Annotated in this window: 42 protein-coding genes and 3 tRNA genes (1 of these 45 running past the window's edge); 16 read left to right on the top strand and 29 right to left on the bottom strand. The window is 51.1% G+C overall.

All coding sequences use genetic code 11. The annotated features are described in order from the left end of the window. The 3 genes from GOC95_RS14100 to GOC95_RS14110 all read right to left on the bottom strand — a co-directional run. Positions 1-2,705: the 5' portion of a transglutaminase family protein gene (locus tag GOC95_RS14100; RefSeq protein ID WP_275357912.1), read on the bottom strand. 586 nt of this gene lie to the left of the window's left edge; 2,705 of the gene's 3,291 nt are visible here — the first part of the coding sequence; it begins with the start codon at positions 2,703-2,705; its stop codon lies off the left edge, out of view. Positions 2,706-2,812: 107 nt separating this feature from the next. Then, positions 2,813-3,658, bottom strand: a complete 846-nt coding sequence (locus GOC95_RS14105; protein ID WP_194748970.1) for an SPFH domain-containing protein — start codon at positions 3,656-3,658, stop codon at positions 2,813-2,815. Positions 3,659-3,685: 27 nt separating this feature from the next. Further along, positions 3,686-4,132, bottom strand: a complete 447-nt coding sequence (locus tag GOC95_RS14110; protein WP_275357914.1) for an NfeD family protein — start codon at positions 4,130-4,132, stop codon at positions 3,686-3,688. A gap of 82 nt (positions 4,133-4,214) precedes the next feature. Here GOC95_RS14110 and GOC95_RS14115 point away from each other — a divergent pair, with 82 nt between their 5' ends. Then, complete coding sequence (locus GOC95_RS14115) at positions 4,215-5,495, top strand: FAD-binding domain-containing protein (protein ID WP_275357916.1); 1,281 nt, start codon at positions 4,215-4,217, stop codon at positions 5,493-5,495. Positions 5,496-5,540: 45 nt separating this feature from the next. Here the strand turns inward: GOC95_RS14115 and GOC95_RS14120 are convergent, their stop codons facing one another. After that, the gene (locus GOC95_RS14120; protein WP_275357918.1) at positions 5,541-7,052 is read right to left on the bottom strand and encodes an esterase-like activity of phytase family protein; all 1,512 of its coding nucleotides are present in this window, start codon (positions 7,050-7,052) and stop codon (positions 5,541-5,543) included. A 126-nt stretch (positions 7,053-7,178) separates the two neighbouring features. Between GOC95_RS14120 and GOC95_RS14125 the strand changes: the two genes are divergently transcribed. Next, on the top strand, positions 7,179-10,076 hold the full coding sequence (locus GOC95_RS14125; RefSeq protein ID WP_275357920.1) for a valine--tRNA ligase: 2,898 nt from the start codon (positions 7,179-7,181) through the stop codon (positions 10,074-10,076). 185 nt (positions 10,077-10,261) lie between these two features. Continuing rightward, on the top strand, positions 10,262-10,471 hold the full coding sequence (locus GOC95_RS14130) for a (2Fe-2S)-binding protein (protein WP_275357922.1): 210 nt from the start codon (positions 10,262-10,264) through the stop codon (positions 10,469-10,471). Here the strand turns inward: GOC95_RS14130 and GOC95_RS14135 are convergent. The 10 genes from GOC95_RS14135 to GOC95_RS14180 all read right to left on the bottom strand — a co-directional run bounded on the left by GOC95_RS14135 (position 10,450) and on the right by GOC95_RS14180 (position 21,869). Then, positions 10,450-11,211: a molybdopterin-synthase adenylyltransferase MoeB gene (locus GOC95_RS14135; protein ID WP_275357924.1), complete on the bottom strand. Its 762-nt coding sequence runs from the start codon at positions 11,209-11,211 to the stop codon at positions 10,450-10,452. The two genes, GOC95_RS14130 and GOC95_RS14135, sit on opposite strands and share 22 nt — an antisense overlap. A 15-nt stretch (positions 11,212-11,226) precedes the next feature. Continuing rightward, entirely contained in the window at positions 11,227-11,943 is a 717-nt protein-coding gene (locus GOC95_RS14140; RefSeq protein ID WP_275357925.1) for a prepilin-type N-terminal cleavage/methylation domain-containing protein, read from the bottom strand. Between the two features lie 5 nt (positions 11,944-11,948). Continuing rightward, the gene (locus tag GOC95_RS14145) at positions 11,949-13,133 is read right to left on the bottom strand and encodes a hypothetical protein (protein ID WP_275357927.1); all 1,185 of its coding nucleotides are present in this window, start codon (positions 13,131-13,133) and stop codon (positions 11,949-11,951) included. Then, complete coding sequence (locus GOC95_RS14150; RefSeq protein ID WP_275357928.1) at positions 13,130-13,747, bottom strand: hypothetical protein; 618 nt, start codon at positions 13,745-13,747, stop codon at positions 13,130-13,132. The genes GOC95_RS14145 and GOC95_RS14150 overlap by 4 nt, the downstream gene beginning before the upstream one ends. Continuing rightward, entirely contained in the window at positions 13,747-15,237 is a 1,491-nt protein-coding gene (locus GOC95_RS14155) for a hypothetical protein (RefSeq protein ID WP_275357929.1), read from the bottom strand. The genes GOC95_RS14150 and GOC95_RS14155 overlap by 1 nt, the downstream gene beginning before the upstream one ends. Before the next feature lie 2 nt (positions 15,238-15,239). Continuing rightward, positions 15,240-16,439, bottom strand: a complete 1,200-nt coding sequence (locus GOC95_RS14160; protein ID WP_275357931.1) for a type II secretion system F family protein — start codon at positions 16,437-16,439, stop codon at positions 15,240-15,242. 4 nt (positions 16,440-16,443) lie between these two features. Next, positions 16,444-18,156: a GspE/PulE family protein gene (locus GOC95_RS14165; RefSeq protein ID WP_275357933.1), complete on the bottom strand. Its 1,713-nt coding sequence runs from the start codon at positions 18,154-18,156 to the stop codon at positions 16,444-16,446. Further along, positions 18,156-18,866: a hypothetical protein gene (locus GOC95_RS14170; RefSeq protein WP_275357935.1), complete on the bottom strand. Its 711-nt coding sequence runs from the start codon at positions 18,864-18,866 to the stop codon at positions 18,156-18,158. The genes GOC95_RS14165 and GOC95_RS14170 overlap by 1 nt, the downstream gene beginning before the upstream one ends. After that, a complete protein-coding gene (locus tag GOC95_RS14175; RefSeq protein WP_275357937.1) occupies positions 18,863-20,785 on the bottom strand; it encodes a hypothetical protein in 1,923 nt (640 codons plus the stop codon). The genes GOC95_RS14170 and GOC95_RS14175 overlap by 4 nt, the downstream gene beginning before the upstream one ends. Positions 20,786-20,894: 109 nt before the next feature. Further along, complete coding sequence (locus GOC95_RS14180; RefSeq protein WP_194749129.1) at positions 20,895-21,869, bottom strand: GGDEF domain-containing protein; 975 nt, start codon at positions 21,867-21,869, stop codon at positions 20,895-20,897. 397 nt (positions 21,870-22,266) lie between these two features. On the opposite strand from GOC95_RS14180, the gene dinD reads away from it, so the two are divergent. Then, positions 22,267-23,205: a DNA damage-inducible protein D gene (dinD, locus tag GOC95_RS14185; protein ID WP_275357938.1), complete on the top strand. Its 939-nt coding sequence runs from the start codon at positions 22,267-22,269 to the stop codon at positions 23,203-23,205. Between the two features lie 197 nt (positions 23,206-23,402). Next, entirely contained in the window at positions 23,403-23,849 is a 447-nt protein-coding gene (locus GOC95_RS14190; protein WP_275357939.1) for a DUF4145 domain-containing protein, read from the top strand. 38 nt (positions 23,850-23,887) lie between these two features. Here the strand turns inward: GOC95_RS14190 and GOC95_RS14195 are convergent, their stop codons facing one another. Continuing rightward, positions 23,888-24,073 (bottom strand): hypothetical protein, encoded by a 186-nt coding sequence (locus GOC95_RS14195; RefSeq protein ID WP_275357940.1) that lies wholly within the window; start codon positions 24,071-24,073, stop codon positions 23,888-23,890. A gap of 310 nt (positions 24,074-24,383) precedes the next feature. On the opposite strand from GOC95_RS14195, the gene GOC95_RS14200 reads away from it, so the two are divergent. From GOC95_RS14200 to GOC95_RS14230, 7 genes are all read left to right on the top strand, one after another. Beyond that, on the top strand, positions 24,384-24,959 hold the full coding sequence (locus tag GOC95_RS14200) for a helix-turn-helix transcriptional regulator (RefSeq protein ID WP_275357942.1): 576 nt from the start codon (positions 24,384-24,386) through the stop codon (positions 24,957-24,959). 151 nt (positions 24,960-25,110) lie between these two features. Beyond that, complete coding sequence (locus tag GOC95_RS14205; RefSeq protein ID WP_275357944.1) at positions 25,111-25,749, top strand: helix-turn-helix domain-containing protein; 639 nt, start codon at positions 25,111-25,113, stop codon at positions 25,747-25,749. Next, the gene (locus GOC95_RS14210; RefSeq protein WP_275357946.1) at positions 25,746-25,892 is read left to right on the top strand and encodes a hypothetical protein; all 147 of its coding nucleotides are present in this window, start codon (positions 25,746-25,748) and stop codon (positions 25,890-25,892) included. The genes GOC95_RS14205 and GOC95_RS14210 overlap by 4 nt, the downstream gene beginning before the upstream one ends. Next, on the top strand, positions 25,892-27,223 hold the full coding sequence (locus GOC95_RS14215) for a hypothetical protein (RefSeq protein WP_275357948.1): 1,332 nt from the start codon (positions 25,892-25,894) through the stop codon (positions 27,221-27,223). The genes GOC95_RS14210 and GOC95_RS14215 overlap by 1 nt, the downstream gene beginning before the upstream one ends. After that, complete coding sequence (locus GOC95_RS14220; protein ID WP_275357950.1) at positions 27,223-27,891, top strand: DUF3653 domain-containing protein; 669 nt, start codon at positions 27,223-27,225, stop codon at positions 27,889-27,891. Before GOC95_RS14215 ends, GOC95_RS14220 begins: the two co-directional genes overlap by 1 nt. Further along, on the top strand, positions 27,888-28,058 hold the full coding sequence (locus GOC95_RS14225) for a hypothetical protein (RefSeq protein WP_275357952.1): 171 nt from the start codon (positions 27,888-27,890) through the stop codon (positions 28,056-28,058). The genes GOC95_RS14220 and GOC95_RS14225 overlap by 4 nt, the downstream gene beginning before the upstream one ends. Positions 28,059-28,311: 253 nt before the next feature. After that, on the top strand, positions 28,312-29,268 hold the full coding sequence (locus GOC95_RS14230) for a tyrosine-type recombinase/integrase (protein ID WP_275357954.1): 957 nt from the start codon (positions 28,312-28,314) through the stop codon (positions 29,266-29,268). 75 nt (positions 29,269-29,343) lie between these two features. Here the strand turns inward: GOC95_RS14230 and GOC95_RS14235 are convergent. From GOC95_RS14235 to GOC95_RS14245, 3 genes are all read right to left on the bottom strand, one after another. Continuing rightward, a tRNA-His gene (locus GOC95_RS14235) sits at positions 29,344-29,419 on the bottom strand. A 25-nt stretch (positions 29,420-29,444) separates the two neighbouring features. Next, positions 29,445-29,521 (bottom strand) — tRNA-Arg (locus tag GOC95_RS14240). Positions 29,522-29,561: 40 nt separating this feature from the next. Next, a tRNA-Pro gene (locus tag GOC95_RS14245) sits at positions 29,562-29,638 on the bottom strand. Positions 29,639-29,721: 83 nt separating this feature from the next. Here GOC95_RS14245 and folD point away from each other — a divergent pair. Together folD and dksA are read left to right on the top strand one after the other, a co-directional pair. Continuing rightward, on the top strand, positions 29,722-30,579 hold the full coding sequence (gene folD / locus GOC95_RS14250; RefSeq protein ID WP_275357956.1) for a bifunctional methylenetetrahydrofolate dehydrogenase/methenyltetrahydrofolate cyclohydrolase FolD: 858 nt from the start codon (positions 29,722-29,724) through the stop codon (positions 30,577-30,579). Positions 30,580-30,721: 142 nt separating this feature from the next. Continuing rightward, positions 30,722-31,144 carry an RNA polymerase-binding protein DksA gene (dksA, locus tag GOC95_RS14255; protein ID WP_018986915.1) on the top strand — a complete coding sequence of 141 codons (423 nt, stop codon included), beginning with the start codon at positions 30,722-30,724 and terminating at the stop codon, positions 31,142-31,144. 85 nt (positions 31,145-31,229) lie between these two features. Here the strand turns inward: dksA and GOC95_RS14260 are convergent, their stop codons facing one another. The 8 genes from GOC95_RS14260 to GOC95_RS14295 all read right to left on the bottom strand — a co-directional run bounded on the left by GOC95_RS14260 (position 31,230) and on the right by GOC95_RS14295 (position 39,141). After that, a complete protein-coding gene (locus GOC95_RS14260; RefSeq protein ID WP_275357958.1) occupies positions 31,230-32,357 on the bottom strand; it encodes a deoxyguanosinetriphosphate triphosphohydrolase in 1,128 nt (375 codons plus the stop codon). Between the two features lie 12 nt (positions 32,358-32,369). Next, positions 32,370-33,449 (bottom strand): 3-dehydroquinate synthase, encoded by a 1,080-nt coding sequence (aroB, locus tag GOC95_RS14265; protein ID WP_275357960.1) that lies wholly within the window; start codon positions 33,447-33,449, stop codon positions 32,370-32,372. Next, the gene (locus tag GOC95_RS14270; RefSeq protein ID WP_194748987.1) at positions 33,437-33,979 is read right to left on the bottom strand and encodes a shikimate kinase; all 543 of its coding nucleotides are present in this window, start codon (positions 33,977-33,979) and stop codon (positions 33,437-33,439) included. Before GOC95_RS14270 ends, aroB begins: the two co-directional genes overlap by 13 nt. An 81-nt stretch (positions 33,980-34,060) precedes the next feature. Further along, the gene (gene pilQ / locus GOC95_RS14275; protein WP_275357962.1) at positions 34,061-36,304 is read right to left on the bottom strand and encodes a type IV pilus secretin family protein; all 2,244 of its coding nucleotides are present in this window, start codon (positions 36,302-36,304) and stop codon (positions 34,061-34,063) included. Further along, positions 36,301-36,831 carry a pilus assembly protein PilP gene (locus GOC95_RS14280; protein ID WP_275357964.1) on the bottom strand — a complete coding sequence of 177 codons (531 nt, stop codon included), beginning with the start codon at positions 36,829-36,831 and terminating at the stop codon, positions 36,301-36,303. Before GOC95_RS14280 ends, pilQ begins: the two co-directional genes overlap by 4 nt. After that, complete coding sequence (locus tag GOC95_RS14285) at positions 36,828-37,472, bottom strand: type 4a pilus biogenesis protein PilO (protein WP_275357965.1); 645 nt, start codon at positions 37,470-37,472, stop codon at positions 36,828-36,830. Before GOC95_RS14285 ends, GOC95_RS14280 begins: the two co-directional genes overlap by 4 nt. A 5-nt stretch (positions 37,473-37,477) precedes the next feature. Continuing rightward, the gene (locus tag GOC95_RS14290) at positions 37,478-38,071 is read right to left on the bottom strand and encodes a PilN domain-containing protein (RefSeq protein WP_275357967.1); all 594 of its coding nucleotides are present in this window, start codon (positions 38,069-38,071) and stop codon (positions 37,478-37,480) included. Further along, on the bottom strand, positions 38,068-39,141 hold the full coding sequence (locus GOC95_RS14295) for a pilus assembly protein PilM (RefSeq protein ID WP_275357968.1): 1,074 nt from the start codon (positions 39,139-39,141) through the stop codon (positions 38,068-38,070). The genes GOC95_RS14290 and GOC95_RS14295 overlap by 4 nt, the downstream gene beginning before the upstream one ends. Before the next feature lie 210 nt (positions 39,142-39,351). On the opposite strand from GOC95_RS14295, the gene GOC95_RS14300 reads away from it, so the two are divergent. Together GOC95_RS14300 and GOC95_RS14305 are read left to right on the top strand one after the other, a co-directional pair. Continuing rightward, positions 39,352-41,772, top strand: a complete 2,421-nt coding sequence (locus GOC95_RS14300) for a PBP1A family penicillin-binding protein (protein ID WP_275357970.1) — start codon at positions 39,352-39,354, stop codon at positions 41,770-41,772. 26 nt (positions 41,773-41,798) lie between these two features. After that, positions 41,799-42,434: a hypothetical protein gene (locus GOC95_RS14305; protein WP_275357971.1), complete on the top strand. Its 636-nt coding sequence runs from the start codon at positions 41,799-41,801 to the stop codon at positions 42,432-42,434. 631 nt (positions 42,435-43,065) lie between these two features. Here GOC95_RS14305 and GOC95_RS14310 read toward each other — a convergent pair. Genes GOC95_RS14310 through GOC95_RS14320 form a run of 3 tightly spaced genes read right to left on the bottom strand, consistent with a single transcriptional unit; the run spans position 43,066 to position 47,805 of the window. Then, entirely contained in the window at positions 43,066-44,820 is a 1,755-nt protein-coding gene (locus GOC95_RS14310; protein ID WP_275357973.1) for a TolC family protein, read from the bottom strand. Further along, complete coding sequence (locus GOC95_RS14315; RefSeq protein WP_275357974.1) at positions 44,817-46,130, bottom strand: HlyD family secretion protein; 1,314 nt, start codon at positions 46,128-46,130, stop codon at positions 44,817-44,819. The genes GOC95_RS14310 and GOC95_RS14315 overlap by 4 nt, the downstream gene beginning before the upstream one ends. After that, a complete protein-coding gene (locus GOC95_RS14320) occupies positions 46,123-47,805 on the bottom strand; it encodes an ATP-binding cassette domain-containing protein (RefSeq protein WP_275357975.1) in 1,683 nt (560 codons plus the stop codon). The genes GOC95_RS14315 and GOC95_RS14320 overlap by 8 nt, the downstream gene beginning before the upstream one ends. Positions 47,806-47,865: the final 60 nt, after the last annotated feature.

A 47,865-nucleotide genomic window follows, 5' to 3' on the forward strand; every position in this document is an offset into this window, starting at 1 on the left:
AAGGCATATCCCGCATCTCGCAAATCGGCCACGACATCGGCGATATCTTGCGCCACAAAATGCGGCAACATCCAGCGGTCATGCAGCTCGGTCCCCCAGTGCACCAGTTTGCCGGTATATGGCGTTTTCCAGAAGCGGGCCACCAGCGCACGCAGTAACAGGCTTTGCAGCAAACTCATGCGCGCATGCGGCGGCATTTCAAAAGCACGGAATTCCACCAGCCCAAGGCGGCCAGTGGGGCCATCCGGCGAATAGAGTTTGTCGATGGAAAACTCCGAGCGGTGCGTGTTACCGGTTAAATCCACCAGCAAATTGCGCAGTAGCCGGTCGACCAGCCACGGCTGCTCGCTTTCCTTGCCTGCGGGTAAGGCTTGTTCCATCTGCTGAAAAGCAATCGTCAACTCATACAAATTGTCATCCCTGGCCTCATCCACGCGCGGCGCCTGACTGGTCGGGCCAATAAAGGTCCCTGAAAACAGATAAGACAAGGCGGGGTGATTTTGCCAGTAGGTAATCAGGCTACGTAATACATCCGGGCGCCGCAACATGGGGCTATCCGCCGGCGTTTCCCCACCCAGCGTGACATGGTTACCGCCGCCAGTGCCGGTGTGGCGGCCATCCAGCATGAATTTCTCGGTGCCGAGCCGGCATAGACGCGCCTCGTCGTACAAGACGTTGATGTTTGTCACCAGCTCTTTCCAGGTTTTCGCCGGGTGGATATTCACTTCGATCACGCCGGGGTCCGGCGTCACACTGAGCAACTTGAGCCTGCTGTCGCGTGGTGGGGGATAGCCTTCCAGCCACAGTTTGAGTTTCAAATCGGCCGCAGTTTGCTCAATGGCACTTAGCAAATCCAGATAGTCTTCCAGTCGGCTGACTGGCGGCATAAACACATACAGCCGGCCATTGCGCACCTGTACGCATAACGCGGTATGGACCACTTCCCGAGCCAGCGGCTGCGTTGTTTTGTGCTTGATCCGCACCTTGGGTGATTTGGCGGTCGCCAACGCTGCCTGTGGCTCAAACGGGTCCAGGGGAAATTCTGGCTCCATCTCTGCAGGCAACTGCCATGGCAGCGAGGACAAGGGCAAGCGCAAGCCCATGGGCGAGTCACCACCCAGCAGATACAAATGTTCGCGGCGCAACGGCCACTTGCTGGTCAGCCATGCCCCGGCAGACTGGCTCTCGTCCGGCTTGAGCGGCATAACATAACCAACCACTTGCCCCAAGCCCTGGTTGAGCAAATCTGCCAGCCGTTTGCGCTCTGTCGCATCCTGCAAATCCAGCTTGAGCGGATCGAGATTCACCGGTAACTGCTGCTCTTGTTGCGCGAGACTCATCACGTCTTCATACGCGGCAATCACACAATCTTTGGGAAAGCCCAACATGTCGGCCAGATGACGGGAAAAAGCTTCTGCCTGCGCTACGCCATAGCCGTCATTATGACCTTCGGCTGAAAACAGGCTGGCATCGCGCCACACCGGCTTGCCATCCGGGCGCCAGTAAATATTGATGGCCCAGCGCGGCAAAGGCTCACCGGGATACCATTTGCCCTGGCCATAATGCAAAAAGCCATCCGGGGCAAAGTGCGCTTTCAGGCGCAAAGCCAGGTCACCGGCCAGTTGCCGCTTGTGATCTCCCAGTGCCAGGGTGTTCCATTGTGCGCCATCCATATCATCAATCGACACAAAAGTCGGTTCGCCGCCTTGCGTCAGCCGCACATCGTGTTTTTTGAGCTCAACATCCACCTTGTCACCCAGCTTGAGGATGGCCTGCCAGTCCGCTTCGCTGTAAGGCTTGGTCACGCGCGGGTCTTCGTGAATGCGCGTTACTGTCATCTCATGCGTGAACGTGACCTCGGCGATATCGGTGAAGCCAGTCACTGGCGCTGCCGAGGAAGGAATCGCCGTACACGCCAACGGAATATGCCCCTCTCCGGCCATCAGTCCAGAGGTAGGATCCAACCCAACCCATCCTGCGCCGGGAATAAACACCTCGGTCCAGGCATGCAAATCGGTAAAATCCTTGTCGGTGCCACTGGGGCCATCCAGCGCCGCAACGTCGGCCTTGAGCTGAATCAGGTAGCCGGAAACAAAGCGCGCGGCCAAGCCCAGGTGGCGCATGATTTGCACCAGCAACCAAGCCGAGTCCCGGCAAGACCCTGTGCGCTTCTGCAGAGACTCTTCCGGGGTTTGTATGCCCGGCTCCATGCGCACGGTATAGCCGATTTCAGCCTGCAAACGCTGATTGACGGCCACCAGAAAGTCGACAATGCCGACTTCGGGTTTGATCACGGCTTGCCGCATTTCCGTCATCCACGCCTGCAACAAGGGCCCGACCGGATCGGGCTGCAAATAGGCGGTCAGCTCGAACGCCTGCTGCGCGGTATAGTTAAAGGGGTAATGCTCGGCATATTTCTCGACAAAAAAATCAAACGGATTGATGACGGTCATATCTGCCACCAAATCGACCGTAAAGTCGAGCTCACGCACCATTTCGGGGAATACGTAACGGGCAATGTAGTTGCCGTAGGGGTCTTGCTGCCAGTTGATAAAATGCTGCTCAGGATTAACCGTCAGAGAATACGACAAAATCGGCGTGCGCGCGTGGGCAGCGGGCTTGAGGCGGACTTCGTGTGGCGAAAGATTGACCAGGCGGTCAAATTGATAGCGGGTGCGGTGATGTAAAGCGACGCGTATAGCCACTGCTGATCCTCAATAATATTATGATTTTAAGCAGTGTGATGCAGGAAATATGCCAGCCACGCCAAAACCCAGCGCGTGGTGGCAATTAAACGCTACCCCTGATCGACTTACTTGCTGCCGCCTACCAGATTTTTGACCGCGCTCACCACATCGCCTGGCAGCACAACAATTTTGCTATTGTTGGAGTCGGCCATTTTTTGCATTGATTGAATATAACGGTCCCCCAGCAAAAAGGTGGCGGAGGTATTGTTTTCCTTGACCGCCTCGGCAATCATTTTAATCGCCGCTGCTGAGGCTTGAGCACCCACCATTTGCGCCTCTGCGTCTTTACGCGCGGCTTCCAGCCGGGCTTCTGCATTCAAGATCAACGACTGCTTGGCGCCTTCGGCTTCGGTCACCACCGCCACACGCTCCCGCTCGGCCGCTGCCTGACGCTCCATCGCATCCTGCATATTGGCAGAGGGTTTGATGTCTTGAATCTCCACACTTTTCACGGTGAGGCCCCAGTCCAGCGCCTCATCGGCAATCGCTTCTTTAAGCTCCGCCTTGATCCGGTCACGCGAGGTCAGCGCATGATTGAGGTCCATGCCACCGATGATAGAACGCAAACTGGTTTGTACCATATTGCGCATGGCTTCACGAAAATTTTCGATGCCGTAGACCGCACGCTCGATATTGGTCACTTTGATAAACGCCACCGCATTGGCCAGAATCACCGCGTTATCACGGGTGATCACCTCCTGCTCTGGGACATCGAGAATGATGTCTTTGGTGGTCACCTTGTAACTGACATTACTGAATACCGGGTTGATCACATTGAGGCCTGGCTTGAGAATGCCGGCAAATTTACCGAGCCGCTCGACCACCCATTCTTCGCCCTGCGGCACAATACGTACCCCTTTCACGATGGCGATCACTACCAGTACGATCACAATGACACTGACTTCGGTCATGACGACTCCCCTCAATAATTAAAACGATTAACCGTGGTGGGCAGGCGCCACACGCAAGCTGTTGCCTTCCACGGCGACAATGATTGCCGCTTGTTGCACAGCCATGGCCGTATCGGCATAAGCTACCCATTCGCGGCTACCCAACACCCCTTGGGCAAACCGGATCTTGCCCGGTTGCATGGGAGAAATAGCCTCAATCACCACGCCTTCACGACCGATTTCCTCGCCCTGCGCCTGTCCAACCCGCAAGTCAGGCTTGCGTTTCTCCAGCTTGCGCATGATGGTCAAGGCCAGTGCCGCCAGCACGGCATAATTCAGGGCTTGCAAGGCTAATGACATCTCTGGCCAAACCAGGGTGAGCGCTGCCATTGCCAGTGCGGCAATGCCTAGCCATAACAAGTACAAGGTGCCGAGCAGCATTTCCGAGCATAACAGCACCAGGCCCAATCCGCACCACCACCATCCTGTCTGCATAACCCGCCCCCCCAAACCACGATGAATAAACGACCACGAATCTTTGAGCGCATGGTATCACTACTTGTGTCAAAATGGGGGAATGACTCAACCGCCTGTCCGCCTTACGCTTGCGACTGACCGCCGGGAACGGCTGGTACAAATCCGCACCTGCTTTCCGCAGGCCAGCGGACCAGATTTGGACGACCGCTGGCAAGGCGGCCGCGTCACGGCATTGCAGCGACTGGCGGCCATTGATGCCGATGCGTATCACCAGACCCGGAATCATCTGGATGGCGCAGCCACCCGGCTTTCGCCTTACTTGCGCCATGGCTGCCTGTCCTTGCAAGAGACGGTGAACAGCGTCCGCCAAAGCGCTGGCAAGCGCGGTGTCAAACTGATTGCCGAGCTTAGCTACCGCGACTACTTCAGGCAAGTCTGGTACCGTTTTGGTGAGGCAATCAAACAACCCATGGAGTCACCTAAAGTGGCCCTGGGTACACAACCCTTGCCTGACTTTATTGCGCAGGGATTCACCGGGCTGGTATGCATGGATGAAATTGTGCGTCAGCTGCGACAAGAGGGTTACGTACACAACCATGCCCGCATGTGGTTTGCAGCCTATGTATTGCACTGGTTAAAAGTAGACTGGCGCCAGGCGGCAGACTGGTTTGAACAAAACCTGCTGGATGGTGACCTAGCTTCCAATCACCTCTCATGGCAATGGATAGGCGCCAGCTTTAGCCATAAACCTTATTTCTTCAACAAAGAGAATATCGTCAAATTCGGCGGCGGACACTGGTGCCAGCAATGTCCTGTGCGTTGCCCGTTCGATGCCAGCTACGAAACATTGCATCAACAATTGTTTGGCGCCCCTCCGCCGCAAACAGGTGATGAGGCTGCTGCCAGCCACAGCGCGTATTTGCCTGTGGAAATAACAGCGCAGCATTTGCCCCTTCGTGACGACAGTGCTGTGGTTTGGCTTCATGACGAAATGTTATCGCCAGAGCATGCTCTACTAAAGAGTAAGGCCCCTCGCGTCTTTGTATTTGACCCTGCACTTTATGGGCAATGGCCCCTGAAACGCCTGCAATTCATGGCCGATTGCCTGAGCGAAATCCCAGAGACAGACATATGGCTTGGCAGCACAGCACAAGTACTGGCAAGCTATTCGCAGAGGCATATCATCAGCCAGAACACTCCGAACGCGCTGCTCAAAGCAGCGGCTGACGATGCACGACTTACTTGGCTACAAGAACCCAGCCTCTATGACACCCACTTCAGCGACCATGAGCTGATGCGGTTTAGCCGCTACTGGAAAAAAGTTGAGCCGCTGGTGTTTGCCAACGACGATGAACGATTTTCAAACGATCCAGCCGCATAAAAAAAGCCGCCTTGTAAAGGCGGCTTTTTACTCACAACAGCTCGATTAGCGCTGACGACGACGTTGCAACCAACCCATCAGGAACAGGCCAGAAATCAGCATCGAAACATTGGCTGGCTCAGGCACGGCACTGACGGACAATGCCTGGTTCACAAATTGACTGCCATTCAAGTCTGCATCGGTAAACTTGAACACAAAGAACTTGTTGTCCCCTGCGATGCCTGGCACAAAGTCATTATCATTGGCCACATACAGGGTGTGATACAGCACGCCACCCTCCATGATGTCCTCGCCAAAAGTCATGCCTTCGAGCTTGGCAGGAATGTTAGTATTGGTAATCCCGGCATTGATGAGCGCCGCTTTCAGGTCAAGGAACAAGCTTTTTTGCACAGCATAGCTCTGCAAGTTATTTTGGCCACTGATGCCAGCACCACTGTTCAATGAGCCAATATCTACCGCTTGGTCACCCACGACGCCATCGCCATTTGCATCATTCAGGTCGATTTTGTAGATACGTTTCACATCCGCCTTGGAACCATCGCCCGCGCCCTTGCCATCACGCTCAAGCACAAAGAAGGTATGGTCATTGACCGCCAGAATCTCGCTGATGTTGTAGCTCTTGTTTTTATCAGAGAGGAAGTTGTCATAGACATACTGCTTGGTAGCCCCCGTTTTCGTATCAATCGTCACGATACGGTTGGTACGACCACCATCGCCACCATCCTGAATCAGCGGGCTTTGCTCAAAACCAACCAGTGTTTTGCCATCAGGCGTAATGGCCAGGCCTTCCATGCCTTTGTTGGCCACACGGCCGCTGGTATTGCCACTGATTTCATTCGCACCCTGGCTGCTCAAATTTTGCGCAGTAAATGCTGAAGGCAAGTTGTAGACATTGGTTCTGGCGCCGGTCGCGCGGTCAAACTGATAGACATAAGGGCCATATTCATCGCTGATATAAACGCTTTTGCCATCGTTAGAAACGCGGATGGCCTCTGGGTCGAAACGGCCATTATTCGAGTTGCTGGAGTTGGTACCCGCCAAAAAGTTATCTGAACGGCCATTAAAATAATATTTACCTGCATTTACCGTCGCGCCACTGCCCAATGTGTAGTTTTGGCCGCCCACGCTACCTGTGCCAGCGGCCCCGGTGCCGTAGTTAAGTGGCGTATTGCTGTATAACAGCGTGGTGCCAGTTAATGTCGGGGTCAGGTTATAACTGTAGCTCGAACCATTGTAAGTTTGTTGCAAACTGAGGTTGAGCGTTTGAAAGCGCGAAATGTAAGAGGTGGTATTGTCTACCAGCGGGTTATACTCGCTAGCATTCGGGCCACGGTCTGGCAACGCCAGGAAAGTACTACCACCCGCCCAAGCCAGGCCAGAGCCTATGCCACCCAATACATTCTGATGATCCACACCGTTTTCCAGCATGCCAGTGAAACTGGACAAGTCCGTGGTCCCGGACAAACTGCCAATCGCGATCAATGAAGGGGTTGCATTTGCCAAGGCAGGCAATGCCAGTGAAATGGCCACGGTCATGGCGGCTAGTTTAAAAGTCATGTCAAAACTCCATAATTAAAAAATTTTGACTAAATTAATCGCTGGCAGTGAATTTAATATGACAGGACTAGTGCTACGGGGACAGGTGCTCCAGAACAAGGGGGCGGCTGTGGTAAAATCCCGCGCATGACTACACAAACCAATACATCCAGCTCTACCCGCGAACTCGCTAAATCTTTTGATCCGAAAACCATTGAAAGCCAGTGGTATGCTTTTTGGGAAGGCAAAGGCTATTACGCCGCCGGCATGAACCCGCAGGTCAAAGATAATTTCTGCATTTTGCTGCCGCCACCCAACGTGACTGGCACGCTGCACATGGGCCACGGCTTTAACCAGACCATCATGGATGCGCTGACCCGCTATCACCGTATGCGCGGGGATAACACCTTGTGGCAACCAGGCACCGACCACGCAGGCATTGCCACACAAATTGTGGTCGAGCGCCAGCTCGATGCGCAAGGCGTGAGCCGCCACGACCTCGGCCGCGAAAAATTCCTCGAAAAAGTCTGGGAATGGAAAGAATACTCCGGTGGCACCATCACCAAACAAATGCGCCGCCTGGGCACCTCACCCGACTGGAGCCGTGAGCGTTTCACCATGGATGCCGGCCTCAACAAGGTCGTCACCGAAAGCTTTGTCCGTCTGTACAACGAAGGCCTGATTTACCGTGGCAAACGCCTGGTGAACTGGGATGTGAAACTGGGCACTGCCGTTTCTGACCTAGAAGTGGTGCAGGAAGAAGAAGACGGCTCGATGTGGCATATCAACTATCCACTGGCGGATGGTTCCGGCCACTTGACTGTGGCCACTACGCGCCCGGAAACCATGCTGGGTGATGTGGCGGTGATGGTGCACCCTGAGGATGAGCGTTATGCGCATTTGATCGGCAAAAACGTGACTCTTCCGTTGTGTAACCGCGAAATTCCGATTATCGCGGATGATTACGTGGATAAGGAGTTTGGTACTGGTGTGGTCAAGGTCACGCCTGCGCATGACTTTAACGACAATATGGTCGGCCAGCGCCAGGGCTTGGATAAAGTTGTGATCCTGAACCTGCAAGGCTTCGTGCCAGAAGTTGCAGAAGTCTATGCCGCTGATGGCAGTGTCAAACCTGCGATTGCTTTACCCGCCCACTTGGTAGGATTAGAGCGCTTTGCCGCGCGCAAACAAGTGGTGGCCGACCTGGAGACTGGTGGTTTCCTGGTCAAAGTTGAAAAACACAAGCTCAAAGTGCCACGGGGCGACCGTACCAATGTCGTGATTGAACCCATGCTCACCGACCAGTGGTTTGTGGCGATGAGCAAGCCGGGCGAAGATGGCAAAAGCATCACCGAAAAAGCGCTCGAAGTGGTGGCGGATGGCCAGATCAAGTTTTACCCGGAAAACTGGGTAAATACCTATAACCAGTGGCTGAATAATATTCAGGATTGGTGTATTTCACGTCAGTTATGGTGGGGGCATCAAATCCCTGCTTGGTATGGTGAAAACGGCGAAGTGTTTGTCGCGCATGATGAAGCAGAAGCTACCGAGATGGCGGCCAAAGCAGGTTACACCGGTAATTTAAAGCGCGATGATGACGTGTTAGATACCTGGTACTCCTCTGCCCTGTGGCCATTTTCCACCTTAGACTGGACCGGCGACGAAACACTGGACGCGCAGAATCAGGCCTTGCAGCAATACCTGCCCTCCTCAGTATTAGTCACTGGTTTTGACATTATCTTTTTCTGGGTGGCGCGTATGGTCATGATGACCAAGCACCTGACCGGCAAAATCCCGTTCAAGCATGTGTATGTGCACGGTCTGATACGCGATGCTGAAGGCCAGAAAATGTCCAAGTCCAAAGGCAATGTGCTGGACCCGATTGATTTGATTGATGGCATTGATCTGGAATCGCTGCTGAAAAAACGCACCACCGGCCTGATGAACCCGAAAGATGCGGAAAAAATCGAGAAACGTACCCGCAAGGAATTCCCGGAAGGCATTGCAGCGTATGGTACGGATGCTTTAAGGTTTACTTTTGCCAGCCTGGCTTCACCTGGCCGTGACATCAAGTTTGACCTGCAACGCTGTGAAGGTTACCGCAACTTCTGCAACAAACTGTGGAACGCCACCCGCTTTGTGCTGATGAATACGGAAGGCAAAGATAATGGCTTTGGCGCCGAGAGTTGTGACGAAGGTGGCCGCAAATTCAGCCAGGCCGATCGTTGGATTGTGAGCTTGTTGCAACGCACCGAAGCCGAAGTGGAACGCGCTTTTAACGACTACCGCTTTGACCTCGCTGCCAAGGCGATCTACGAGTTTGTCTGGGACCAGTATTGCGACTGGTATCTGGAAATTGCCAAAGTGCAGTTACAAGGTGGCACTGAAGCCGAACAGCGCGCGACCCGTCGTACCCTGTTAAGAGTGCTGGAAACCATCTTGCGGCTGGCACACCCGATTATTCCGTTTATCACCGAAGAGATCTGGCAGACGGTGGCACCGATGACCGAACTCAAGGACAAGTCGCGTGGCACTGAGAGCATTATGTTGCAGGTCTACCCGAAAGCCGATCTGGAGAAAATCGACGAACAGGCTGAAGCCTGGGTGGCGACACTGAAAACCGCTGTCGAAGCCTGCCGCAGCCTGCGTGGCGAAATGGGCATTTCACCTGCGGCCAAAGTGCCACTCATTGCCGCGGGCGATGCCGAGGCACTGACCGCCTATGCGCCTTACCTCAAGTCGCTGGCCAAGCTGGAAAGTGTGGATATCGTCGCCGACCTGCCAGAAGCGGATGCGCCTGTGATGCTGGCGGGTGACTTCAAATTGATGCTCAAGGTGGAAATTGATGTTGCCGCCGAGAAAGAGCGTTTAGGCAAAGAGATCGCCAGACTGCAAGGTGAAATTACCAAAGCCAATGGCAAACTGGGCAACGAAAGCTTTGTCGCCCGTGCCCCGGCAACCGTGGTCGAGCAGGAAAAAGCCCGTTTGGCCGAGTTTAGCGCCAATCTGGAAAAACTGCAGGCGCAGCTGGCCAAACTCAGTTAATTTGCTCGTCGACATACCGCCTGAGTGCGAACAGCTTAGGCGGGTTGGACGTATCTGTGTAGATTAAACAATGAGCTAAACCAATTGCTGTATTGTTGGTCTAGCTTGAAACGAATACGTTAATTGTGAGCACAATCACTATCTGTCTGCGCTGAGACCCAATACACTTGGGCACAAAAGGAAATATGGCCGACCTGCTTGAAAATGATCCCCGAGAGGTGCTGTGCAGTTGCAGCGGCACCACGCGTGGCCTGATTATCGAGTTGGTCAGGCAAGGCAAAGATCTGGATGGCATCTCGCGTTATTCTGGCGCGCTGTCAGGCTGCGCCGGCTGCGAGTGGGAGATTACAGAACTGGTGGCGTCGTTACAGTCTCAGTCCACAGATTCCGCCTGACCACACACCGCGCAGGAAGGGTCTTTTTTGAGGCGTATGGTGCGCCATTCTGCACTGAGCGCATCCAGCAATAGCAACCTGCCTTCCATGCTCTGCCCCATATTGAGCAACACCTTAATGGCTTCAGCAGCTTGCGCTGTGCCTATCATACCCACCAGCGGAGCAAATACGCCGTTGTCTGCACAACGCAACGCCTGGTCATCGCCGACGTCTGGATACAGGCAGTGGTAGCAAGGGCTTTCAGCATGGCGGAAATCAAACACGCTCAATTGCCCTTCAAAGCGGATGGCCGCCCCAGAGACCAGAGGCTTTTTATAGTCAAAACAAAGCTGGTTGAGCAAGTAGCGCGTAGCAAAGTTATCCGAGCAATCAATCACCACATCTGCCGCCAAGACCCGTCCGGCAAGCGCCTCGTCATTGAGCCGTGTCGTTTCGACATGTACGTTGACTTCAGGATTGAGGGCCGCAATCGAAGCCTGGGCCGACAAGGCCTTGTTTTGCCCAACCGCTGCCGTGGTATGGATAATTTGACGTTGCAGATTGGTGAGGTCTACCTGATCAAAATCACAAATGGTCAGCGTGCCTACCCCGGCTGCGGCCAGATACATCGCCACCGGGGCCCCCAAGCCGCCAGCTCCCACGATCAGGGCATGACTTTGCGTGAGCTTTTCTTGCCCTGCATATTCAATTTGCGGCAACATGATGTGCCGACTGTAGCGTAACAACAAATCGTCTTGCATGTATTTTCCAATTATTCATGGCAGGCGTTGCGCTTGTACCATTTGCTGAATCAACACCTTGGGCGACAACATGATCAACCTGTCATCAAACACGGCCGTACCCGTTTGTTGTTGTGCCTGATCAACAAAGGCCAGGTCGCCATCTGCATTTTCGCGCTCATCCGCGTGCTCGGGTGCGGGCATGGCATAAGCGCCGCCGCCAGACACGGATTGTATGCCACCCAGCCCGTTTTCGCCATGTGAAAGGATAATCGCCGCTGGTCGGCTAGGCCCGCTGGTGGCCGGGCCAGTCTCACTGCTGACTTGAATATTGCTGGCTCCTTCGGCCGCAGCTACCGAGAACCACTGGCTGTGATGAGTAAACGTGCTGTCTGCGCGATAGCGAAAGAAACGGCCCCAGGCATCGGTGGCGACTACCCCTAATTGCTGCGATGGCAACCAGCCCTCATCACTGGCGCAGGTCTGGTTGGATAATACATTTTCCCACCCATCGGGTGGCTGGTCGGTATCAGGACACGGCAGGTAATGATAAATCAGGGCATGGCCAAGCAAGGCCTGTTGCGCCGTATTCAGCCGCTGTTCGGTTTGCTGATATTTCTGCAATCCGTATTGCACCTTGAGGGGCGTCATGAGCCAGCCCATCATCAGGCTTAAAATCACCAAGGCGATCGCCATTTCAAGCAGGCTGAAGCCATACAGTGTGGATTGCGGTCGAGGAGAATATGCATTCATGCCATTCATCTGGCGATTTGCTCCAGTTGATCATTGCTGGGTGCATCCCATGCGGTGACGCCGGTCAGACCCAACACAGCGACTGTCGACATCTCGATAAAATTGGCATACTCACTTTTTTGCGTAGCCGTCTGTCGTAATTGCCCGGGTAACATCTCGCCGGACACAATTAAGAGCACTTGCGACGACCGCGGCAGATAAAACACCTGCTCCCGCCAGCCATTTTGCTGAAACCAGTGATGCATGGCCTGACCATCCAGCGTGGCTTGATTTGCAAGTGGGCCGTGCAGGTCGCCATCGACCGGCAAGCGGCCCAGCGTAGTTGTTTGAGCAGACATACATTGGCCGGCTTGCAATGATTGTGCGCCTAAACAACTCGCGTCTGAAATGGATGCTGGCACAGGTAATGGTGGACATGGCCTGGACGTGCAAGTAAATGCTCGCTTAAGCTCTGATAACACCTGCTTTTGCATGACTTGATGCATGCGACTTGCCGAGATTGGCCAGACCACGTCATTAAATTGTGTAGTCGGAGGCGACATGACAAAGCCGTGATCGCTGTACTCTGTCGGGTTGGCATTATCCAAGGTCCCCTCAATATCCAGATATTCCTTGGCACCATCGTCAGGCTGCAGGCGGCGTTGCTGCCAGCCATCCAGCCTCAACAGCGGCTGCATGGGGGCAATCACCACAGCCACAACGCCATTGCCCACACTGGCATCCCAAGTCGGCCCATTGTTGGCCATCACGCTCCAGCTACCCTGCGTGTCCAGATTCAAAGGTAGCAAGCGCTTATTGTTTTTATAGCGCTCTGACACTGCGTACCACAAGCGCTCGCCACTGCCATCGCGCAGGTCGCCTAAGCCCAGTGTTTTCCAGGGTAACCTGCCCAAGCGGGCGGAGTTACTGCATGAGGTTTCGGCAATGCCGTCGTTATTGCGGTCTGGGCAAGGCAAATCGCCCGGGCGTGGGCAATTCAACTCACAAAGCGTGGTGCCCAAGGGTTGCTGCGCATAGGCAAGCAAAGCCTGCTCGGCCTTGGCCAAGGCCGTCATGGTTTTGTGCAACGACGCCTGACTGGAAAACTCACGGCCCACCAAGGGATAAACCAGCATGCCCGCCATGCCGGACAACAGCAGTAAAAGCGCCCAGATCGCAATTCCTCTTTGAAAATGTGAACAAACAATCATGGCTGCACAGGCGACGGATTGGGAAACATGTCAGGGAAATTAAACAGATGAAGCTCACATTGCGCATCAATCTGAACGAATGACGGCGTCACTGTCCAGACACAATGATGGACTTTAATCGCACCTGCATATTGTTTGGCCAACGCTTGTAACCATGCCAATATGTCTGCTTCATGCTTGACCGACCATGCGAGCTGTAGACGGCTAAGCATCACTTTGATGTCGGCTTGCTGGCCAGAGGATGCTTGCGGCAAACACAGGGCAAGATCACAAGGAGTGGTCGGCAAGAACTCATAGCGTAGATGACTCAGGCCAGATGCCTGCTGCATTTCGGCAAGTGCCTTTTCCCATGCAGGCACATTTAAGGGCGACATCACCCCGATGTTTTGCCATTGCTCACGATGCGCCAAATAGGTGGCGATCTCTGCAGCAAAACGCTGCTGATAAGCCGCTTGTTGTTGCCGTTGCTGCCACTGTGCCTCTAGTTGAGACAAGACTTGTTCGGCGTCTTCACGTCTTTGATACTGCAACAGGGTACACACCACTAACAAGGTCATCACACCTAACCAAAATAATAAGGTTTGTTTTAATGCCGCCCAAACTTGCCAAACCATCACCACCCCTCCTGCTGCATGGCGGCCCAAGTCAGCGTGAGCATCGGCTGCAACCCCAGCATGGCTAGCGGATCTGTACTGCCCTGGCGACCATTCGTCGTGCTTTGCTGACTGGAGGTCTCTGTTTGCAGCTGCTTGACTGATGGCAACTGATTTAAACGCTGCATCAACTGCTGCCATTCAAGTACGGCACGCGTGTGCTGACTTGTTTCTCGTTGTTGAAAAGTCATTTTCAATGACTGAGTTTGATGCGCATCAGGGTCTGCTGATTCAGGAGGCTCTGCCTGCCATTCGAGTCGGATCAGTTGCCAATCTTGCAAGCCATTGAGTATCGTCTGCAAGTCATGCAAGGCTTGATCGGGCAATCGGGCGGAGGCGCTGATCGCTTGCATCGTGCGGGTTAAGGCATGAATCGCTGGCAATTGTTCAGCGCGCAGTCCCCCGGCGAATGGCATCGCCTCTGGCTCATCAAGCTGGGCCTTCACCAGCCCGGCTTGCGTATTCAGTTGCTGAGTTGCCAGCGCATTGAAGCCGGCTAGCAGCGCCAATAGCAACGCAAGCCCCACGCCTGCCAAGTGGATATTTCGTTGTAGCCGCTTGAGTTTCTCTGGCAAGAGATTGGCCTCAGGGGCCAAGTTAGGGAGCGCCTGGTCTGCCAATATCGCATGCATGGCGACCCACTCGACCGCGCGGAGACCGGTAGGGAGCGAGCCTTCACCCACGGCCGCAATGAGCGCGGCCTCAGTCAGAGGTTGATATTGAAAAGGGGCGGGGAAGGTGAGCCTCTCAGCCTGCTGTATTTCTGCAATAATGCAAAACACCGGCAGACTTGCAGATTCGGATAAGCCAAACTGGCTAACCAGCTCACGATGCAACTGAGTCAGCGCCGGGATCACAGAAGCCACATCGTGCATCCCTTGTGTTGGCATTGAAAGGCGGCGCCTTAAACACAACCGTTGATGCTTGAAATAACTCAAGTACAGGGTCGTATGCTCAGCATGCACACAGATGCAATCACTCAGGCGTTGAGCGTTTGCAGGCAAGCAATATGGCAACAATATTGCCTGCGTGTAAATGCCTTGAAGGCTGAGTGCTGCCGCTTGCAGCGCGGGCAAGCAGTGAGTCAGTGGTGGGAAAAACAGCCCGGCAAACAAAAAACGGTTTTCTAAACGGCTCGTCTTGATCGTTTCCAGTAGAAAGGCGGTATGCAAGCCTTGTGCATGTGGCCAAGCCGCCAGCTTGCGCTTGAGTAGTGCACGCCCAGCGGCCCCTCGCACCACAGGCATCAGCTCAAGGTGATAGTGCTCCTCTGGCAGATTAGTTAACACCGCCACACGCGCGCCTGGGAAAGTTTGCATCCACCCTAACATGGCCGCTAGCCCTGCTTCATCCGGACCAAACGAACGCAGCTCGCAATACTGATTGCGCTTAAATAAGACTAGCCGCCATGCTTGCGCATCAATCAGGAGAATAAAGCGCTGGCCGGACATCTTTAGTACCTGATGGTTGAAAAGCTGTCATAGACCGGCAACATGACGGCGGCCATCAAAAACAGTAACATCAAACCCAGTGAAATGGTCAGCGCGGGCTCCAACATGCGCAATAGCGACTGGATCCGCGCTTGCACGTCCCGGTCATAATAGTCAGCCAACTGAAACAACATGCGATCCAGTCCACCTGTGGTTTCACCCACCTTGAGCAGGTGTAGCATCAGTGGCGGAAACTGCCCGGTAGCCGCAAAGCTGGCAGTGAGGCTTTCCCCGGCCTGTACGCGCGCAGACACATCCTCAAGTGCGCGTGCCATAACACGCTGCGTCAGCAAGGGCTGGCACCATTGCAATGCCTGTAACAGCGGAATCCCGGCCTGGTACATCAATCCAAGAAACCTGCACAGCCGCGTGATCACCCATGCTCTTAGCAAGCGGCCAAACACCGGCAATCGCAACATCAGGCTATCCCATTTATAAGCCCATTTTTCCGAGCGCCGCACGATTAGAGTCACACTCCCCAGGGACAGCAATATCGCCAATAGCAGGTAAGCCCCATAGTGCATGACACCCTCCGACAGGGCTAACAAACATCTGGTACTCCAGGGCAGTGCTTGCCCCAGGCTTTGCAAAAATCCTGCCATTTGCGGCACCAGAAAGGTCAGCATCACGTATGCAGCGATCATCACCATCACGCATAACACGGCAGGATAGCTCAGACCGCGCTTGATTTGCGCGCTCAGCTCAAATTGCCACGTGAGGGTAGCCTTCAATTGGCCAAATGTTTCAGGGAGCTGACCCGTCCGTTCACCGGCATTAACCAGTTGATAAAACAAGGCTGGGAAGACCTTGGGCTGAGCTTGCAACGCTTGTGAAAGTAACTTGCCCGCCTCAAGATCGCGCAACAAACCACGTAAAGCCTCGGCCATCACCGCCTGTTCGGCTTGTTCTGCCGAGACCGCAATGGCCTGACAGAGAGGCAAGCCGGCTTGCAATAGCTGCTCTAGCTGCACACAAAACACGATCAACATTTTGGGGTGCACGCGTGACTGTCGCCAGCGCAATGGCTCACCCAGCTTCACCGTCAGCAACTCCAAGCCTTGCTGCTGCAGGGATGCAGCCAGCGCCTCTTCAGAGTCGGAGGTGCCATAGCCCCGTGTTAAGTGGCCCGTCTTATCAATCGCGGTGTATCGGTAGCTTGTCATCGTTTTAAACAGGCCTGCTTACATCCAGCACATTGGCCTCAAGCACACTTAAATCGACCACTCTTTTTAATTCTTGCAGGCTAGTTTCGCCTGCCATCACTAATCGCACCCCCTCCTCGGCCAGCGTGGTGTAACCATATGATCGTGCGTTCTGCTGTAACCTTGGCAGCGAGAGTGGCGTGAGCGCCTCCTCCAAGCCAGAATGCATGCACAAAATTTCCATCACCACAGTCCGCCCTTGATAACCGCTTTGTCGACAATGCTGACAACCAACCGCTTCAAAACACGTAAAACTTTCAGGGATGCACGCTGAATCAATGTATTGAAACATGGCTAAAAGGTGTGGGTCCGGGGAGGCTTGGCGCTTGCAGTGTTGACATAAGCGTCGCAATAAGCGCTGGGCAATCACACCAAGCAGGCAACCGGCCAGAGTCTGCGGCTGAATCCCCAAATCCTGCAAGCGCAAAAAGGCCGCTGCAGCATGATTGGTATGCAAGGTGGTCATCACCAGATGTCCGGTCATGGCGGCGCGCACCGCCATAGCGGCCGTGGCTTCATCTCTGACCTCGCCAATCAGCATAATGTCGGGGTCTTGTCGCAAAATGGCGCGCACACCGGTGACAAAATCCACCTTATTGGCTTCGTTGACGGAGGTTTGCCGCATTAAATGATGCGGATACTCAACCGGATCTTCCAAGGTCATGATATTCACCCCGGTCTGATTGAGATACCCTAGCATGGAATAAAGTGTGGTGGTTTTACCGCTCCCGGTCGGGCCCGTCACAATTAATAAGCCCTCTGGTTTTGCCAGCATGGCTTTTAAAGACGCCAACTGCGCGCAGCGTATACCCATCTGCGACAGCGGAATAATGGATTTATGCCTGTCCAGCACGCGCAGTACCAGGTTTTCACCATGCAGGGTGGGGTGACTGGAGACCCGGAAATCCACCTCGCGCCCGCACAAGAACAGATTCACACGGCCGTCTTGCGGCATGCGTTGCTCGGCAATATCCATGCCAGCCAAGACTTTGAGACGCACACACATGGCTGGCCAATAGCGATCGTGCAAACAGCGGATTTGCCAAAGCACACCATCTATGCGGTAACGTATCCTGACAAACGCCTGTTCAGGCTCGAAGTGGATATCCGAGGCGCCTTGTTTGACGGCATCGACCAAGATGGCATCCACCAGCCGGATCACGGGATGAGAAGCGGATGCCACCGGCGAAAGACTAACTGCAGCCTCTTGCTGCTCGATTTCCTGCAACAAGCGCTCCAGCGACAGGCTATGTCCATAACACCGATCCAGCGCCTGCTCTATCTGTACTTCGGTCGCCAGAACAGGCGTCAGCGCAATGCCACCGCCTAGTAAATGTTTCAGTGCTTCAATCGCGTGTGCGTTCTGGTGATCCTGTACTGCAATCCGCAACGATTGCTGGTCTGGTGTCAGATCAAGCGGTAACAAGCGATGTTGCCTGGCAAAGGTTTCTGGCACTTTGGCGATCCACGCCGGGTCGGGCATCACATACTGCAAATCCATACTCTCTTGCACATGCAGCTGTGCCAGCACGTCTCTCACCATGGCGTCGGTGACAAAGTGCAGCCTGACCAACTGCTGACCAAGCAACAATTGTTGCTTGCGTTGCTCGATCAGTGCGATATCAAGCTGATCCGAAGTAATCATGCCTTTCGCCAGCATCCACTCTCCGATCCGCATCACTCTTGCTCCAGTAGTTGCGCAAATAAAGCAGCATTGGCTTCGATCCCTGGCATCAATTGCCGAACGCACAGGGAGTACTGCTCGTATTGCGCCTGGTCACCCAGCCGTTGGCTGATATAAAGCATGCCGACTAAAGCCTCGAGTTGATGCGGATCTTGCGCCAACAGTTGCGCATAAAGAGGCTGCGCACTTTGCAGTTTCTCCTGCTGTAATGCCGTACGCGCCTGCGCCAACAAGCTGATGGACGACAAGGTCGGCAATGGTCCACGCTGTACCTGCATAACCCAACGAGGCGGGATATTTTGACGGGGTGAGGGTGATGGGCTCTGCGCAGACTCACTCTGACTGGGTGTGGCTACGGAAGGTTGCTCAGCTTTTGCTGGCGCATGTAAAGCAAATACGCTAGGTTCCTCCTGCAATCGATACTTTTGCTCACCGATTGGTGACGGCTCAACCGGAGTGACGAATGGCTTTGCATCTACCCATCTGGGCGCAGCATGATTGTCAGGAACAGGTGCATTAAAAAAGGTAAACCAGCCTTGTCGCGCGACACAGCAAGTCGTAATGATCAGCATCAGCCACAACAATCCCATGATACGCCGCTCAAGCTGCTGCCAATCGGTGATCATCAGCGATTTTGCATATGCATTTTTATTTAAGCGCAAGGGGCGTTTTGAATCAGCCAGCCATGCTTGAAAAGCCATCATGATGGCTCCTCGACATTCATTTCAAATGCATCAGTAGGCAAAGCGTCAGGCAGCAAGGGTTGAAACGATCGCAAATCGCCCGTGTTAACATCGGCCCGACCAATCACGGTGGGCCGCAAAAAAACAATCAGCTCGGTCTTTTTGGCGGCCTGATTTTTGCCAATAAATGCCTGACCGATGACAGGCAATCGCGAGAGGCCAGGCACGCGGTCACTAAATTCACGCTGATCATCCTGCATCAGGCCGCCCAAAACGGCGATATGGCCGCTGGCGACATTGAGCACAGACTCCATTTCCCGTACCTGGATTTCGGGCACGCTACTCACAATCCGACTGCTGCCACTGCCTAATTGCGGATTGGGGTCTTCGACATAGCGCAGTACCTTGGACACAGTCGGCCTGACATTTAAATTGACGCGCTGGCGACTATTGATTTGTGCCGTGACAGCCATGACCAAGCCTACCGGCACCGTATTGGCCGTGGTCGTTACCGCTTGCAAGTTGGCACCGCTATTACTGCTGCTTTGCGAAATTTGTGACTGGATGGTGAAGTAGACCAAGTTATCGACCACCTTGAGAATGGCCGTCTGATTATTGAGCACCATGAGCTTGGGACTGGAGAGGACACGCGTTTTGCAAAACTGCTCAAGCAAGGTGACACTGGCACTTAAATTACCAAAGCGGCTGAGAGGATTTAAGTAGCTCAACATAAACGCCACGTTGCCATTATTCTGGCCCAAGGCATTTTTACTATTATTGCTCTCCCACTGACCAGTGGCGCGGTTAAACTGGGCCGCATCGCTGCCCAAAGATTGCGAAAGCAGCCAGCCCCGTTGTTGCGCCGAGGCAGACAAGCGGCTCCAGTCTATGCCCATCTGAAAACTTTTATTGAGCTCCACCTCCACAATGGTGGCTTCAATCAAGACCTGCCTGGCGGCAACCTGCATCACAGATTCCAGATAGGCTTTGACTTGCGCCTGCTGACTCTGCGAGGCACGTATGGTCAAGATGCCAGTTTCGGCGTTTGCAATCAGTTTGGAAGCCCGCCAACGGCGTTGCGCTTGCTGCGTCTTTTCTTGCAATGGCGATGGTAAGATGGGTTCAGCTGATGTTTTGAGTTCACTGACTTCGGCACTGCCTGGCGTGCTATCAGAACCGCTCGATGGCATGATCACGGTTGCGGGCAGGTGATCCATCACTTCTGCCCGTGCACTACCGGCTTTATCCGTTTCATCCAGCAGAAGCTGTACATTGTCTACCACGCTCTCCCACAAGTGATAGCGGGATTGAGAGGTGACTGCGGTTCTGGAACTATTACTACTGCCGCCTTGTGCCGGCAATGCTTGCACCTGCGCATTACTGTTACCGGCTGCGGCCATGCCTCCACGGCCAGCGCCATTGATTTCACTGGCCACGCCGATATAGCCATAGGTATCGCGGCTCATGTTCACATAATTGAGTTTGTAGCTACGGATCACCGGCGTGTCCGGTGTCACCAGCCACACCCCGTCTGACCATTCATAATACATATCGACTTGCCTGGCCATGCGCGCAAGAATGGCAGCCACCGACTGCTGCTGGGCATTTAAAGTGACTTTACCGCTCAAGGCTGGATGCACATCAAAATTCAGGCCGCTTTCTTGGGCCAGCGCAAACAGGACCTCCTGTACGGGTGCTTCGCGGACGACCAGATTGATCAAGACGGTGGGTATAGCAGACTTGAGCGCGGGAGGCTTGATGGCTGGGGTAGAAACAATGTCTGCCGTATCAATTTCCGGGAAGCTAGCCGAACCGTTGTCGGCCTGAGGGGTTGAAGGGGTTGAGGGTAAATGCAACTGCGCATGCGTAGCGCTGCCCGGGGGCTGGCTTTTACAGGCAGCGAGTCCAATCACCAACCACAGGATGAGCGCAATACGCATCAACCCCCTCCAAATGATTATTGACATTTTTTAACATATATTAAATATAAGCAATGTTAACTGTCAATCCATCCGGCGCAATCTGGTCAACCAGTGCGAGAGAGGGCGTTTAAAAAAGCTCGATTTCGCCGCTAATGATGCTGTAGTTGAGTAAGCCTTGCTCAACCAGGGATTCGTAGCAGCAGACCTGGTCTCTGCCATGCTCTTTGGCATAATAGAGTGCTTCATCTGCCCGCTCTAGCACAGTGTTCGGCAGCAAATGCGGTGACATTTTGGAATAACCGATACTGATGGTAACTCGCCCGACTTGCGGGAAACGATATTCAGCAAGGGCTTGCTGGAAGCGCTCTAGCAGCATGACGATGTCATCTTTATCAGCACATGAAAATACGCCCACAAATTCTTCACCACCAAAGCGGAACAGCAAATCGCCATCACGAAAGGTTTCCTGCATGAGGCGGGATAAAAGCAGTAACACTTCATCACCAATCAAATGACCATAGCTGTCATTGATCTTTTTAAAGAAATCGATATCAAAAATCACCAGATAATGGTGTAACGGAAACCGGAATTCTGGCTTGTAGTCATTGAGCAAAATCTTGCTCACACACTTATCAAAGGTTTTGCGGTTAAGCAACCCAGTCAGTGCATCCCGCTCGTTTTCAATAATCAAGCCGGCATAGTGATTAAATACCTGCAAACATTGTTCGACCAGCGCGATCGCTTCTGCGGTTAACTGCGCATGCTGAATCAACAGTATGGCATTTTTATGGGCAACACTTTGTTTGAGCGGAAAAATGTGCAACTTGCCCGCTGCAGTGTCCAGGCAAACAGATTGCCGAGTTTCCTGATCTAGGTAATTTAAAAGCAACGCATAAACATCGCTAGGCCACGCTTCAAAAGCAGGATCCATCTCATCTTGAGAGTCCATCACCGAGACCAACTGCCGACGCGACAATACCTGCATCCGGATCGGCTTTTCCTCAGCAGCAAAAATACACATCCAGTGCTGCATCAACGAGAGTAGCGCTGGATCCAATGCAAGGCTCTCCCTGACCTGTGTCAGGCCGATCAGGCTTTGCATAAATTTTTTCAAATTTAAATGACTAGGCATGTGTTCGACAGATGTTGTTTCGAACACTTTAACAAAGGGAAGAATGATTCTTAATTAGGAAAAGAACCGATTTGTAGGACTAAATTGTGAGGTTGAAGCAGAAAAGTGAAAATGGGGTGGCTAATCGGGCTCGAACCGACGACAACCGGAATCACAATCTGTAATTATAAAAACTCTAAATATATGAAGTGCATTATCTTCTTGAGATTTATTTGTCTACTAAATGATTAGACTCAACACCTCAAGATTCAGGATTTATACAACTAATAATACCCAAAAGTAGACATTTTCCTTCTAGTATTGTTTTTATAAATAATTAGAGTAAATTCCTTACTTTCTCTCCTCTGAACTGTTCTAGGACTAGATTATGAGCACAAAAAAAACCGATACAAACAAGCTAGCTGGTGTCGCATTTGATAATGCGTTAAGTGAACTAGCAGAAACTCCAGATGGTTCAATAGATGATTTAATTTCAAAGTTCGAGGAAGTCGCGCTAATTGACGAAGATGGCGTTGAATATTGGACGGCTAGAGAGTTACAGAAACTCTTAGATTATTCCGACTACCGCAACTTCATGAATATTGTAAACAAGGCAAAAGACGCGTGTATTAATAGTGGAAATGCCATCGAACATCATTTCGTTGACGTCACCGATATGATCGAAATTGGTAAAGGTGCTACTAGAGAAATTGATGACATTAGACTGACGAGATATGCGGCATATCTTGTAGCTCAAAATGGCGATGCCCGAAAAGTACCCGTTGCCTTTGCTCAAACATATTTTGCCATTCAAACAAGACGACAAGAAATTCAAGATGACGATCTGGCGCAATATACTCCGCTATCAGAAGAGCAAAAGAGATTGCTATTACGAAATGAAATCAAAGAGCACAACAAAAATCTTGCGAGTGCAGCAAAACAAGCAGGTGTCATTGAACCGCTAGATTTTGCAATATTCCAAACATTTGGCTACAAAGGTCTCTATGGCGGTTTAGATAGAGCTGGTATTCAAAGAAAAAAGGGACTGAAATCTAAACAAAATATACTAGATCATATGGGTAGCACTGAGTTGGCCGCTAATTTATTTCGGGCGACTCAAACAGAAGAGAAGCTAAGAAGAGAGAAAATTACAGGCAAGGCCAACGCCAATAATGCTCACTATGAAGTTGGACAAAAGGTTAGGCAAGCCATTCAAGATATCGGTGGCACGATGCCCGAAAACTTACCTCCTGCCGAAGATATTGTAAAAGTCGGAAGGCGCCTTCAGAAGGCTATCAAGGAATCTCAAAAAATTATTAAAAAATAGAGTGGTATCCGATGCAAACTTTCTACCCGCCAAAGCACCGAGAATCACGATTCCATTGCGTACATTGTGGAGTCTTTGCTGCTCAGCATTGGCACGGATTGAAATATCTTGATGGGTCAGCATGGCGCGACCTAGCCTATTTTGACTACAATATATGCACGCATTGCTACAAATGGTGCTATTGGTATGAAGGTCGAATGATTATTCCTTCTGAAGCACCAGTTCCTCCAGCCCACCCCGATCTACCAGCATCATGCGTTGAAGAGTATGTAGAAGCCAGAAACATAGTTGCACAATCCCCCAAAGCGGCGGCAGCTCTTTTACGCTTGGCTTTGCAAAAATTGATGGTCGAACTGGGCGAAAAGGGAAAAAACATCAATGATGACATTGGCTCATTGGTAGCAAAAGGATTGCCGATTCAGGTTCAGCAGGCTCTAGATTATTGCAGAGTAGTTGGCAATAACGCTGTTCATCCAGGTGAAATAAATTTAAACGATACACCTGAGATTGCTCACAATCTTTTTGCGATGATGAACTTCATTGTTGAAGACAGAATTTCCCGCCCCAAGCAAATTGCAACGCTTTATGCCCAATTACCAGAAGGAGCAAGAAAAGCCATTGAGGATCGAGATATAAAAAAATAGACACATAAAAAAGCCTCGTACTCACGAGGCTTTTTTATTTATTTTATGTGCGGATTAGATAAGCTTGAATCATAGTCCTTCTTAGCTGCCGCGTGAACGGCCGCATGAATGGTCGTAAAAACTGAGGCAACCTCTTCAGCGGTATACTCTTCAAAAGTAATCTTACCCGATGTCATTGCAGTATTTAGTATATCTGCTGCAATTCTTGAAGGTGTGTTCTCCATACTAAACTCTCCCAATAAACGACTCAAAAAATGGCTACCCTTCTCGACGGCCAGCGAAAGGTACTTTTTATACCCTTGCTTCGTGTAAGGGTAACTATATTACCCTTTTGGGATCTGCTCCAATTTAAATTGATGAGATCACTTTGAGCCAGGCAAAAATATAACCTTAGTTGTATTTATTAAACACTGTGTTTAGTTTTACAAGTAAACTTGTAACCCTCTACAACCAATAGTTGTAAAACTGCTGTCAAACCTATGTTTAACAAGGCTTCAGCCATCCAAATTACAGCTGTATTTTTTGATAACAATCATGTCTGACAAAGATCAAAACCCAAAAACTACAACTCATTCTATTGAAGATGGGATTGCGGGACGCTTGAAAGCTGCCAGAGAAAGCATGGGTCTTTCACAGACAGATATCCATAAAATAACTGGATTGTCCAGGATGGTTATCTCAAAGTATGAGTCGGGGCAAAATAAGCCTGGAACAAGAGAATTAAGATTATTGTGCGATGCACTAAAAATCAGTCCGAACCACTTAATTTATGGCACTGAGAACCCGCATAAACTTCCAGAAAGCATCGCAGAAACGCTCTTGAATATGGGGCAACAGGCAGTTGTTCCAGCTGCAACGATTATTCCTATCATCAGCTCAGTCCTTGGAACAGATGATATTCGTGCGATTCTGAATTTGGCGGAGTCCCTATTAAAGGCAAAAAGCCCAGAACATCACGCAATGGTTACCGAGCTACTTCAAGTGTTTCAGGATTCAATTATTCCCAACAAGGAAGCCCTTTTAGACCCAGAAAAAAGTGCAGAGGTTAAAGAGAAACTCCAAAAGGAAATGCAAGATCGGCTATTAGCCGCAGCCATGCAAAAAAAATGAATAACTTCTAATTTATTGCCCTTATGAAGTTAAAAAGCCTAGTTTTCACTAGGCTTTTTTATTTCCAAAATGATCTCATAAATTTACTTTGTATATTTTTATTTATAGTATATTATAAATAAATGAATTCACTTTAAATGAAAGAGATCAAATGCAAATCATCACAGCTCAACAATCCCGTGACGCTCGTCGCGAATTAGGTTTATCTCAAGCCGAAGTAGCTAAACAACTCGACCTAAATCGACAGTATCTCAGCGAGTTTGAAACAGGATTCTCTACAAGGCTTACATCATCTCAACTCAAAAAGCTTCGCACCTTCTACGAAGAAAAAATCACCGATGCCAATGCTAATGGTGAAAAAATCGAAATCACCTTTGGTGAAGAGTCTGCCTCAACTCTTGAACCTCCCAAAGTCGAACACTTCACCGCAAGACGCCTAACAATTCCGATTGCAGAGAATATCTCCCTAGAGACCCTGTCTGCCTCACTGCAAATGATCAAGGACAATGAGGCCCGCATTGCCACCCTGCTTGATCAACCAACAGAGCGCAATAGTGGCTTCATTGGCTCAGGCGAGTTTACAGAGGCCTGCAAAGAAAACCTGCAAGAAATCTATGGCTTACTTTCCCTTAACAGCATCGTCTACCTCACGCTCGGTGGATCATCCGCGTTAAAAATCCCGCCTGGCACAGAAAGCCTAGAGTCTTTAAGAGACATCGTTTTTGAATCATTCAAACCACAATTAGAGACAGCCGGCCTCTTCATGACAGTTGAGGAGGACGCAGAATGAAAGTCACCCTGCCCGTCTCAATGTTTCCACTCACAAAACGTGCTGCCAACTCTGGCGGCTTAGTGCTTTTCGTTCTTATTGGCCTGGCTGCATTCATGGCCGCAAAAGCTCAGAAACCAAGCTCCAGCAAGGAAAAAGTCTGATGCTATCCGCCTCTACAGCGTCCACAGGACGCTTTCTTGGTATTAGTGCGAAATCCTCCGACACTCTGAAGCCAAAACGCCAGGCGAAGAGCGAGGCAGATAAGCTAAATATTCGGACAGCTCGCTATAACCTGCAACGTCATTCACAAAGCTTGTTTTTTGATGAGACAGCAGAAAAGCAACATCGAGTATGCAGCTGCCATCGAAACCTGGCCGGTGACAGCCTGGCAATTTATCGAAAGGTTGATAGTTCGGACGCACGTGTCTCAGGTCTAGTATCATGCGGATCTGCCTGGGTGTGTCCGGTATGTAACGCCAAGATCACAGAAGCCCGTCGCGAACAAATGCAGCAAGCGATCACGGCCCATGCAAAAGCAGGGGGCTCCTGCCTGTTACTGACTCTCACATTTCCGCACACCTACGAAGTTTCACTGGAAGAATCACTCGAAAGATTTGCCGACGCCCTTGATCGCTTCAAAGACTCCAGAACATACAAGCGCATCTTTGGCACATCCTTAGCCTCTATTGCGCATTCCGAAGCACGCAATAAGCCCCTCAAGAAAATCACACCAGGCCAACACCAGACCATCGGCTCCGTGCGTAGCCTAGAAGTTACCCACGGCCAGAACGGCTGGCACCCACACACTCACCAAGTGATGTTCATGCAAAACGAAGCCCTCCTGGATGATCGCCGCGCAATTGATGAGTTAACGCATACCTGGGTAGATGCGCTGCTGAAAGCTGGCATCGGTGACCACTCAAATGTAAACGACATGCTGGCACATGCCCTGGATCTCCGTGGTGGCGACTATACCGCCGATTACGTGAATAAATTTGGCCGTGAGCCAGGCTTGTATGAAGGCTGGACAATTGCTCACGAGGTCACTAAAGCAAATAGCAAGGCAGGCTATAAATTTGTAAATGGCGACTATCACGCAACCCCCTTTCAGCTTCTACGGGCCTCATTGGAAGGCAACACAGAAGCAGGCATGTTATTCAGAGAGTTCGGCCGCTGCTTCGAAGGCAAGCGCATGAACTACTGGACGAATGGCCTGAAAGACTGGTTTGGCTTGAATGATGTTGCTGACGAAGACCTGGCCGCTGAAAACCCTGTAGAAGAGGTTGGGGAAGAGCTGGTTCTATTCCTTAACCCCCAAGAATGGAAAATGATCCTAGCCGTAAATGCTAGGGCCGAACTGATCCGCATTGCGGCCGAGCGTGGGAAGGACGGGGTTTTAGACTTCCTTGACGAACTACCCAGGCGGCAAGCCACACATCAAAGCGGATTTAAAGTTAATCGTCCTCGTGGACTTTGGGCCGGAGCTTACTAATGGTCAAAACAAAAACAAAATTCATGACTGAGAAAACGCGCTGGGCTTACTACATGCAAGCGATCGAGCCACATGATCAAGCATTGCTTAAAGCATTTCCCGACTACCACCCAATGTGGGTTATCCAGTCACAAGAAATACAGGTGACAGGCGCAAGGTTCAAATACATGCGTGAAACCCTTTTAGGCATGTCTGTTGATGAGTGCGCGGCTTATCTCAGATTGGATAGAGGGACCGTTTATCGATATGAAAGGGACGGCGGCAGAATTCCATTTTCTGCTTTTGAGTTGTTGCGGGTGTTGTATGAAAGCCCGCAATTCAAAATGGGTCACCAGTCGTGGGATGGTTGGTACATCAACAAAGATGGAAAGCTTGTTTGTCCTGATGTTGGGAACTTGTCGTTCTCTCCAAATGACCTCGCATCAGTAAGACATACTCACTCTTACAACAAAACCCTATGCCTAGAAGTGAAGAGACTAACTCGCGAGTTACAGATTGCAAATGAAAAGCTATTACGTTTTCAGCAGAATCAGATTGAGGCTGAAATACTGGAGGAGCTCATTGAGCTTGAACAAGCGCTATCCGCTATCAGCTCAAGAATTGGCAAGTCGAAAGTGGTTTCACTCAAATTCGCTAAAAACCAAATCGCTAAGGAGAAAGCTGCATGAAGTCACGTCCTAACTTTCAGTTTCACTCACATGAATCTGCTTCAGTTGCCATGGTGCGCTTGCATAAGCATATCCGTTTATTGCAAGGACATAATGAGCATATCAGTTATTACACTGCCCGTATCAAGCATAAAAAAGCCTTTAAACATCTACGCCTCGTTAAATAATCATGTTCCTAACTTCGGATGAGATTCAAGAGTTAACCGGCTTTAAAGCCACCCACAAACAATGTGAGTGGCTTTCAAATCACGGCTACCCATTCGACACCACACGAAGCGGCCGCCCAAAGGTTTTGCGTAGCTACATTGAGCAACGCCTAGGCATGCAGCACTTGCCACAAACTGGATTCACACCAGACTTTTCAGCACTCGCATAAGCATGGGCAGGCGTAGAACAAACAATCTGGGGCTGCCCCCACACATGCATTTAAAGCATGGGGCCTATTACTTCGTTGGCAAAGATAAAAAGTGGATTCGCTTGTCCGATGACCGGAAAATTGCCCTCGCGAAGTGGGCAGAAATAGAAGGCGAACTCCCCACCGTCAATGATGACGAAAAGCCTGCAAAAGGCAGTATGGCCGAACTCATCAAGCGTTACATGGTTGAAGTGGCCCCCAGAAAATCCCCTCGCACCTTTGAAGGCAATGTCACCGAATCTGAGAACCTGAAAAAGGTATTCGGCAAAATGCCCGTCTTTAGCGTGCTGCCCGTTCACGTTGCGCAATATCTGGACGCCCGTGGCGTCAAATCGAAAGTCAGAGCCAACAGGGAAATATCTTTGCTGTCGCACATATTCACCATGGGCATGCGCTGGGGCATCGTGCATACGAACCCATGTATAGGCGTCACCAAACACAAAGAGACCGGCCGGGATCGTTATATCCTGGACAGCGAGTTTGAGGCCGTCAAAGCGATTGCTGGCGACTTCATAGCAACCGTGATGGACTTTGCCTACATCACAGCGTTGCGCAAGGGAGACATCCTGCGTTTAAGGCTCGACCAGATCACCGAGCAAGGCATATGGATAAAACAATCGAAAACGGGCGCTAAGCAGCTATATGAATGGTCTGAAGGCCTGCATGAAGTCGTCAATAGAGCACTGACATTTAAGCGGCCAAAAAATCAATATCTATTCTGCAACCGGCAGAGTGAGCCTTACACAGACAGTGGCTTCAAATGTTTATGGCAACGTGTCCAGGTGAAATGGGCCGAACAGGGCGGTAAAAGATTTACCTTCCACGACATTCGCGCCAAGGCGCTCACAGATGCAAAAAACAAAGGGATGGACGCGCAGACCCTGGCCGGCCACAGCTCCGCAAGCATGACAGAGCACTACATTAAGCAACGAGAATTTAAGAGAGTGACACCCCTGAAATAACAAAAATAGTAGACAATCGTCTACTAAAGCTATTTATACGCTAAATCAGAAGTTTGCTAAGTGATTGAATTGAAATGGGGTGGCTAATCGGGCTCGAACCGACGACAACCGGAATCACAATCCGGGGCTCTACCAACTGAGCTATAGCCACCACTGAGAGAAATTGGCTGAAATTTTGGCCTGCCCGACAGGAATCGAACCTGTAACCCCCAGCTTAGAAGGCTGGTGCTCTATCCAGTTGAGCTACGAGCAGATAAAGTAGTTACATGCCGATCAGGCAATCCAGAGAAAACTGGTCGGCGTGGAGAGATTCGAACTCCCGACATCCTGCTCCCAAAGCAGGCGCGCTACCAGACTACGCTACACGCCGAAAGCAGAAATATAACCGATTTCACGAATTTGTGTCAATCTCGATGTGATAAAATTATCTTTTTTACGACAAATTTTTTGCTCATGAGCGCTCAGATTATTGATGGCAAGCAAATTGCGAATCAACTATTAGAAGAAATCAAATCCAAAATCGACCAACGGCTGGCTGATGGCAAACGTGCTCCTTGCCTGGCCGTTGTCCTTGTCGGGGATGATCCAGCCTCGGCTATTTATGTGCGCAACAAGCGTCTGGCTTGCGAAAAAGTAGGGATCGTCTCAATTGCGCATAACCTGCCAGCCAACACCACGCAAGAGGCCTTATTCGCGCTCATTCAAACACTGAATGCCGACCCTGACACTGACGGCATTCTGGTGCAATCCCCGCTCCCCCATCATATTGATGAGTCTGCCATTCTGGCGCTGATAGATCCCGGCAAAGATGTGGATGGGTTTCACCCCTACAATATAGGCCGCCTGGCGGTACGCCAGCCCTTATTACGTTCCTGCACGCCTTATGGAGTCATCAAGATGCTGCAAGCCAGCGGGATCGCGATCAAGGGGCTGGACGCCGTTGTCGTTGGCGTGTCTAACCACGTTGGGCGCCCTATGGGCCTGGAGCTCCTACTGGCCGGGTGCACCGTCACCAGTTGTCACCGGCACACCAAAGACTTACAAAGCCATATTAGCCGTGCCGATCTCATTGTGTCCGCGGTGGGCAAGCCTGGCTTGGTCAAGGGTGAGTGGATTAAACCTGGCGCTATTGTGGTCGATATTGGGATTAATCGCCTGCCTGATGGCAAGATCACCGGCGACGTTGACTTTGCGATTGCCAGCCAGCGTGCCAGCCATATTACGCCGGTGCCTGGTGGCGTCGGCCCAATGACTGTAGCCACGCTGATGGAAAATACCTTGAAGGCGCTGGAACTCAGTGAGCAAGCTTAAGCCGAAGCAGTCTTGCCCTTGCGAATAGGCTTTGCAGGGGTTTGAAACTGGTGTAAACTCGCGCGATTGTTGATTGACGTAATGCAATAAACCATGCCGCTACAGGCATTCACTATTCGAAGTTTCGTTCGTTGGAACCATCATGGCAGATACCGTTAACAAATCCTTTACCCCTTACCAGCCCGCCGCCGGTGAGGAATACATGAATAAAAAGCAGCAGGATCACTTCCGCAAAATCCTGAATGACTGGAAAGCAGAATTGAGTCACGATATTGATCGTACCGTGCATACCATGCAGGACGAAGTGACCAGCTTTGCTGACCCGAATGACCGTGCCAGCCAGGAATCTGACATGGCGCTGGAACTGCGCAACCGTGACCGTGAGCGCAAACTGATCAAGAAAATCGACGAAACCTTGCGTAACATCGACAGTGGTGACTACGGATACTGCGAAGGCTGCGGGATCGAAATTGGCCTCAAGCGCCTGGAAGCCCGCCCAACCGCCACCTTGTGCATAGACTGCAAAACGCTGGATGAAATGCGCGAGAAACAAGTCGCCAAATAAGGCTAAAGCTATCAAGCAATAAAAAAGCTGCCTAAGGGCAGCTTTTTTATTGCACTTGTTTTATTGCATCGCAATCATCCACGCACTACCAGTGCTCCTCAACGGCAAACAAGCGTTTGTGCTCACGGATGGCATAACGGTCAGTCATCCCGGCAATGTAATCAGCCACCGCCCGCGCCTGATCCTGCTTGGCTGCCAATTGGTGCTCGTCAGGCATCAAGGCCGGATTATCCGTAAAGGTCTTAAATAACTCTTCAATAATCCGCCTGGCCTTGGCACTCATGCGATTTACCCGGTAGTGCTGATAGAGGTGCTTGCGCAAAAACTGTTTTAATTCGTGATTCTTTTGCACGACCGGCTGGCTAAAGCCGACTAGATAGGCGGGTGCTTTGCGCACATCGTCTACGCTGCCCGGATTCAACTGCGCAATCGCTTGCTGGCTATGCTGACATAAATCGACCACCAGCACATTGATCATGCGGCGGATGGTTTCATGGATGAGCCGTTTTTCCTCAATCTCGCCATATTGCTTTTTAACCTCATGCATATTTTCGGCAAATAGCTGGATATTGGATAGCTGTTGGATGGTGATGAGGCCGGAACGTAAGCCGTCATCCACGTCATGATTGTTATAGGCAATTTCGTCAGCAAAGTTGGTGACTTGGGCCTCAAGGCTGGGCGACTCACCGCGCAAGAAACGTTCACCGACATCGCCCAGAAGTTGCGCATTTTTGCGCGAGCAATGTTTGAGGATGCCTTCACGGACTTCGAAAGTGAGGTTTAAGCCATCAAAACTGGCATAGCGGTTTTCCAGCAGATCGACCACGCGCAAGGACTGCAGGTTGTGCTCAAAACCGCCATAGTCTTTCATGCAATGATTGAGCGCATCTTGTCCGGCATGGCCAAACGGGGTGTGCCCAAGATCATGCGCCAGCGCGATAGCCTCGGCCAAATCTTCGTGCAAGCCCAAGGTGCGCGCGATACCGCGTGTCAGTTGCGCGACCTCGATACTATGCGTCAGACGCGTGCGAAACAGGTCACCTTCATGGTTTACAAATACCTGCGTTTTGTATTCGAGTCGCCTAAAGGCCGTGGAATGAATAATCCGGTCGCGGTCACGCTGAAAAACATTGCGCAACGGGGACTCCTGCTCGCCGACCTTGCGGCCACGAGACTGTTCTGGATGGGCAGCAAAAACGGCGAGTGTCATCATGGGCTTTCTGAATCAGGCCGCCAGCGAAAGCGTCTGTTTAAGTTTATCTGCATCGTAATCAGCCGTGATCACGGCTTTGCCTATCGCCTGTTGCAGAATCAAGCGAATGCGGCCATCGGCCACTTTCTTGTCCAGTTGCATCAAACGCAAATACTCATCCGCGCCTAAATCAGGGGCAGTCACCGGCAGGCTGGCGGCTTGCATGATGGTTTTGATACGCGCGACTTGTGCCGCATCTAGCCAGCCCATGCGTTGCGATAAGTCAGCCGCCATCACGGTGCCCGCCGCCACTGCCTCGCCATGCAGCCAGACACCGTAACCCATGGCATTTTCGATGGCATGACCAAACGTATGGCCCAGATTGAGCAAGGCGCGTTCGCCTTGCTCATGCTCATCCGCAGCCACCACTTCGGCCTTGTTCTGACATGAACGGTAAATGGCATAGCTGGCTACAGCATGATCCAGCGCCATCAGGGCGGGCATATTGGTTTCCAGCCAATTAAAAAAATCAGCATCCCGAATCAGCCCGTACTTGATAACCTCAGCCACGCCGGCAGACAACTCGCGTTGCGGCAAGGTCCTCAAGGTATAAATATCCGCTAGTACCAGCTTGGGCTGATAAAACGCGCCTATCATGTTTTTACCGAGCGGATGGTTGATGCCGGTTTTACCACCGACACTGGAGTCCACCTGCGAGAGCAGAGTAGTAGGCACCTGAATAAACGGTACGCCCCGCAAATAGGTTGCCGCAGCATAGCCGGTCAAATCGCCAATGACCCCTCCACCCAACGCAATCAGCGTGGTATTCCGCTCGCAGCGGTGTTGTAGCAGATGATCATAAATCGTTTGTAAGGTCTCATTATTTTTATAGGCCTCGCCATCCGGCAAAATGATTTCAATCACGCTCACGCCGGCCTCTCGTAGCGGCTGGGCAATGCTCTGCATATACAAAGGCGCGACCGTTGTATTGCTGACAATCGCCACCTGCTTGCGCTTGAGGTGAGGCAATATCAGGTCTGCCTGATGTAACAGGCCATTCCCAATATGGATAGGATAGCTACGGTCAGCCAGGCTGACGGTTAAGGTTTGCATGACGGCTCCAACGCTTTCAGGGCGCTCTCAATTTTCTGGATAATCACTGCGACTGGCTGATGACCGGTATCGACGATCAGATGAGCAGTCTCGGTATAGAGTGGATTGCGGGCATGGAACAATTGTTCCAGCTTGGCTTTGACATCGACATTCTGTAGCAGCGGTCGGTTTTTATCGTTGCGCGTGCGTAAATACAGCTCATTCACATTTGCACGCAAATAGATCACATAGCCATATTTTTTGAGAATTTCGCGGTTTTCCGGCGCGATGATGGCACCGCCGCCAGTGGCCAGCACGATATTCTCCTGCTGCGCAAACTCCTCTAGCGTGGCGGTCTCGCGCTTGCGGAAGCCAGCTTCGCCTTCCAGCTCGAAGATGGTCGGGATTTTAACGCCCGTGCGCTGCTCAATGACATGATCCGTGTCGTAGAAGGTCTTGCCCAGACTTTTGGCAATCAATTTGCCAACTGTGGTCTTGCCTGCCCCCATCAACCCGATCAAAAAAATGTTATTTGGTATTTGCGTACCCATAAAAATGCCCAACTGTTCAGTTGGGCATTTTAAGGCAAAGCCTGTCTGCTGTCAGTAATCGTTCAGCAAGCCATGCAATGATCAGTTCAAGGCCAGCGTTTCGTCCATGACTTTAGGCGTGATAAAGATCAGCAACTCCGTTTTATCTTCCTGTCTGGTGTTGCGCTTGAAGGCATAACCCACCACAGGCAAGTCACCAAAAAATGGCACCTTGTCCGTAGATTTACGTGACACTTGCTCATAAATCCCACCTAATACCACGGTCTCACCGTTACCCACCAGCACTTGCGTTTGCACGTTTTGCGTGTTGATCGCGACACCGCCGGACGTTTCTTCACCCTTGCTGTCTTTGCGCACATCCAGATCCATAATAATTTTCTGGTCGGGTGTAATTTGTGGTGTCACCTCCAGACTCAACTCAGCCTTTTTAAAACTGACCGCTGTCGCGCCACTACTCGTTGCGGTTTGATATGGAATTTCCACCCCTTGAGCTATACGCGCCTTTTGCTGATTGGCTGTAGTCACTCGAGGACTTGAAATCACTTTACCCCGCGAATCAGCCTCTAACGCTGAGAGCTCAAGATTCAGTAACAAGTTAGCCGAGAGTTTAAGCAGACTCAGCGCAATCCCGCCGTAAGCATTGGTGACAGGTAAATTTGACATCAAATCCGGCTGACCATTAGAGCTCACAATATAATCCCCAATTGTCGCGCTTTGGACAGTCCCTCCCTGAGTCCCCAAGGTATAAGTGCCATTAGTGCCTGCCGTTGTCGGCGCTGTATAAGCTGTTGTCTTATTTCCAAGACTGCCTCCAATTGACACGTTAGTATTGCTGCCTGGCGTTCCAGTCTGCGAAATTCCAAAACGCGCCCCTAAAGCTTTAGAAAAAGTATTAGAAGCAATCACCATGCGTGATTCAATTATAACTTGCTTAACCGGCACATCCACTTTGTTGATTATTGCCTGAACTTCTTCGAGCTTTCTGGGCGTGTCCTGAACGAAAATGGTATTTGTCCTTGCATCAAAGGTGACACTGCCACGTTGAGATAAAATACGATTCATACGTCCAGCTGAAGAACTTGTGGAAGCACTAGACATGCTCGAACTACTGCCGCCTGTGCCTGCCCCTCCGCCCAACAGCATATTTCTAAAATCCATCGCCTTTTGATACTTTAGTGAAAACACTTCTGTACGTAATGTTTCCAGTGTTTCACGCTCAGCCTCAGCGGTCAGCTGTGCTTTTTCTTTAGCTGCAAATTCTTCTGCAGGCGCAATCGAAATAACGCTGCCGTTAACTCGCATATCAAGACCTTTGCTTTTCATAATCACATCCAAAGCCTGATCCCAAGGCACATCTTTCAAACCAATCGTCACACTTCCAGATACCGAGTCGCTAACAACAATATTTTTACCGGTGAAATCAGCGATCACTTTCAGAACATCCCTCACGTCTACTCGCTGAAAGTTTAGAGATAACTTTTCACCAGCGTAGCCCTGTTTAGAGCCTTGTATCAGTTTGTTAGGGTCCTTTGCGATTGGTCGGATATCCACTACTAGCCTTTTATCGGTTTGGTAAGCGGACTGCTCCCAATCGCCCTGTGGTTCAATGACGATTTGCGCTTGGTGGTGGTGACGTAATGCATCAACAAATAGCACGGGCGTGTTGAAGTTAATCACATTCAGGCGTCGCTGCAGTGACTCGGGCAGATCCGTATCTGCAAAATCAATTACCACTGTTTTTCCCGCATTGCGGACATTCACACCAACTCGACTATCGGACAAATCAACTAACACGCGGCCTTCACCATTTTTACCACGCATAAAATCGATACGTTGAATCTTGTGTGCTGCCCCTGCATCTTGCTCTGAAAAACGCTTGGCTGCAGTTGTAGCGACGGGGATCTCTTGCCCTTCCTGAATTAAACCGACCATTAAAGACAAACCATGTAACTCCAATTGATGTTGTACTGGTTTTGTTAAATTCATAACAATACGAGTACGATCATTGGTTTGTGCGATCTGCACTGACTTTAACACCCCTTGATTAATAGGGATCACATTCTTGCCTGTCGAATTGACTGCGTTTGGCAAATCGAATACTACTCTGGGCGGATTACTCAACGTGAAGCTGACAGGGGTAGTTGCCAGAGGTTGCGACAACTGTAGCTGCACATTCAATTTTGCGCCTGGCTGCATGGTGGCTTCAACCACTTGTAGCAGGTTTTTTCCGTCTGCCGGTTCTGCGGCCAGAATACAAGTGGAGACGACCATTGTGGCGGCCAACAAAATGATTCGTGCAAGATTATAGGTAGAAGTATTCATCATTGATGTTCCTGCAATTCCAATATTGTCATTTGCTCAGACCACTCAGCTGTGACCGGATCTTGTATGGTCTCTTTCACTCTTAACTCATACTTCAAAGTCTGGTGATTTTCCCCGAGTGCAATTACTACGCCAAACTTTTCGCCCAAGTGCGCGCCTGTTTTAATCTGGTAAATATGGCTATCTGGAGTTTGTATGGTGGCATACATACTATTTTTTTTGCTGAGAACCCCGACAAATTTAAGGCTTTCTAGCGGATAGGCTTCCAGAGGTTCTTTAGGCCGATTCAAATCGGGCTGATTCGCATTTTGTATTGCGGCTTTGCGCGGATAAAACGGATCATGCAAGACGCCGTCCGCGTTATACATTTTCGGCGCAAATCCTTGCACCTCCGGTAAAGCCTCTACAGGTGCAAGCATGGTCTGATTCGCGTCATTCATAAACTGGGTTAAATCGTCATTTTGTGCATGCCCACATGCAGCCAGCAAAATTATCAACGCAGCTGGTAAAAGTTTTGATTTCAACCTCATTTTTTATTTGCCTTATTCTCTTGCATCTTGCGTGCAGCAAGCTCTTCTGCATCAAGATAGCGATAGGTCTTGGCAACAGCTTCCATGACTAGAATATCTTTTTGCGTCTGTTTCTCATCTTTCCCTGCAGGGTGAATTTGCAGGTTGTGTAGCGTCACAATACGGGAAAGTTTGGCCACCTCAGTGACAAAAGCGCCAAGCCCATGATATTGGCCTAATACTTTGATATTTATAGGCTTTTCAGCATAAAACTCAGCAAACACCTCTGGCAATGGGACAAATCCCTCGAATGATAGGCCCTGACTGAGACCAGCTTGGTTGATATCTGTCAGCAGTCCATCCATTTCAGATTTATCTGGCAACTGCTTAAGCAGGTTACCGAAAGTACGCTGAATATCAATCACCTGTTGTTCATATGCCTTCATTTTTAGTGCCTGCATTTTCTTCGCCAGATACTCATCACGTAACCCCTGCTCCTTTTCTTTTTCTAGCTTTAACTCCTTAAGATTGGGATTAAGTAAAAACAAGTAACCTAAAACAAATAAGATACCAGCCAACATCGCTAGCAAGGCGGCTTTCATCGGCAGAGGCAAGTTACCCGCGTTTTTTAAATCAATATTATTAAAGTCAGACAGTTGCATTTTTGTCATCCTTTAGCAGGGGCCAGTTTTTGCTTATCGGCAGGACTCGTAGGCGACTCGCGCTTGAGCGTGACGCGTAAAACAAAGTCATATTCTTTGACCGATAGTGCATTCATGCTAGCTTTGATTTCAACCAGATTAGGGCTATGCATAATGGCTGAGCCACTCAGGTTATGTACTAATGTCGCGACTCTCGCATTAGTATCTGCAACCCCTTTCAGCTCAATTTCATCTTCGATTTGTTTCACACTTCTGAAGAAGACACCATCTGGCAATTGTCTGGCCAGCTCATCCAGAATCAGAACAGCCTGATTACGATCACTTTGCAAGCCTTCCACAATTTGCTTACGCTCAAGCACACTCTTGATTTGCTCTTTCAAATTACCAATCTTGGCTATTTCCACATCTAGACGAGCCATTTCATCCTGCAATCGTTGATTCCGAGATTGCTGCGCCTGAATCTTGCTATGGATGTAGCTCCAACTGACAAACAAAATAGCCGCTGCTGCTACTGCTACCAAGGATGCCATCAAGCCAAATTCACGCTGCCGCTCAGCGCGTCGGATCTGACGGTGTGGGAGTAGATTGACTTTAATCATGCGTCTACCCCTCGCAGCGCCAAGCCACAAGCGATCATTAGGGCAGGGGCATCTACTTGCAACTGGGAAGGTTTAATCTTGTTTGCCAACGTCATACCACCGAAAGCATTTGCAACCAAAGTATGCACACCGGTTTTTTCTTCAATGAGAGCGGTCAGCCCGTCAGTAGCTGCCACACCGCCCGCTAACAACAAATGGTCGACTTTGCTGTATTGGGTGGAATTAGTGAAAAATGAAACGGCTCTGGCAGCCTCGGCCGCCAGGTTTTGTAAAAACGGCTGCAACACTTCCTGCGCATAAGAAGCTGGCAATCCGCCTTGACGCTTGGCGATTTCGCTTTCTTCAGGCGACAAGCCAAACCGGCGCTGAATCTCTTGCGACAAGGTCGCCCCACCAAAGGCTTGCTCTCGTGCATAGACGGAGTGTGTGCCTACCATCACATTGATATGGGTGACAAAGGCACCGATATCCAGAATCATGGTCACAGTTTTTTTACTGTGATCAGGCAAATGTCTCAAAATCTGACGGTAAGCCGTTTCTGTCGCATAGGCCTCAACATCCATGATCTGCACCTTGAGCCCGGCTTCTTCAGCCACGGCCACCCGGTCATCGATTTTTTCTTTCTTGGCCGCCACAATCAGCACCTCCACTTCATCGGTGCTTTTCCCCATCGGGCCCAAGATCTGAAAGTCCAAATTCATTTCGTCGAGCGGGAACGGGATGTACTGATTTGCCTCAGACTCGACTTGCAGCTCCATGTCTTCTTCGCGCAATCCGGCAGGCATAATCACGCGCTTGGAAATCACCGCCGCAGTTGGCAAGGCCAAGACTACCTGACGTGCACGCGAACCCAGCAATCGCCAGGCGGCACGCATGCTCTCAGCCACCTGGGTGAGATCATTGATATTGCCGTCACTGATTGCGCCTTTAGGCAACGTGACATTGGCATAGCCATCCAGCCGGAATTGCTGCTTGCCAATGGCACTGAGCTCCACCATCTTGACGGCGGTTGCACTGACATCCACACCAATAAAACTGGTTTTTTTGCGCTGTAAAAAGCCCAGACTCAACGGTATTGCCCTTCATAAATAGTTACATGCCCGACTTGCTATGCATCATCCATGCCAACTCATGCATTCGAGTGGGTAAACAATGGCTTACATGTATTTTTGCGAGTCAGGGAAATCCTGATTATTTGCATGATTCCATAATTAACTGCCTATGAATCAGCAAAAAAAGATTACAATTCATAGGTAATTCTCTCGATGGCAGCAAGACGCATGAATTCAAGAACCTGGTTGCAGTCCCTTCTTTTTCTCTTCATTACTGGCAGTTTGATCGTCGCAGCCTTGCTGGTATTGATGATCAGCATCCTCTATCCTTCCCTGCCTTCGATTGATGCACTGACGGATTACCACCCCAAATTGCCCCTGCGGGTCTATGACGCCGATGGCGGCTTGATGGCTGAATTTGGTCAGGAGCGCCGCGCATTCGTACCGATTGAACAAACGCCCAAAGTCATGAAAGACGCCATTCTGGCGATTGAAGACCGTCGCTTTTACCAGCACAACGGCATTGATACCACAGGCATTTTGCGGGCGATTCGCAACAACCTGACCGGACGCGGGCACGAAGGCGCCAGCACCATCACCATGCAGGTGGCTAAAAACTTTTTCAGCAATCCAGATACGCCACGCAATCTATGGACCAAGATTAAAGAGGCCTTGCTGGCGATCAAAATTGAACATGCCATTAGCAAAGACAAGATTCTGGAGCTCTATCTCAACCAGATTTATCTGGGCGAACGGGCGTATGGTTTTGCGACCGCCGCCAAAACCTACTATGACAAAGACTTGAAACAACTGAACCTGGCCGAAGCCGCGTTACTGGCAGGCTTGCCCAAAGCGCCGAGCAAATACGACCCCTACATTCATCCTGACTACGCCATCAACCGTCAGCATGAAGTACTCCGCGACATGCACCGCTATGGCATGATCTCTGATCAAGCCTATGAAGAAGCATTAAAAGCACCGCTTAAATTCCAGTCATCCAGACGCCAAATCCAGGCACTGGGCGGGGAATACGTGGCCGAGATCGTCAGGGCAAGCTTGTATAAACGCTATGGTGAGAAGGCTTATACCAGCGGGCTGCGTGTTTACACCACTATCAATAGCAAACACCAGGCTGCTGCCAATACGGCCATGATTCAAGGCATCATCAATTTTGAGTTGCGGCACGGGTTCCGTGGCGCAGAGCAAATGTTGCCATTACCGGCAACACTCAGGGCGTCGGAAGCCGCTGATTTATTGCGTGATTTTGTCACTTACAACCAATTTGTGCCCGCCTTGGTCACCAAGGTGGAACCCAACCTGCTCACTTTGGTCACCAAGCGCGGCCAGGTGCTCAAACTGCAAGACAAATCATTGCTGCTGGTCAAAAACCATATGCCGCCCGCCAAACCCACGCCCTTGTCACTCAAGCCGGGCGCGGTCATTCGCGTATATCAAAACGGTGAAGAATGGTCGGTAGTACAACTGCCAGAAGTGGAAAGTGGCTTTATGGCACTCAATCCTGAAACCGGACAGGTACAAGCGCTGATCGGTGGCTTCAGTTTCCAGCGCAACAAATATAACCATGTCACCCAGGGTCGCCGTCAACCCGGCTCCAGCTTTAAACCATTTATCTATTCTGCCGCGCTTGAAAAGGGCTATTCCCCTGCCAGTGTGTTTGAAGACGCACCGATCAGTTTCACCTCCACCGAGACTGGCAGCAACAGCAGCTGGGAGCCGCGCAACTACGATGAAAAATATGCTGGTCCGATGCGTTTGCGTGAAGCACTGGCGCAATCCAAAAACACCATTTCAATCCGGCTTATGAATGCGATTGGCGCGCGTTATGCCCAAAACTACCTGCGCAAATTTGGCTTTGACCCCAAGGATCACCCGGCCTATTTGTCTACCGCCTTGGGCGCTGGCTCAACCACGGTCTGGCAGCTGACAGCCGCGTATGCCACCTTTGCCAATAGTGGCTATCAGGTGCATCCTTACCTGATCGAAAAGATCACGGACAGCCGCGGCAAGGTGATTCAAGCCGTGCAACCAGGCAAACATGTTTCCGCCGAGCGGGTGATTGACCAGCGCAACGCGTTCATTATTACCACCATGCTACAAGACGTGGTGAGAGATGGGACTGCGCGCGCAGCACTGTCATTGCGCCGCCCCGACATTGCCGGTAAAACTGGCACCACCAACGACCAGTTTGATGCCTGGTTTGCTGGCTACCACCCAAAAGAGGTGGCAGTCGCGTGGGTGGGTTATGACAACCCGCACAACCTGGGCCGTGGCGAAACCGGTGGCCGCGCAGCTTTACCTATCTGGATACGCTATATGCAACAAACCCTGTCAGGTCAGCCGATTTATCAATACAAAGTGCCTGAGGGCGTCTTGCAATTGAAAGTAGATGCTTACACCGGTGCGCAGATCAGCGAAGACGATGCGGGCATTTATGAGTATTTTTATGAAGAGCACTTGCCACAATCCAAACCCGAAACACTGCCTGGTTTGTTTGACCCGGAAGGTGAGCATGCGCCCGAAGAGGAAGAGCCCTCCTTTTTGGAGCGCCTGATCGGCGAACACAGTGGCAACAATGAGGATAGAAAACTGCCAGCCAATCCGGCAGCCAAGCTGCTGAGCCCGAATTAGCAATCAATCTACGAAAAGCCTAAAGTATGTTTGATGATTTTACGAGTGACTTGAGGCAAGAAATTGCCCAATCTGCCGCGCGCCTGATGTTTGAAGAAGGCATCAGTGACTATGCGCGCGCCAAACGCAAAGCCATCAAAGCCATGGGCATCACGCAAGATGCGCCCTTGCCGACCAACGGCGAAATTGATGCGGCCTTGCGTGAATATCACGCGCTTTACGCAGATGAAAGCGATGCCGCTCACCTGCTGGAACTGCGGCAGGCCGCGCTGCATACCATGCGTCTATTGCAGAAATTCCAGCCCTACCTGACCGGCGCCGTCATGGAAGGTACCGCCGGGCCCCATGCCGATACCGAAATCCATGTCTTTGCCGAGAGTGCCAAAGAACTGGAAATCTACCTGCTTAACCAGAATATCCCCTACCGCCTAGACGAACAGCACTATCGCATGTCAGACCGTCCGAGCAAACAAAAGCACGAATTGCTACGCAAACGGGTGCCGGTGGTGCTGGTAGAAACCCGGTACGGTACGCAACGCATCAGTATTTTTGAAGCCGACGACCTGCGTACCGCCCCGCGTAAACACGGGGAAAAGGCGGGAATCCACCGGATGACGCTGGCGCAGGTGGAAGCGCTGCTTAAACCAGTCCTGACCGAGTAATCGGATTGCCGCAGCTCGACTGCGCGTGACATCCCTCATTTAACAACTCAACCTGTTTGCAGAGATTCCCGTGCTCTTGCCTGAGTAATGCCTTCAAGTGCTGATCTCTTCACCTCAACTGTATATTGAACGCATCGTCTACTAGGGGCATTCATCGCCAGCGGACTGCTAGGATGACCAAGCGCAAGCTGCGTGGTTATTGCGCTTGCAAGGTGAAGGAGAACGGGCATTTGAAGAAGGCATCCTCAGCCTGAAAGCTGGAGATTGTTTGAATATTGCCGCTAAACACAGGGTGAAATGGTCCTAGCCAAACAGAGAGACCCTCTGACTAGCCGTGTTTTATGAAGGATAAGCGTTACTGGCCAGGTTGTTAGGCAGCATAGAAAATCGTTGCGTAGGGAGGCATGCCTGCACAGTAAACAATGCGTGTTTTCTTCTGATAGCCAATCCCATCGCAAAAAGTATCTAAAGTGTGCGATCACTTTGATGCTTGTCCTCAGAGAACCCCGAGAAAAACCTGAATAAACGCCTGAGTTTTTCTGATCCAGGCATCCGCACCGCTTCTTAAATCACTCAGCGCACAGATTTGATCAAGTAGCCTCATCTGCCTTGCACGTTATCCGAGGCTACCTTACTGCATGCTAATCTGCGTATAGCCCAACACCGTTCCGGTGGCAAAGGTCAGGTCTATCAGGGCAATCTGATAGTCATTAATGGCGCGAATTTCCTTGATTTGCGCCTCGCCTAGCCGCGTCAGTGTTTCCAGCACCTCGGTCATGGTACGTAAGCCTTCATTAAACTGCTTGAGTTCGGCTTCGTAGTTATAGCCGGCGATCATCACCTGCTGGCGTGCCGCGAGGATGCGCTGCCAGTTTTGCTCAAGCTTATCCAGGGCGTCGTGAATTTCGCGTTTGACGGTCAGCGCTTGCAGCGTTTTGTTTGTCAGGCGCTGCATACGCTGGGCAATCGCTTTATCCAGCTTGGCTTTGCGCGCTTCATTGCTCACTGGCATTTCAAACTTCAGGCCCACGGACCAGTCATTGTATTGGCCATTCAGCAAGTCCTGCCCGATATTGCCTGCCCGGTTGGCAGAACTGGACAGGGCGCCGTATTGGTAATCCAGCGTAAACATCGGCAGGGTCTGATTTTGCAGATAATCAATTTGTAATTGATCTGCGCTCAGTTTGAGCTCCTGATCGAGTAGCTCGATGCGGCTATCCAACGCATCTTTGAGCAGTTTTTCACGGTCAAACTCAAACTTGACCAGATTGGGCATGGTAGAAGGTACCCACGGCAAACTAGTCATGCCTTGCTCCGGCAATTCGTTGAGCAAAAACTGTAACTGGCGCTGGGCCAGCTTGAGGTTGGTTTCGGCAATAATCAGCGTTTCCATGCGATCCGCGACACCAATTTCAGCACGGTTGACTTCAATCGCGGCGGTGAGACCCTCCTGCACGCGGCGTTTGACCATGGCCAGATTTTGGCTGGCATATTCGTACTGGTTGCGGCGCACATCCAGGGCCGCCCAAGCCTCGTATAAATCCCAGTAGGCTTTATCCACCATGGTGACTATACGAATGCTTTGCAACCGCGTTCTGAGCTGGGCGCTATCCTGATCAAGTGCTGCAATGCGGATGCTGGCCTCGTTCACCTGTCGCCCGGCATTACGCAACAACGGCTGGCTAAAGGAGAAGCGCAAAGCACTGCGGTATTGGTCACTGGCCAGACTGCCCTTGCTCTGGTAGTTTTCCAGTGGCGCACTCAGGGTAACGCTACCACCAGTTCTTAACGGCACTTTGATGCCCGTTTCCAACTCCCAAAACTCCTTGTTTTGGGCTGCCGGATTCAGTTTGACCAGCTCGCTATCCAGCGCAGGGTTATCAGACTTTAGAATCACTTTGTCACCCGCCATCGCAGGCAAGTCTTTCTGGCCATATTTGGCGTAGGCAAAAATGACCTGGTCAAACTTGGCCTGCTCTTCACGCAACGATTGCGCAGCAATGGTCGGGTCGATTTTGGCCACTTGCAGATTAAGATTGTTTTGCAACGCCTTCTGCCGCACATCCGCAATACTCAGTTGCGGCCCTTGCTTGGGTGCATTACTGAGCATATTTGCAGTTTCTGGCGAGTCAAACGGTTGCAGCGCACTTTTCAGGTCTATCACTACCGGCTTATTGCGTTGTTGCTGCTGTTGTTTGACCGCATCATGCAGCGGCACACCCTTGCCCTTGGCATATGGCTCCAGGCCGCGGCCTTCTGTGTTCTGCAATCGCTGGCGCGCCCGGCTGTCACTCAATGACTCATCCGCACCGACAACTGTGGCCAATAGCATACTGGCCAGACCAAACAGCCTGGTCAAAACCGGTAATTGCACACCACGCTTCATTTACTGGCCCCAACGCCAGCCGGTAGATTGAGTGGTGTCGGCTCATGCGGGATTCTGGGCGGGAAGCCATTGAGCAGGCGCCACAATTCATAGCCTATCGTCACTTTCTCCAACAATACCCAACCCTTGGCACTGATACCCTGACGCAAAAAGCGGGCTTCTGGCCATTGCGGCGTGCCCTCTTTATGGATCACCATGATACGGAAATGCCCGGTGCCATTGTCAGTCGGGTCGACAAAAGCAATTTTGCCCTCAAAAGTGCCCACACCGACTTGCGCCCAGCCAGGCACCTGAATCGCAGGCCATCCCTCAAATTCGAGACGCACAACACTTTCGCGAGTAATCAGTGGCGCATCGCGGCCATCAACCCATAACTCCACGGCACGCTGAGAGGTATGTGGCACAATAATCAGCAAGGGATCTCCTTGCTTGATTATCTGGGATTGTGAATTGACCGGTAAACGGAAAATCGTGCCATCGCGGGGCGCGATGATTTTCTGCATGTTTTGCCGCGCCAGTGAAATCTCGGAGCTGTGCAGGCTGTTTTCAGCATCTGAGACCTCGCCTTTGATTTTGTTGATATTGGCTGTGACCGAATCCAGATATGCTTGCGTATCGGCACGCACCTGACGAATTTCTGCCTGTGCCGACTGCGCCTCGGCCATAGCCGATTGCAGTTGAGCCTGCACACTATTTAGGTTGCGGCTGGCAATCGTATGGTCACGCTCAGCCACTTCTGTGTCTCGCTTGGAAACCAGGCCATCGCCCAGTAGGCGTTGCATACGCTTGACCTGCATCGTGGCAGCATCCAGCGTCGCTTGAGCAGAGTTCACAGCTTCACGTGCACTGAGAATTTTTTGGTTAGCGACATCCAACTTGTATTGGGCGGCGGTGATTTTGGCATCGCGGCCGGCGGCCAGGTTGTCACGCTGCACCGAGTAAGCTGATAACTCACTTTGTTTGGAAGCGAGTTTGTCCTCCAGGTTATCGCGCTGCGCTTGCAGGCGCTGCCTGAAGTTAGGATCAGTATCGCTAATTTCCAGCAATACATCGCCTTGCTTCACTTGTGAGCCTTCTTGCACATACCAGTGCTGGATGAGCCCGCTCACGGGGGCATCGACGGTTTGCACCCGCTCGGAAGGAGAATAGGCCGTGACCTTGCCCAGCGCGGTCACGTTTTGTTGCCATGGCAGAGGCAAAAAAGCAAGGGGCAGCACAACGAGCAGCCAGGCCATCCGTTTGATCCAAACCCTTAAATGCTCAGGGGTTTGTACGCTTTGTGTCAGCATACTTTCAACCGTATTACGCATGCTGACCTCCTGCCACGTCTGTCGCCGCTTGGCTTTGCAGATGAATGACTTGCTTGCATTGCTGGGCGATATGCTGATATCGCGTGGTGATCAACACCATCCAGTCCTGCTGGTGACGCTTAAGCAACATCAGCACCTGATCCAGCTCATGTTGCGCCAGTTGATCCAGCAGGCCATCAATGATTAATACATCCGGTTGACCCAGCATGGCACGGGCAAGCATTAATCGTTGTAACTGTGTATGCGTCATCGGTGCGCCAAAGTCGGTCAAGACTGTTTCTACCCCATTGGGCAGCTTGCTGATTTCTTGCCACAAGCCCAGCACCTGCAGTAACTCAATCACCTGATCAAGTGTCACCTCTGGCCGTTGCAACCTCAGATTATCCAGAATAGAGCCATGCTGCCACTCGACTTTGTTCGCCACACCAATCCGGTCACGCAAATGTGCCAGGTCAAGCTGGCGCACATCAATGTCGTTGTAGCTGACATGTCCTTGCAGCGGCTGCCTCATACCGGTGATCAGCTCCAGCAACGTCGTTTTACCGCTGCCTAAGCCACCGATTAACGCCAGGCTCTCACCACGTTGCAAGTTAAAACTCAGGTTGCTGACCAAAGCGGCTTGATCCGCGTGTTGAAAAGTCAGCTGATGCACCTTCAGGGTAGTGTAGCCTTCCTGACCTGACTGATGCTCCCCAGAGCGCTCTACAGGCAAGGTTTCCAGCACACCAAGTTTATCGACCGCCGCAAGCAGATCATAGAAATACTCCAGCTTGGTCACAAATCGCACAAACGCAGAAAGCACCCCAAAAATAATCAGCTCTGCGGCAACAAACTGGCCCAGATTGATCTGGCCTTTAATCACCAGTGTTCCGCCTAATATCAGCATGCCCGTACCAATCAACGCATAGAGGCCCACCGCGCCTATCAGTTGCATCATGAGTACTTTAAAGTGCTTGGTCCTGACTTGCAGATAGCCTTCTGCAAGCTGCGCGGTATTCGCCGTGTTGCGCTGAGTCGCACCGTAAAACTTTGAGAGCCATTTATTGCGTGCAATGGTTTCCAACCAGGCCGCCATTTCATATTTGGCTTTAGACTCTTTGATCGATGTCTCTTCGGCCTGTTTACCCAGGCCAAAAATAATCACCCACAACACAATCAGCATGAGGATCACCAAAATGCCAAAATACAGACTATAAAAAAGCAGCACAATGCTGCCGATGATGCCTTGCAACAAGGCGGTCAAGCCAACCGTGAGTAAGGTGGCCATCGATTTCTGCACGGTTTGAATATCAAAATAACGATTCACCAGTTCTACCGGATTGAATTTGTCATACACAGAAATATGAATTTGCCCGGTATTTTGCGCAATCTGCAAGCTATACCGCACAAAAAGCCGTCGCTGGATCATCTCAACCAGAAAACTCTCAATCGCATAAATCGCACCAGACAACGCCAGCAAACAAAACAGGATAAACCCCACGACGTACAGCGGCTGCAATACGCCGCCCATGGTGACGATATTCACCATCGCCTGCACGGCAACAGGTGTCGCGATACCCAGCACACCGTAAGCCGCAGTTAAATAAAACAGCAGCAAAATGTCCTGTTTTTCAAATGAGAGTAATTTGACGACTCTTTGAAAAGGGCTGAGAGATGTTGTATGAATGTTTGCCATAATAAGAATTGTTGTTAACTAGGCCCTGTAAATGGATAACAACCGTTTATATTAGTTCCC

The sequence above is a fragment of the Methylophilus sp. YYY-1 genome (assembly GCF_029132825.1).
In the GTDB taxonomy this organism is placed as follows: Bacteria; Pseudomonadota; Gammaproteobacteria; order Burkholderiales; family Methylophilaceae; genus Methylophilus; species Methylophilus glucosoxydans.

Bases quoted from the DNA above. Each gene is read 5' to 3' on its own strand.
- GOC95_RS14105 (WP_194748970.1), bottom strand. From the start codon at position 3,658: ATGACCGAAGTCAGTGTCATTGTGATCGTACTGGTAGTGATCGCCATC.
- GOC95_RS14110 (WP_275357914.1), bottom strand. From the start codon at position 4,132: ATGCAGACAGGATGGTGGTGGTGCGGATTGGGCCTGGTGCTGTTATGC.
- GOC95_RS14115 (WP_275357916.1), top strand. From the start codon at position 4,215: ATGACTCAACCGCCTGTCCGCCTTACGCTTGCGACTGACCGCCGGGAA.
- GOC95_RS14120 (WP_275357918.1), bottom strand. From the start codon at position 7,052: ATGACTTTTAAACTAGCCGCCATGACCGTGGCCATTTCACTGGCATTG.
- GOC95_RS14125 (WP_275357920.1), top strand. From the start codon at position 7,179: ATGACTACACAAACCAATACATCCAGCTCTACCCGCGAACTCGCTAAA.
- GOC95_RS14130 (WP_275357922.1), top strand. From the start codon at position 10,262: ATGGCCGACCTGCTTGAAAATGATCCCCGAGAGGTGCTGTGCAGTTGC.
- GOC95_RS14135 (WP_275357924.1), bottom strand. From the start codon at position 11,211: ATGCAAGACGATTTGTTGTTACGCTACAGTCGGCACATCATGTTGCCG.
- GOC95_RS14140 (WP_275357925.1), bottom strand. From the start codon at position 11,943: ATGAATGCATATTCTCCTCGACCGCAATCCACACTGTATGGCTTCAGC.
- GOC95_RS14145 (WP_275357927.1), bottom strand. From the start codon at position 13,133: ATGATTGTTTGTTCACATTTTCAAAGAGGAATTGCGATCTGGGCGCTT.
- GOC95_RS14150 (WP_275357928.1), bottom strand. From the start codon at position 13,747: ATGGTTTGGCAAGTTTGGGCGGCATTAAAACAAACCTTATTATTTTGG.
- GOC95_RS14155 (WP_275357929.1), bottom strand. From the start codon at position 15,237: ATGTCCGGCCAGCGCTTTATTCTCCTGATTGATGCGCAAGCATGGCGG.
- GOC95_RS14160 (WP_275357931.1), bottom strand. From the start codon at position 16,439: ATGACAAGCTACCGATACACCGCGATTGATAAGACGGGCCACTTAACA.
- GOC95_RS14165 (WP_275357933.1), bottom strand. From the start codon at position 18,156: ATGCGGATCGGAGAGTGGATGCTGGCGAAAGGCATGATTACTTCGGAT.
- GOC95_RS14170 (WP_275357935.1), bottom strand. From the start codon at position 18,866: ATGATGGCTTTTCAAGCATGGCTGGCTGATTCAAAACGCCCCTTGCGC.
- GOC95_RS14175 (WP_275357937.1), bottom strand. From the start codon at position 20,785: ATGCGTATTGCGCTCATCCTGTGGTTGGTGATTGGACTCGCTGCCTGT.
- GOC95_RS14180 (WP_194749129.1), bottom strand. From the start codon at position 21,869: ATGCAAAGCCTGATCGGCCTGACACAGGTCAGGGAGAGCCTTGCATTG.
- dinD (WP_275357938.1), top strand. From the start codon at position 22,267: ATGAGCACAAAAAAAACCGATACAAACAAGCTAGCTGGTGTCGCATTT.
- GOC95_RS14190 (WP_275357939.1), top strand. From the start codon at position 23,403: ATGATTATTCCTTCTGAAGCACCAGTTCCTCCAGCCCACCCCGATCTA.
- GOC95_RS14195 (WP_275357940.1), bottom strand. From the start codon at position 24,073: ATGGAGAACACACCTTCAAGAATTGCAGCAGATATACTAAATACTGCA.
- GOC95_RS14200 (WP_275357942.1), top strand. From the start codon at position 24,384: ATGTCTGACAAAGATCAAAACCCAAAAACTACAACTCATTCTATTGAA.
- GOC95_RS14205 (WP_275357944.1), top strand. From the start codon at position 25,111: ATGCAAATCATCACAGCTCAACAATCCCGTGACGCTCGTCGCGAATTA.
- GOC95_RS14210 (WP_275357946.1), top strand. From the start codon at position 25,746: ATGAAAGTCACCCTGCCCGTCTCAATGTTTCCACTCACAAAACGTGCT.
- GOC95_RS14215 (WP_275357948.1), top strand. From the start codon at position 25,892: ATGCTATCCGCCTCTACAGCGTCCACAGGACGCTTTCTTGGTATTAGT.
- GOC95_RS14220 (WP_275357950.1), top strand. From the start codon at position 27,223: ATGGTCAAAACAAAAACAAAATTCATGACTGAGAAAACGCGCTGGGCT.
- GOC95_RS14225 (WP_275357952.1), top strand. From the start codon at position 27,888: ATGAAGTCACGTCCTAACTTTCAGTTTCACTCACATGAATCTGCTTCA.
- GOC95_RS14230 (WP_275357954.1), top strand. From the start codon at position 28,312: ATGCATTTAAAGCATGGGGCCTATTACTTCGTTGGCAAAGATAAAAAG.
- folD (WP_275357956.1), top strand. From the start codon at position 29,722: ATGAGCGCTCAGATTATTGATGGCAAGCAAATTGCGAATCAACTATTA.
- dksA (WP_018986915.1), top strand. From the start codon at position 30,722: ATGGCAGATACCGTTAACAAATCCTTTACCCCTTACCAGCCCGCCGCC.
- GOC95_RS14260 (WP_275357958.1), bottom strand. From the start codon at position 32,357: ATGATGACACTCGCCGTTTTTGCTGCCCATCCAGAACAGTCTCGTGGC.
- aroB (WP_275357960.1), bottom strand. From the start codon at position 33,449: ATGCAAACCTTAACCGTCAGCCTGGCTGACCGTAGCTATCCTATCCAT.
- GOC95_RS14270 (WP_194748987.1), bottom strand. From the start codon at position 33,979: ATGGGTACGCAAATACCAAATAACATTTTTTTGATCGGGTTGATGGGG.
- pilQ (WP_275357962.1), bottom strand. From the start codon at position 36,304: ATGATGAATACTTCTACCTATAATCTTGCACGAATCATTTTGTTGGCC.
- GOC95_RS14280 (WP_275357964.1), bottom strand. From the start codon at position 36,831: ATGAGGTTGAAATCAAAACTTTTACCAGCTGCGTTGATAATTTTGCTG.
- GOC95_RS14285 (WP_275357965.1), bottom strand. From the start codon at position 37,472: ATGCAACTGTCTGACTTTAATAATATTGATTTAAAAAACGCGGGTAAC.
- GOC95_RS14290 (WP_275357967.1), bottom strand. From the start codon at position 38,071: ATGATTAAAGTCAATCTACTCCCACACCGTCAGATCCGACGCGCTGAG.
- GOC95_RS14300 (WP_275357970.1), top strand. From the start codon at position 39,352: ATGAATTCAAGAACCTGGTTGCAGTCCCTTCTTTTTCTCTTCATTACT.
- GOC95_RS14305 (WP_275357971.1), top strand. From the start codon at position 41,799: ATGTTTGATGATTTTACGAGTGACTTGAGGCAAGAAATTGCCCAATCT.
- GOC95_RS14310 (WP_275357973.1), bottom strand. From the start codon at position 44,820: ATGAAGCGTGGTGTGCAATTACCGGTTTTGACCAGGCTGTTTGGTCTG.
- GOC95_RS14315 (WP_275357974.1), bottom strand. From the start codon at position 46,130: ATGCGTAATACGGTTGAAAGTATGCTGACACAAAGCGTACAAACCCCT.
- GOC95_RS14320 (WP_275357975.1), bottom strand. From the start codon at position 47,805: ATGGCAAACATTCATACAACATCTCTCAGCCCTTTTCAAAGAGTCGTC.